This is a genomic window from Duganella sp. (assembly GCF_039595735.1).
Taxonomy (GTDB): domain Bacteria; phylum Pseudomonadota; class Gammaproteobacteria; order Burkholderiales; family Burkholderiaceae_D; genus Rugamonas.
Map to the genome: position 1 here is coordinate 285408 of NZ_JBCNLB010000004.1, position 57096 is coordinate 342503.

50 protein-coding genes and 1 tRNA gene (1 of these 51 cut by a window edge) are annotated in these 57096 nt (G+C 62.9%); 30 read left to right on the forward strand and 21 right to left on the reverse strand.

Annotated elements, in window-relative coordinates:
- The 4 genes from ABDW57_RS11030 to ABDW57_RS11045 all read right to left on the reverse strand — a co-directional run.
- Positions 1–318 carry the start of a cellulase family glycosylhydrolase gene (locus ABDW57_RS11030; RefSeq protein WP_343730246.1) on the reverse strand. The gene continues 1560 nt to the left of window position 1, outside the view, so the window shows 318 of its 1878 coding nt (coding positions 1–318); its start codon is at positions 316–318; its stop codon lies beyond the left edge, outside the window.
- A 441-nt stretch (positions 319–759) separates the two neighbouring features.
- A tRNA-Pro gene (locus tag ABDW57_RS11035) sits at positions 760–836 on the reverse strand.
- A 53-nt stretch (positions 837–889) separates the two neighbouring features.
- Positions 890–1876, reverse strand: coding sequence for a Gfo/Idh/MocA family oxidoreductase (locus ABDW57_RS11040; RefSeq protein WP_343730247.1), 987 nt, complete (start codon positions 1874–1876; stop codon positions 890–892).
- 8 nt (positions 1877–1884) lie between these two features.
- Positions 1885–4104, reverse strand: coding sequence for a heme-degrading domain-containing protein (locus ABDW57_RS11045; RefSeq protein ID WP_343730248.1), 2220 nt, complete (start codon positions 4102–4104; stop codon positions 1885–1887).
- Positions 4105–4204: 100 nt separating this feature from the next.
- On the opposite strand from ABDW57_RS11045, the gene ABDW57_RS11050 reads away from it, so the two are divergent.
- From ABDW57_RS11050 to ABDW57_RS11065, 4 genes are all read left to right on the forward strand, one after another.
- The gene (locus ABDW57_RS11050) at positions 4205–5563 is read left to right on the forward strand and encodes an amidohydrolase family protein (RefSeq protein ID WP_343730249.1); all 1359 of its coding nucleotides are present in this window, start codon (positions 4205–4207) and stop codon (positions 5561–5563) included.
- A gap of 118 nt (positions 5564–5681) precedes the next feature.
- Complete coding sequence (locus ABDW57_RS11055) at positions 5682–8009, forward strand: TonB-dependent receptor (protein WP_343730250.1); 2328 nt, start codon at positions 5682–5684, stop codon at positions 8007–8009.
- Between the two features lie 41 nt (positions 8010–8050).
- Entirely contained in the window at positions 8051–8398 is a 348-nt protein-coding gene (gene arsC / locus ABDW57_RS11060; RefSeq protein ID WP_343730251.1) for an arsenate reductase (glutaredoxin), read from the forward strand.
- Between the two features lie 2 nt (positions 8399–8400).
- A complete protein-coding gene (locus ABDW57_RS11065) occupies positions 8401–9099 on the forward strand; it encodes a DUF6445 family protein (RefSeq protein WP_343730252.1) in 699 nt (232 codons plus the stop codon).
- 5 nt (positions 9100–9104) lie between these two features.
- Here ABDW57_RS11065 and ABDW57_RS11070 read toward each other — a convergent pair whose 3' ends face one another.
- Complete coding sequence (locus ABDW57_RS11070; protein ID WP_343730253.1) at positions 9105–10007, reverse strand: TIGR03571 family LLM class oxidoreductase; 903 nt, start codon at positions 10005–10007, stop codon at positions 9105–9107.
- Positions 10008–10203: 196 nt separating this feature from the next.
- A complete protein-coding gene (gene ispB, locus ABDW57_RS11075; RefSeq protein WP_343730254.1) occupies positions 10204–11181 on the reverse strand; it encodes an octaprenyl diphosphate synthase in 978 nt (325 codons plus the stop codon).
- A 217-nt stretch (positions 11182–11398) separates the two neighbouring features.
- On the opposite strand from ispB, the gene rplU reads away from it, so the two are divergent.
- From rplU to proB, 4 genes are all read left to right on the forward strand, one after another.
- Positions 11399–11710, forward strand: a complete 312-nt coding sequence (gene rplU / locus ABDW57_RS11080) for a 50S ribosomal protein L21 (RefSeq protein ID WP_072784892.1) — start codon at positions 11399–11401, stop codon at positions 11708–11710.
- Positions 11711–11747: 37 nt separating this feature from the next.
- Positions 11748–12005: a 50S ribosomal protein L27 gene (gene rpmA, locus ABDW57_RS11085; RefSeq protein ID WP_343730255.1), complete on the forward strand. Its 258-nt coding sequence runs from the start codon at positions 11748–11750 to the stop codon at positions 12003–12005.
- Positions 12006–12108: 103 nt separating this feature from the next.
- Positions 12109–13218 carry a GTPase ObgE gene (obgE, locus tag ABDW57_RS11090; protein ID WP_343730256.1) on the forward strand — a complete coding sequence of 370 codons (1110 nt, stop codon included), beginning with the start codon at positions 12109–12111 and terminating at the stop codon, positions 13216–13218.
- Between the two features lie 165 nt (positions 13219–13383).
- The gene (proB, locus tag ABDW57_RS11095) at positions 13384–14502 is read left to right on the forward strand and encodes a glutamate 5-kinase (RefSeq protein ID WP_343730257.1); all 1119 of its coding nucleotides are present in this window, start codon (positions 13384–13386) and stop codon (positions 14500–14502) included.
- On the opposite strand, the gene nth is transcribed toward proB, so the two are convergent.
- From nth to ABDW57_RS11115, 4 genes are read right to left on the reverse strand one after another with little or no spacing between them, the layout of a single operon-like run.
- The gene (nth, locus tag ABDW57_RS11100; protein WP_343730258.1) at positions 14499–15146 is read right to left on the reverse strand and encodes an endonuclease III; all 648 of its coding nucleotides are present in this window, start codon (positions 15144–15146) and stop codon (positions 14499–14501) included. The genes proB and nth overlap by 4 nt on opposite strands.
- Positions 15143–15817 carry an electron transport complex subunit RsxB gene (rsxB, locus tag ABDW57_RS11105; RefSeq protein WP_343730259.1) on the reverse strand — a complete coding sequence of 225 codons (675 nt, stop codon included), beginning with the start codon at positions 15815–15817 and terminating at the stop codon, positions 15143–15145. The genes nth and rsxB overlap by 4 nt, the downstream gene beginning before the upstream one ends.
- 28 nt (positions 15818–15845) lie before the next feature.
- Complete coding sequence (locus ABDW57_RS11110) at positions 15846–17588, reverse strand: chloride channel protein (protein ID WP_343730260.1); 1743 nt, start codon at positions 17586–17588, stop codon at positions 15846–15848.
- The gene (locus tag ABDW57_RS11115; protein ID WP_343730261.1) at positions 17581–17991 is read right to left on the reverse strand and encodes a MarR family transcriptional regulator; all 411 of its coding nucleotides are present in this window, start codon (positions 17989–17991) and stop codon (positions 17581–17583) included. Before ABDW57_RS11115 ends, ABDW57_RS11110 begins: the two co-directional genes overlap by 8 nt.
- Positions 17992–18096: 105 nt before the next feature.
- Between ABDW57_RS11115 and ABDW57_RS11120 the strand changes: the two genes are divergently transcribed.
- A complete protein-coding gene (locus ABDW57_RS11120; RefSeq protein WP_343730262.1) occupies positions 18097–18801 on the forward strand; it encodes a PEP-CTERM sorting domain-containing protein in 705 nt (234 codons plus the stop codon).
- Here the strand turns inward: ABDW57_RS11120 and phaZ are convergent.
- The 3 genes from phaZ to fdxA form a co-directional block, all read right to left on the reverse strand.
- Entirely contained in the window at positions 18785–20020 is a 1236-nt protein-coding gene (gene phaZ, locus ABDW57_RS11125) for a polyhydroxyalkanoate depolymerase (RefSeq protein ID WP_343730263.1), read from the reverse strand. The two genes, ABDW57_RS11120 and phaZ, sit on opposite strands and share 17 nt — an antisense overlap.
- Before the next feature lie 220 nt (positions 20021–20240).
- Positions 20241–21308 (reverse strand): NAD(P)/FAD-dependent oxidoreductase, encoded by a 1068-nt coding sequence (locus tag ABDW57_RS11130; RefSeq protein ID WP_343730264.1) that lies wholly within the window; start codon positions 21306–21308, stop codon positions 20241–20243.
- 99 nt (positions 21309–21407) lie between these two features.
- Positions 21408–21731, reverse strand: a complete 324-nt coding sequence (fdxA, locus tag ABDW57_RS11135) for a ferredoxin FdxA (protein WP_343730265.1) — start codon at positions 21729–21731, stop codon at positions 21408–21410.
- 220 nt (positions 21732–21951) lie between these two features.
- Between fdxA and ABDW57_RS11140 the strand changes: the two genes are divergently transcribed.
- Both ABDW57_RS11140 and ABDW57_RS11145 read left to right on the forward strand, forming a co-directional pair.
- Positions 21952–22230 (forward strand): polyhydroxyalkanoic acid system family protein, encoded by a 279-nt coding sequence (locus tag ABDW57_RS11140; RefSeq protein WP_343730266.1) that lies wholly within the window; start codon positions 21952–21954, stop codon positions 22228–22230.
- Between the two features lie 115 nt (positions 22231–22345).
- Positions 22346–23128 carry a PEP-CTERM sorting domain-containing protein gene (locus tag ABDW57_RS11145; protein ID WP_343730267.1) on the forward strand — a complete coding sequence of 261 codons (783 nt, stop codon included), beginning with the start codon at positions 22346–22348 and terminating at the stop codon, positions 23126–23128.
- A 27-nt stretch (positions 23129–23155) separates the two neighbouring features.
- Here ABDW57_RS11145 and ABDW57_RS11150 read toward each other — a convergent pair whose 3' ends face one another.
- The gene (locus tag ABDW57_RS11150) at positions 23156–23407 is read right to left on the reverse strand and encodes an acyl-CoA-binding protein (protein WP_343730268.1); all 252 of its coding nucleotides are present in this window, start codon (positions 23405–23407) and stop codon (positions 23156–23158) included.
- A gap of 159 nt (positions 23408–23566) precedes the next feature.
- On the reverse strand, positions 23567–23872 hold the full coding sequence (locus ABDW57_RS11155) for an HU family DNA-binding protein (RefSeq protein WP_343730338.1): 306 nt from the start codon (positions 23870–23872) through the stop codon (positions 23567–23569).
- Positions 23873–24059: 187 nt separating this feature from the next.
- On the opposite strand from ABDW57_RS11155, the gene ABDW57_RS11160 reads away from it, so the two are divergent.
- Complete coding sequence (locus tag ABDW57_RS11160; protein ID WP_343730269.1) at positions 24060–24824, forward strand: hypothetical protein; 765 nt, start codon at positions 24060–24062, stop codon at positions 24822–24824.
- A 97-nt stretch (positions 24825–24921) separates the two neighbouring features.
- Here ABDW57_RS11160 and ABDW57_RS11165 read toward each other — a convergent pair whose 3' ends face one another.
- Positions 24922–25278, reverse strand: coding sequence for an FKBP-type peptidyl-prolyl cis-trans isomerase (locus ABDW57_RS11165; RefSeq protein ID WP_343730270.1), 357 nt, complete (start codon positions 25276–25278; stop codon positions 24922–24924).
- Positions 25279–25374: 96 nt separating this feature from the next.
- Here ABDW57_RS11165 and ABDW57_RS11170 point away from each other — a divergent pair, with 96 nt between their 5' ends.
- The 7 genes from ABDW57_RS11170 to ABDW57_RS11200 all read left to right on the forward strand — a co-directional run bounded on the left by ABDW57_RS11170 (position 25375) and on the right by ABDW57_RS11200 (position 34808).
- Positions 25375–26337 carry a cytochrome D1 domain-containing protein gene (locus tag ABDW57_RS11170; protein ID WP_343730271.1) on the forward strand — a complete coding sequence of 321 codons (963 nt, stop codon included), beginning with the start codon at positions 25375–25377 and terminating at the stop codon, positions 26335–26337.
- Positions 26337–27290 (forward strand): polysaccharide deacetylase family protein, encoded by a 954-nt coding sequence (locus ABDW57_RS11175; protein ID WP_343730272.1) that lies wholly within the window; start codon positions 26337–26339, stop codon positions 27288–27290. The genes ABDW57_RS11170 and ABDW57_RS11175 overlap by 1 nt, the downstream gene beginning before the upstream one ends.
- A complete protein-coding gene (locus ABDW57_RS11180) occupies positions 27287–28267 on the forward strand; it encodes a sterol desaturase family protein (protein ID WP_343730273.1) in 981 nt (326 codons plus the stop codon). The genes ABDW57_RS11175 and ABDW57_RS11180 overlap by 4 nt, the downstream gene beginning before the upstream one ends.
- Positions 28267–29079 carry an EI24 domain-containing protein gene (locus ABDW57_RS11185; RefSeq protein ID WP_343730274.1) on the forward strand — a complete coding sequence of 271 codons (813 nt, stop codon included), beginning with the start codon at positions 28267–28269 and terminating at the stop codon, positions 29077–29079. The genes ABDW57_RS11180 and ABDW57_RS11185 overlap by 1 nt, the downstream gene beginning before the upstream one ends.
- Before the next feature lie 2 nt (positions 29080–29081).
- The gene (locus ABDW57_RS11190) at positions 29082–29867 is read left to right on the forward strand and encodes a molybdopterin-binding protein (protein ID WP_343730275.1); all 786 of its coding nucleotides are present in this window, start codon (positions 29082–29084) and stop codon (positions 29865–29867) included.
- Between the two features lie 353 nt (positions 29868–30220).
- Positions 30221–33355 (forward strand): transglycosylase domain-containing protein, encoded by a 3135-nt coding sequence (locus tag ABDW57_RS11195; protein WP_343730276.1) that lies wholly within the window; start codon positions 30221–30223, stop codon positions 33353–33355.
- 94 nt (positions 33356–33449) lie between these two features.
- The gene (locus tag ABDW57_RS11200; protein WP_343730277.1) at positions 33450–34808 is read left to right on the forward strand and encodes a TAXI family TRAP transporter solute-binding subunit; all 1359 of its coding nucleotides are present in this window, start codon (positions 33450–33452) and stop codon (positions 34806–34808) included.
- 16 nt (positions 34809–34824) lie between these two features.
- Here the strand turns inward: ABDW57_RS11200 and ABDW57_RS11205 are convergent, their stop codons facing one another.
- A complete protein-coding gene (locus ABDW57_RS11205) occupies positions 34825–35283 on the reverse strand; it encodes a rhodanese-like domain-containing protein (RefSeq protein WP_343730278.1) in 459 nt (152 codons plus the stop codon).
- Positions 35284–35520: 237 nt separating this feature from the next.
- On the opposite strand from ABDW57_RS11205, the gene glnA reads away from it, so the two are divergent.
- The 4 genes from glnA to ntrC all read left to right on the forward strand — a co-directional run bounded on the left by glnA (position 35521) and on the right by ntrC (position 40179).
- Positions 35521–36936, forward strand: coding sequence for a type I glutamate--ammonia ligase (gene glnA / locus ABDW57_RS11210; protein ID WP_343730279.1), 1416 nt, complete (start codon positions 35521–35523; stop codon positions 36934–36936).
- Between the two features lie 108 nt (positions 36937–37044).
- A complete protein-coding gene (locus tag ABDW57_RS11215; RefSeq protein ID WP_343730280.1) occupies positions 37045–37536 on the forward strand; it encodes a DUF4124 domain-containing protein in 492 nt (163 codons plus the stop codon).
- Entirely contained in the window at positions 37533–38645 is a 1113-nt protein-coding gene (gene glnL / locus ABDW57_RS11220) for a nitrogen regulation protein NR(II) (protein ID WP_343730281.1), read from the forward strand. Before ABDW57_RS11215 ends, glnL begins: the two co-directional genes overlap by 4 nt.
- A gap of 16 nt (positions 38646–38661) precedes the next feature.
- On the forward strand, positions 38662–40179 hold the full coding sequence (gene ntrC, locus ABDW57_RS11225) for a nitrogen regulation protein NR(I) (RefSeq protein ID WP_343730282.1): 1518 nt from the start codon (positions 38662–38664) through the stop codon (positions 40177–40179).
- Between the two features lie 82 nt (positions 40180–40261).
- Here ntrC and ABDW57_RS11230 read toward each other — a convergent pair whose 3' ends face one another.
- On the reverse strand, positions 40262–40996 hold the full coding sequence (locus ABDW57_RS11230; protein WP_343730283.1) for an SDR family oxidoreductase: 735 nt from the start codon (positions 40994–40996) through the stop codon (positions 40262–40264).
- Positions 40997–41089: 93 nt separating this feature from the next.
- Here ABDW57_RS11230 and ABDW57_RS11235 point away from each other — a divergent pair, with 93 nt between their 5' ends.
- Positions 41090–41983, forward strand: a complete 894-nt coding sequence (locus ABDW57_RS11235; RefSeq protein WP_343730284.1) for an AraC family transcriptional regulator — start codon at positions 41090–41092, stop codon at positions 41981–41983.
- Positions 41984–42046: 63 nt separating this feature from the next.
- On the forward strand, positions 42047–43015 hold the full coding sequence (corA, locus tag ABDW57_RS11240) for a magnesium/cobalt transporter CorA (protein ID WP_343730285.1): 969 nt from the start codon (positions 42047–42049) through the stop codon (positions 43013–43015).
- A gap of 46 nt (positions 43016–43061) precedes the next feature.
- Here the strand turns inward: corA and ABDW57_RS11245 are convergent, their stop codons facing one another.
- Positions 43062–45740 (reverse strand): TonB-dependent receptor, encoded by a 2679-nt coding sequence (locus ABDW57_RS11245; RefSeq protein ID WP_343730286.1) that lies wholly within the window; start codon positions 45738–45740, stop codon positions 43062–43064.
- Between the two features lie 317 nt (positions 45741–46057).
- On the opposite strand from ABDW57_RS11245, the gene ABDW57_RS11250 reads away from it, so the two are divergent.
- Entirely contained in the window at positions 46058–47425 is a 1368-nt protein-coding gene (locus tag ABDW57_RS11250) for a GAF domain-containing sensor histidine kinase (protein ID WP_343730287.1), read from the forward strand.
- On the opposite strand, the gene ABDW57_RS11255 is transcribed toward ABDW57_RS11250, so the two are convergent.
- Positions 47422–49062, reverse strand: coding sequence for an NAD(P)/FAD-dependent oxidoreductase (locus ABDW57_RS11255; RefSeq protein ID WP_343730288.1), 1641 nt, complete (start codon positions 49060–49062; stop codon positions 47422–47424). The genes ABDW57_RS11250 and ABDW57_RS11255 overlap by 4 nt on opposite strands.
- An 862-nt stretch (positions 49063–49924) precedes the next feature.
- Between ABDW57_RS11255 and ABDW57_RS11260 the strand changes: the two genes are divergently transcribed.
- Entirely contained in the window at positions 49925–52852 is a 2928-nt protein-coding gene (locus ABDW57_RS11260) for a TonB-dependent receptor (protein ID WP_343730289.1), read from the forward strand.
- A gap of 62 nt (positions 52853–52914) precedes the next feature.
- On the opposite strand, the gene ABDW57_RS11265 is transcribed toward ABDW57_RS11260, so the two are convergent.
- Positions 52915–53640, reverse strand: coding sequence for a 16S rRNA (uracil(1498)-N(3))-methyltransferase (locus ABDW57_RS11265; protein WP_343730290.1), 726 nt, complete (start codon positions 53638–53640; stop codon positions 52915–52917).
- Between the two features lie 142 nt (positions 53641–53782).
- Here ABDW57_RS11265 and tkt point away from each other — a divergent pair, with 142 nt between their 5' ends.
- From tkt to ABDW57_RS11280, 3 genes are read left to right on the forward strand one after another with little or no spacing between them, the layout of a single operon-like run.
- Entirely contained in the window at positions 53783–55777 is a 1995-nt protein-coding gene (gene tkt / locus ABDW57_RS11270; protein ID WP_343730291.1) for a transketolase, read from the forward strand.
- Between the two features lie 48 nt (positions 55778–55825).
- Positions 55826–56836 (forward strand): type I glyceraldehyde-3-phosphate dehydrogenase, encoded by a 1011-nt coding sequence (gap, locus tag ABDW57_RS11275; RefSeq protein WP_176646406.1) that lies wholly within the window; start codon positions 55826–55828, stop codon positions 56834–56836.
- 60 nt (positions 56837–56896) lie between these two features.
- Positions 56897–57088 (forward strand): hypothetical protein, encoded by a 192-nt coding sequence (locus ABDW57_RS11280; protein ID WP_343730292.1) that lies wholly within the window; start codon positions 56897–56899, stop codon positions 57086–57088.
- Positions 57089–57096: the final 8 nt, after the last annotated feature.

Sequence of the window (57096 nt, forward strand, 5' to 3'; positions counted from 1 at the left end):
GCTGGTTTTTGCGCCGCAGCTGTTGGTATAGACCGTTGTCGCAGTACAGCTGGCGCCAGGCGTGAAGGTCTGCTCACGCGTAGTGCCGGATGTCCCACAGTCGCCACTCCATAGCCAGGACCCGCCGCTGGTTGGTTGCGGTCCCAATACGATTTGATTTCCGGCGTTAACCGACGCCGTCGCGGTCTGAGTCCAGACGCCAGCCACCTTGATGTAAGGTTTTACCGCAGTTGGCGTGCAAGTTTGAGCCTGCACGCCAACAACGCTACCTGAAAGTGCGAGAAAAAGGGATGTGATAATTAAACGTTTATGCGCCATGTTATTACCTTATCGTTATTGATATTGTGGGGATGCCAGAAAGGGCGGCCAGAGCGGGGCGTGCAGGCGCGCGCCTCCCTTTGGCCAGGCACTTCAGGCCGCCATGGGCTGACCGGAGAAATGGTCGGATTACTTGGAAGGCGTCGGGCTAGAAGACGACAGCGGTCGGGGCGTGTGCACCAGCCATCTGACTGCGCGTTGTGCAGGAAGAACAGGCGCGTTATCGCGTCCTTTATTATGAACCATCGCAATGTCTCCTTTGCTGACGATATCGCCTGGCTTCAAATCTATTGACATGTCACCAGCCGATGCAATGATTCTGTACCCTGCACTTTAGCGAAGCTAGTATGAAATTTGCCAATTGGCGGAATGAAATATCAGAACTGGCTGCTCCGGGGAGGGCACGCCACGGCACGAAGCTGGGGCTGTAAAAGGAGATGGTGGTCGGGGCGAGAGGATTCGAACCTCCGGTCTCTACGTCCCGAACGTAGCGCTTTACCGGACTAAGCTACGCCCCGACTGTGATGTGAATTACATCAGATTTTTTCCAGCTTTTCAAGCTGGCACGAATTTAATCGTCGGCCGGGTAGCGCACGCCGATCTGCGCGCGGATGGTGTCGAGCACTTTCATCAGGTCCAGCGTCTCGGCATGCGTCATGCCCGGGCTCTCCAGCAGACCCTCGCGCAGGCAGCGGCCGGCTTCGATGGCTTCGTGCACGTAGCCGTTGCCGAGGTAGGGCGTGGCCACGGTGCGCGTGACGCCGCTGGTCAGTTTCACCGTCAGCGTCTGCGACAGGTGGAACATGCCTTCCATGCGCACGCTGCCCAGCGAACCGGACACCGTCAACTCTGACGGCGTGCGCGCCCGCAGCGAGCAGCTGTTGACCGACATGGTGCCGCCCTGGTGCCTGATCGTAAAGCCGGTGGTCATGTCGACGCCGGCCTCGCTCAGAATCGCTTGCGCCTGCACCGATGCCGCCGGCCCCAGCAGCGCGCACGCGATCGACAGGGGATAGATGCCCAGGTCCAGCAAGGCACCACCGCCCAGCTCACGCTTGTTGACGCGGTTTTCCGGCTCGGTGCTGGCGACGAAGCTGAGGTCCGCATGCACGGAATTGACCACGCCGATTTCGCCTGACGCGATGATGCGTTTGACTTCCGCCAGCGCCGGCATGTAGCGCGTCCACATGGCCTCCATCAGGAACAGCTTGCGTTCGCGCGCTTCCGCTACCACTTGCTGCGCCTCGCGCAGGTTGATGGTGAACGGCTTTTCGCACAGCACCGCCTTGCCGCCGCGCAGGGCGAGCAGGGTGTTCCCGGCATGCATGGGATGCGGCGTGCCGACGTAGATGATATCCACGTCCGGCGCCTTGGCCAGTTCTTCGTACGAACCATAGACGGCCGGCTGGCCGAAGTCCTGCGCGAAGGCTGCCGCGTTTTCGACGCTGCGCGAGCCGACGGCGGCCAGCACCGCGTCCGGCGTGTCTTTCAGTGCGTTGGCGAAGTCGCGCGCGATGCGGCCGGTGCCGAGGATGCCCCAGCGGATGATGTCGCTCATGTGTATCCTCAGATGTTGGCGTCGATGTTCAGGAAGGCTTTCAGCGCGGCCACCGCCATCGCATGATCTTCCGCGCCCGGCAGGCCGCTGACGGTCAGGGTGCCGATGCGGCCCTTGCCTTTCAGGACCAGCGGGAAGGCGCCGCCATGCGCCGCGAAGTCTTTCATGTCGAGGCCCGGCAGGGCATCGTAGTCGCCGCCGGCGTTTTTCACTTCGGTGTGGGTGTAGAAGGAGCTGTGGCCGGTGCGGTTGACCAGGTTGCTCTTGCGGCGGATCCAGTTGGCGTTGTCTGCGTTGGTGCCCGGCATGCCGTGGTAGAACAGCATGGTGCCATCGCGCGTGATGTTGACCGCCACCGATTTGCCGGCGGCGCGCGCCAGCTCGACCACTTTCAGACCCAGTGCCAGCGCGGTGTCGTTGGTGAAGCTGTCGAACTGCAGCAGTTCTTCCTGTCGGATCAGGGCGGACAGTTCTACTTTTTGTTCCATTGGTGCTCCTGCGGTGAGTTGGTCCAGCGCGGCCGAGACGTACACCAGCGGCGCGTTCCAGTTGATGGCGATTTCGTTGCTGGCGTAGCTGCATACGTGGTCGAGATACGAGGTGGCAGGCAGATTGGCCGGGTACGGCACCGGGCAGTCCTTTTTGTCCTGCTGCCCGGCCTGCGGGCCGCCGACCAGGAAGCCCGGCACTGGCGCCGCCACTTTGTCCGCTTCCGATGGCCGGTGATGCGGATGCATGGCCGGCCGCGCGCCGATGCCGGTGACGAAGGAATAGCCGGTGGCATTGCGGCCCAGGACGTAGTCGAGGCCCGACTGCGCCGCGTTCAGGTATTCGGCCTTGCCGTTCAGGCGATAACCCTGCAGCAGCATCATGGCCTGATTCAGCACCACGGCGTTGCTGCCCCAGACGAAGTCCTGCTCCTGCATCGCCACGCGGTAGGCGGAGCTTTTCCAGGCTGCGGCCAGGCTGGCGGCCAGGCCGTCGATGCGGCTCTCGATCAGTTTGCGGTCGGCCGCCGGCGTCAGGTGCGCGCGGTGCTGCGCCAGTGAGATCCACGCCAGAGCGCCGACGTCACCCCATGATGGTGTGCCGGCCTGCAGTTGGTCGGCTTTGATGGCGCGGTAGTAGCTGTCCTTGCCGGTGCCGATGTACAGTTCCGCGGCGGCCCATGCGAATTCGTCGTTCAGGTGCTGGTCGCCATATTCGCCGGTCTTGATGTCGGCTGGATTGCGGAATACCACGGCCGGATTGGCCTGCGCCCAGGTCCACGCCGCTTCCGCCGCCGCCATCATGCGTGCCGACAGGCCGGGACGCTGCTGTTCGTAGGCTTTGAAGATGCGGCTGGCGGTGGCCATGGTGGCCGCGAAGTCCAGCGCGGCGGCGGTGCTTTTCTGGACCACATAGCGCGGCCCGGCCTTGACCTGGTCCGGCATCTCCATGCCATCGAAGGCTTTGTTGGTCAGCTTGTGATATACGCCGCCGTCATTCGGGTCCTGCATGGTCAGCATCCAGTCGAGATTCCACAACGCTTCGTTGAGGATGTCCGGCAGGCCGTTGCCCGATTCCGGGATGTTGAGGTTTTGTTTGGCGAAGTATTGCGGGAAGTGCTCGTACGCCGCCAGCAGGGTGTAGGTCGAGATGCCGGAGTTGACGATGTATTTGTTGTAGTCGCCGGCGTCGTACCAGCCTTTGGGGCTGGACAGCACGCTGTTCTCCGCGCGCTGTTTGGAAACAGCGGAGGAGTGCACCAATACCTTGTCGTCCGGATGTCCGGCAGGGCGCGCATACACGCCGGCGTATTGCGGCAGCAGGGTGATGCCGGAGCGGTTCAGGTAGTAGGACTTGATGGCAGCTGCATTGAGGGGGCGATACACGTCGGCGCGGATGACAAAGCGGTCGGACTGCGTCTGGCCATCGATCCTGATGCGGTACTCGCCCGGCGTTTTCAGTGCGGAGAAATCGGCCACGCGCACGGTCTCGGCGGATGGTTTCCACAGCGCTGGCGCGCCGAGTTTGCCGCTGAAGACGGTCTTGCCTGTGTCGGCGGCCACGACGTCGAAGTTGCCGGCCGCGCCGTCCGTCACAACGGCCAGCTTCTCGGACTGCGGCTCAAAGCCTACCTGGTTGACGCGGATGGCGGCGCTGGCGTTGCCGCCCAAGGTCAGCAGCAGGGCGGCGCCCAGATGGCTGATAGCGCTAACACGAGTGCAGGATGCGGGAATGCTCAATTAGGTCTCCGTAGGTTTTTTGTTATGAAAGCGTTTTCATGATACATCAATCACCGTTGAGATAATATCTGCGCTTACCTTTTTTCAGGGAGTTGTTCCGATGCGTATTCACATGGGCTTGTCCATCGCCGCCGCCTGCTTCGCCACCTGCGCCAGCGCCGCGCCGTCTCTTGTTGCCGTCCAGTGCGGCCAACTGCTGGATACGCAGGCCGGCAAATTGCTGGGCGCGACCACGGTGGTCATCGATGGCAAACGGATCATGCAAGTGGCTGCCGGCCGCATTGCCCCGGCCGGCGCGACCGTGATCGACCTCGCCAGCCAGACTTGCCTGCCAGGCCTGATCGACAGCCACACCCATCTCACCGGCCAGACCAGCCCCACCGGCTACTCCGACCAGTTCCGCTGGAACATCGCCGATTATGCGATCCGCTCGACCAACTACGCGCGCGTGACGTTGCTGGCCGGCTTCACCACGGTGCGCAATCTGGGCGACAACGCCAACACCTCGATCTCGCTGCGCAACGCCATCAACGCCGGCGTGATCCCCGGCCCGCGCATTTTCACCGCCGGCAAAGCGGTCGGCTCGACCGGTGGCCACGCTGACGACTCGGACGGCTACCGCGCCGACCTGATGGCCGATTACGGTCCCAAGGACGGCATCATCAACGGCACCGCCGATGCATGGAAGGCCGTGCGCCAGCATTACAAGGATGGTGCGGACCTGATCAAGATCATGCCGTCCGGCGGCGTGCTCGATGAGAGCAAGAGCGCGGATAACGCGCAGATGACGATCGAAGAAATCAAGGCGGTGGTAGCCGCAGCCAAGGACTACGAAATGACAGTGGCCGCGCACGCACACGGCGCGGAGGCGATCCGCCGCGCCGTCATCGGCGGCGTCGATTCGATCGAGCATGGCACCTACATGAGCGATGAAGACATGAAGCTGATGAAGGAACATGGCACCTACTACGTACCGACCATCATCGCCGGCAAATACGTGGAGGGCAAGGCCAAGGTGCCGGGCTACTTCCCGCCGCAGGTCGCCGCCAAGGCCGCCGCTGTTGGTCCGCTGATTCAGGGCACTGCCGGCCGCGCCTACAAGGCCGGCGTGAAGATCGCCTTCGGCACCGATGCCGCGGTTTATCCGCACGGCGAGAACGCCAAGGAATTCGGCTACATGGTGGAAGCGGGCATGCCGCCGCTGGCCGCGATCCAGGCCGCCACCACGCATGCCGCCGCGCTGCTCAAGCAGGACAAGGATCTGGGCAGCATCAGCGTCGGCAAGTTTGCCGATCTGGTGGCGGTGCCGGGCAATCCGCTGGCGGACATCAGCCTGATGACCAAGGTGAGCTTTGTGATGAAAGAGGGCGTGGTCTACAAGCAGGAAGACAAGGCCGTTCCTTTCGTTGCCAGCACCGATGAACGCATGGCGCCGAAGGATGTCGACTACGGCCTGTGATCTGTGGTGGGATACCAACGGCTTGGCAAACTTCTTGCTTTGTTAAAACATTAATATGGTTAATATAAGCAACTAGCCCAGAATGCATCATTCTGGGGCGCCAAGGAGAAGATCGCACATGGATATTCGACGCAAACTCATCGCCACCGCCGTGCTCACGGCATTTGGCGCCCCATCCTGGGCGCAGCAGGTGCAGCCCTCGGAAGAAATCGAAGTGGTGAAAGTGACCGCGCAAAAACGCAAGGAGGATCCGGCCAAGGTGGCAATGAGTATCAGCGCCGTCACCGGTTCGCAGCTGCAGGCGGAGCATGTGCGCGATATCACCGACCTGACGCGCGTGGTGCCGAATATCTCCTTCACCGCCGCCAGCGGCAACGGCGGCGCCGGGCCGGGGACGTCCAACGTCGAGATCCGCGGCATCAGCTCCACGGCGGGTGCGGCCACGGTGGGCATCTATCTTGGCGATACCCCGGTCACGGTCGGTAACGTCTACACCATGGGGAATATCGAACCGCGCTTCTTCGACATCGATCGCGTTGAGGTGCTGCGCGGTCCGCAGGCGACCTTGTACGGCGCCAGTTCCATGGGCGGTACCATCAAGTTCGTGCCGAACGAGCCGGATCTGAAAGAGCGCGAATTCACCACCTATACCGAAGGCTCCAACACCAAGGGCGGCAGCGCAAACTATGCGGCCAACGTGGTGGCCAACTTCCCGCTGATACCCGAAGAACTGGCGCTGCGCATCGGCGTGCAGGCGCAGCACACCGGCGGCTACATCAACCAGGTGGACGGCGACGGCAAGGTCATCGCCAACAACATCAACAAAATCAGCGACCAGGAATTCCGCGCCGCGCTGAAATGGCGGCCGACCCGCTCGCTGACGATCACGCCGTCGGTGTACTACCAGCGTGTGGATGCCAAGGATATTTCGGCCTTCAACCTGGAACTGCCGCCGTATCAGGCGCAGAAGCAGGTGCGCGAGCCATCGATCGACAAGCTGCTGTCGCCCAGCGTGACCATCAACTGGGATCTGGGCGACGTCGATCTGACCTCGGCCACCAGCTACTTCCAGCGCAAGTTCGACCGCACGCAGAACGGTTCTGCCTACAACAGCTATTCGCTGTCGACCTTCCTGACGTCGACCGAGGATGGCGGCAAGGCGCCGCCGGAACTGATCGCGGCGATCGCCGGTTTGCCGTCGGCGGTGTATCTGAATAACCAGGTGCGCCAGGTGGCGCAGGAATTCCGTCTGGCCTCGCGTCCTTACGATGAAAAGGTCTCGCCGTGGACCTGGCTGGCCGGCACCTACTTCTCGCGCCAGCACACCAACATCATCGAGAACGACCCGATCTTCGGCGTGACCGATACCTTCAAACAGTTTGGCTTCGACATTGCCGATCCGGACCTGCTGCCGGACGCGCGTCCCGGCCAGTTCCCGAACGATAACTCGTTCGCGGGAGCCTTCCATTATCGCGAAAAGCAGGCGTCGATCTTTGGTGAGCTGAATTACTACTTCGCGCCTACTGTGCACGCCACCGTCGGCGCGCGCTACCTGAAAGCCAATACCACGCTGGAGCAGCGCAACGGCAACTACCTGGCCGGCGCCGGCAACAACAGCAGCGCCGAAACCTCGTCCAGCGCCTTCACGCCGAAGTATGCGCTGACGTGGGAAGTCAATCCGACCAACACCGTGTACACCAGCGTGGCCAAGGGTTTCCGTCTGGGCGGCGCCAACATCTACGTGCCGCCGACCACCTGCGGCCCGGATCTGGAAGCGAACGGCATCGAGAAAGGTCCGCCATCGTATTCGCCGGACAGCTTGTGGAGCTATGAGGTGGGCAGCAAGTCGCGCTTCCTCAACAACCGTCTGACCATCAATGCGGACGTGTTCTACGTCAAGTGGAAGAACATCCAGCAGGGCGTGTACCTGCCGACTTGCGCCTACACGTACAACGCCAATGCCGGCGATGCCACCACCAAGGGCTTCGAATTCGACATCAAGGCCAAGCCGCTGCCAGGCCTGACGCTGAGCGCATCGGGCGGCTATGTGAAAGCGGAGCTGTCCAATGATGTCGGCATCGAGAACGGCGTGGTCGGCGCGGTGGCCGGCGCGCAGATCCAGGGGGTGCCGAAATATAACGCCGCCGTCAACGCGACCTACAACTTCTCGGCGTGGGAGCGTCCGGCGTTTGTGATGGCGGGCATGCAGTGGGTAGGCTCCAGCAAAGGCTCGCTCGACCCGGAGCAGACCGACCATGATCGTCCGGCTTATCACACCACCGACTTCAGCGCCGGCATGACCTTTGGCAGCTACGCCTTCACGGTGTTTGTGAAAAATGCGTTTGACACGGACACCATCATCCAACATCCGCAAGTGGCGTCCATCGTGCAGGGCTACCGGCTGGCGCCGCGCAGCATTGGAGTGAGCCTGGCGACCAGGTTTTAAGCCATAATGCTGCCTTTGGCATTGAGTACAAGGGCAGCATCATGAGCGTCATCATCTACCACAACCCCGTCTGCGGCACCTCGCGCAAGACGCTGGAGGCGATTCGCGCCACCGGTGTCGAACCGGTGGTGATCGAATACCTGAAAACCCCGCCGACGCGCGCGAAGCTCAAGGAACTGATCGCCAAGGCTGGCCTGACCGTGCGCCAGGCCATGCGCAACAAGGGCGACCTGTATGTGGAGCTCAACCTGGCCGACGAATCGCTGTCGGACGAAGCGCTGCTGGACGCCATGATGGCGCATCCGGCGCTGATCGAGCGTCCGCTGGTGGTCACGTCGAAGGGCGTGCGCCTGTGCCGTCCTTCGGAACTGGTGCAGGAAATCCTCTGACCATGCTGAATCCGCGTCCGGCAATACAGGCGGCAGTCATCGAAGACGGCCGCTATTGCCTGGTGGTGGATGACTTCCTGACCGAGCCGCGCAGGATGGTGGAGCGGGCGGTGGCGCGGCGTGCGTGTTTCATGGCGGCGCCGGTCAACTGCTATCCCGGCATCGAGCAGCCGATGGACGCGCAATTCGATCAGGCGATGGCGGCGTTCTTCGACATGCACATCGGGCCGGGGTTTGGCGCCATGCGGGCGCTGGGACTGAACACCCGCATGTCCATCGTCACCCTGAAGCCGGAAGCGCTGATGCCGCAGCAACGCATCTGCCACCGCGATGCGCGGGAATGCGCGCCAGGCGAGGGCGCGGTGGCCTCGGTGCTGTATCTGTTCGAGGATGAGCGCATGGGCGGCACCAGCTTTTATCGTCCGCGCCGGCATCCGCTGGAGATCGATCACCTGCTGCACCAGGCGCGCCACATGGACAACGACGCCTTCAGCAGTGTGATCGGCGCACCGCCGCAGTACTACAACGGCGATGCGCGCTACTTTGAAAGGCTGGGCACCGTGCCGGCACGCTGGAACCGCGCCATCTTCTACGACGCCACCATCTTCCACAGCGGCCAGATCGACGCGCCGGCGTTGCTGAGCGCGGATCCGGCGCTGGGCCGCCTCACCATCAACGCCTTCATCCGCTACCGCCGCTGACGGCCCTACAGCACGTAGGCGGCGATTTCTTCCATGGTCTCCGCCAGCGGACGCTGATTGCGGCGCAGGTGCAGGCCTATGTGGTGGACGCCGGCTTGCTTCATCGCCTGCAGTTCGCTGATCAAACCATTGCGGCCAACAGAGGCGCCGAAGCGGTGGCGGCGCAAGGGAGCGTCTGGATCTTCCAGCAAATCCAGGTGGATGAAACTGATGTAGGGCTTATCCTCGCCGGCCACCTCGCGCCACAAGGCCGCGCGGCGCGCGTGGTCTTCCGGCGTGCCGGGATAGGCCAGCCAGCCGTCCATGTGGGCGCCGACCCACTCCGGCGTCTGCTGCGCCAGGCCTGCAACCAGCAGCGGGATCGGCTGCGATGCGCGCGGCAGCAGGCGCACGCCGGGCGGCCAGGTGCTGTCGTGGCCTTCGCGCAGCATGGCAATCTGTCTGCGGAATTCGGCGCCGCGCGTTTCAAAGTCGCGCTGGAAAATCGGATACTCGATGGGGCGGTCGCCGCTGGCGGTGCCCAGCAGCAGGCGGCCCTTGCTCAGCTGCTGCACAGTGGCGGCGGACTTCATGGTCAGTACCGGCTCGCGCAGCGGCAGCACCACGGCGGCGGTGCCGAGCAGGATATTTTGGGTGATGCCGGCCAGGTAGCCGAGATAACTGAAGGTTTCGAACACCTGCGCGGCATCGCCAAAGGAAGGATCGTAGAGCGGCACGTCGCGCACCCACAGCGCGCGGAAGCCGAGGCGGTCGGCCAGCATGGCCAGTTTGGCGTGCTGCTGCATGTCCGGCTCACCGGGCAGGCGCCCGGCTGCACTGCGGGTGCGCTCGCCGGCTGGCGACCAGTCGTTATCGAGGGGGAGTTCGAGGCCGATCGAAAAGCCGCCTCGCGTCAGTTGCTCCAGCATGATGTCTTCCTTGCGAAATCGAAGGCCTCAGTCTAGGCGCGACGACAGCAAAGAAAAATCCGTGCGGCAGCAAATCATTATTGCCAGCGCCGCAAAAACTCCGGGGTCAGGTCCGTCATTTCTACACGAGCTCAACCGTAGCGCTCGCTACGGTTGAGCTCGTGTAGAAATGACGGACCTGACCCCGGAGTTGGGGTTAGTGGTTGCGGTGGACCGAGAAGTGGGCCAGTTGCAGCAGCGATTCCTTGTAGACGCTGTCCGGCAGGCCGGCTATCGCGTCTGCGGCGCGCTGGGCGGCAATCACCGCCTGCTCACGCGTGTAGTCCAGCGCACCACTGCTGGTGATGGCGGAAAGGATGGTGTCGAAGTGCTGCTCGTCCCCTTGCTCGATGCACGAACGTACCAGCTGGCGCTGCTCGGCAGTGCCGTTTTCCATCAGGTAGATCAGCGGCAGGGTCGGCTTGCCTTCGCGCAGGTCGTCGCCGACGTTCTTGCCGATTTCGCTGGCGTCGCCGGCGTAATCGAGCACATCATCAATTAGCTGGAACGCGGTGCCCAGCGAGCGGCCATATTCGCCTGCGGCAGCAATCTGCGCATCGGTGGCGCCAGCCACCAGCGCGCCCAGCTCGGCCGCCGCTTCAAACAGTTTGGCGGTCTTGGAGCGGATCACCTGCAGGTAGCGCTCCTGCGTCACGTCCGGGTCGTGCATGTTCAGCAACTGCAGCACTTCGCCTTCGGCAATCACGTTGGTGGCGTCCGACAGGATCTGCATCACGCGCATATTGTTCAGGCTGACCATCATCTGGAACGAGCGCGAATACAGGAAGTCACCCACCAGCACCGACGCCGCGTTACCAAACAGCGCATTGGCGGTGGCGCGGCCGCGGCGCAGCGACGATTCGTCCACCACGTCGTCATGCAGCAGGGTCGCGGTGTGGATGAATTCCACCACCGCCGCCAGCTCGTGATGGGCCGTGCCGCGGTAGGAGTAAGCGTTCGCTACCAGCAGGACCAGCACCGGGCGGATGCGTTTGCCGCCGGCGCTGATGATGTACTCGGCGATCTGGTTGACGAGCGGAACCTCGGAATGCAGACGCTGGCGGATCACCGAATTGACCGCGTCCATGTCGGCGGCTATGGTTTGAAGGATGGTGTTTTGGGTGGCGGCAGACAAGACAAACCTGTGCAGTTAGACTATTGGTGGCAGGATTATACGCCATGGCCCCGCTCACCGGGGCGCTGCCCCCGGTGCCGGACCAGGCAAAATTGTTTGACATACCACGCCATCCGCCATTTGTGAATAGTTTTTGACGCAAATTCTGTTCCTGTGTATAATCTGCGGTTCCCCAGTTTTCGGGGAATTTTCCTAACATTTGAAGAGGTTTCAAATCATGTACGCGGTCATAAAAACCGGCGGCAAACAATACAAAGTTGCTGCAGGCGAAAAACTCAAAGTAGAACAGATACCGGCAGACATTGGTTCCGAAATCACCATTGACCAAGTCCTCGCCGTTGGCGCGGGCGAAAGCATCAAGTTCGGTGCTCCGCTGGTTGAAGGTGCCAAGGTTCTGGTTACTGTTGTTTCCCACGGTCGTCACGACAAGGTGAAGATCTTCAAGATGCGTCGTCGTAAGCACTACCAGAAGCATCAGGGTCACCGTCAGAACTACACCGAAATCCAAGTGGTATCGATCAACGCTTAATCGCGTATCGACACTTTTTTAGTCAAGGAGCTTTAGCATGGCACACAAAAAAGGCGGCGGCACTACGCGAAATGGTCGTGACTCAGAATCAAAACGCCTGGGCGTGAAAGTCTACGGCGGCCAAACGATCAATGCAGGCGGCATCATCATTCGTCAACGCGGCACCCCGGTGCGCGCTGGTGAAGGCGTGGGCACCGGCAAAGACCACACCCTGTTCGCTCTGGTGAACGGCGTGGTCAAGTTCGTGACCAAAGGCGAAGGTAAGAAGTACGTTACCGTCGTCGCAGCAGCGTAAATGACGCTCCGGCCTGCCGATGGCAGGCCGTTTGTAAGGCGCAAGCCTTCAATCGAAAGGCTCTGCCCATAGGTAGAGCCTTTTAGTTTTCTGGCGGTACATCATGAAGTTTATCGACGAAGCAAAAATTGAAGTGATCGGTGGTGACGGCGGCAATGGCTGCTCGTCGTTTTGCCGTGAAAAATTCCGCCCGTTTGGCGGCCCTGACGGCGGCGACGGCGGCAAGGGTGGCTCGATCTGGGCCGTAGCGGACCGTAACATCAATACCTTGGTCGATTTCCGCTTCTCCAAAGTCCACCGCGCCGGCAACGGCGAGGCCGGTCGCGGCGCCGACTGCTATGGCCGCGGCGCCGATGACGTGCATCTGCGCATGCCGCTGGGCACCCTGATCATCGACGACGTCACCGGCGAAATCCTGGCCGACCTGAGCGAACACGGTCAGCTGGAACTGCTGGCCAAGGGCGGCGAGGGCGGCTGGGGCAACATCCACTTCAAGACCTCGACCAACCGCGCGCCGCGCCAGAAGACCAACGGCAAGGAAGGCGAACACCGCACCCTGCGCCTGGAACTGAAGGTGCTGGCCGATGTGGGCCTGCTGGGCATGCCGAACGCCGGCAAGTCGACCTTCATCACCGCCGTGTCGAATGCGCGTCCGAAGATTGCCGATTATCCGTTCACCACCTTGCACCCGAATCTGGGCGTGGTGCGCGTGTCGCATGAAAAGAGCTTTGTGATCGCCGATATTCCGGGCCTGATCGAAGGCGCCGCCGAAGGTGCGGGCCTGGGCCACCAGTTCCTGCGCCACCTGTCGCGCACCGGTCTGCTGCTGCACATTGTCGACCTGGCGCCGTTCGAGGCGACGGTCGATCCGGTCAAGGAAGCCAAGGCGCTGGTCAATGAGCTGAAGAAGTACGATGAAGCGCTGGTCGACAAGCCGCGCTGGCTGGTGCTGAACAAGCTGGATATGATACCGGAAGAAGAACGCGCCAAGAAGGTCAAGGACTTCGTCAAGAAGTTCGGCTTCAAGGGCCCGGTGTTCGAGATCTCCGCGCTGAGCCACGACGGCACGCAGGAGCTGGTGAACGCCATCCAGAAGCACCTGGAAGAGACGCGCCGCGTCGAGCAGCGTGCGGAAGAAACCCAGATGGCGGAAGACGCGCGCGGTATTTCGTCGATCGATCCGGACGATCCACGCTTCAAAATCCTCGACTAATCCACTGCATCACCGGCATAATCTGTTATCAGCTGATTATGCCTTTCCCATTCGGCGCCGCTCCCGCATCACGGGCGCGGCGACTGTCCGCGGCAAAGCAGGGCAATCCGCCCGCCAAAATACAGCACCTTTTTCCTCGCTTGTTTTGAGAATGTTGTCGCACCCATGAATTCCGTCATACAAAAAGCTACCCGCATCATCATCAAGGTTGGATCGTCTTTGGTCACCAATGATGGACGCGGTCTCGATCACGCGGCGATCGCGCGCTGGGCCGCGCAGATCGCCGGTCTGCGCGCGCTCGGCAAGCAGGTGGTGCTGGTGTCTTCCGGCGCGATTGCCGAAGGCATGCTGCGCCTCGGCTTTGAACAACGTCCCACCGATATCCACGAACTGCAGGCCTGCGCCGCCGTCGGCCAGATGGGCCTCGCGCAGATTTACGAAACCAGCTTCCGCGCGCACCAACTGGGTACGGCGCAGGTGCTGCTGACGCACGCCGACCTGGCGGACCGCGAGCGCTATCTGAATGCGCGCTCCACGCTGACCACCCTGCTGCGCCTGGGCGTGGTCCCGATCATCAACGAGAACGACACGGTGGTGACCGATGAAATCAAGTTCGGCGACAACGACACGCTGGGCGCCCTGGTGGCCAATCTGATCGAGGCCGATGCGCTGATTATCCTGACCGACCAGCAAGGCCTGTACAGCGCCGATCCACGCAAGGATCCGTCGGCAGTGCTGATCCAGCATGGCCGCGCCGGCGATCCGGCGCTGGAGGCGATGGCCGGCGGCGCTGGTTCCAGCCTCGGTCGCGGCGGCATGCTGACCAAGATCCTGGCCGCCAAGCGTGCCGCCAAGTCGGGCGCGCATACCGTGATTGCCTATGGCCGTGAACATGAAGTGCTGGCGCGCCTGGCCAGCGGAGAATCCATCGGCACCGAACTGGCCGCGCAGACCGGCCACCTGACCGCGCGCAAGCAGTGGATGGCCGATCACCTGCACACGGCGGGCCAGGTGGTGCTGGACGCCGGTGCGGTGCAGAAGCTGACCGGCGAGGGCAAATCACTGCTGCCGATCGGCGTGGTGGAAGTGAAGGGCGAGTTTGGACGCGGCGCGGTCATCACCTGCGTCAACGCGGACGGCGTGCCGGTGGCGCGCGGCCTGTCCAATTACACCAGCGCCGAAACCCGCCGCATCATGCGCAAGCCTTCCAGCGAAATCGAATCCATCCTCGGCTTTGTCGAAGGCAAGGAACTGATCCATCGCGATAACCTGGTGCTGGTTTAAACGCCGGCCGGCGCCGGGGTCTTGCTGCGGTAATCGCACAGGTCGAGCTGCATGCAGTTCCAGCACTCCGGCTTGCGCGCCTTGCAGGTGTAGCGGCCGTGCAGGATCAGCCAGTGGTGGGCGTCGTGCAGGAATTCCTTCGGCACGAATTTCAGCAGCTTCTGTTCGACGATGTCGACGTTCTTCCCCGGCGCCAGGCCGGTGCGGTTGGAAACCCGGAAGATATGGGTATCCACCGCCATGGTCGGCTGGCCGAAGGCGGTGTTGAGCACCACGTTGGCGGTCTTGCGGCCCACGCCTGGCAGTGCTTCCAGCGATTCGCGGTCTTGCGGCACCACGCCGCCATGCTGCTCCACCAGGATTTTGCAGGTGGCGATGACGTTCCTGGCCTTGGTTTTGTACAGGCCGATGGTCTGGATATAGGTCTTCAGTTCCTCTTCCCCCATGTCCAGCATGGCTTGCGGCGTGTTGGCCACCGGGTACAGCTTGCGCGTGGCTTTGTTGACGCCGACGTCGGTCGCCTGTGCCGACAGCAGCACGGCAATCAGCAGTTCAAACGGCGTCGTATATTCAAGTTCGGTGACAGGCTTGGGATTGGCGGCGCGGAAGCGCACAAACATTTCGTAGCGTTTGGCTGCGTTCATTGATTTTCTTGTTCTTTCTTGAGGCGCGCGCGCTCCATGGCGGCGGCGATAATGGCGCGCTTGCGTTCCAGCGCGGCGGCCGATTCGGCATCGGCCGGGTCGATGGCCTGCACCGCGGCCATCTTGGCTTCGGCCTTGGCGGCCAGGCGCGCATCGTTTTCCTGCTTGTCGCGCTGGAGGCGCATGGCGCGGAAGTCGTGGCGTTCGCGCGCGGCGTCGGCGTCGGCCTGCGACCACGCGGCCCAGCCGGTGCTCTCCGTCACGGGATACATGACGATGCAGTCGACCGGGCATGGCGACACGCACAGGTCGCAGCCGGTGCACAGCGACGGCACCACGGTGTGCATCAGTTTGCCGGCGCCGACGATGGCGTCGACCGGGCAGGCCTGAATGCACAGGGTGCAGCCGATGCACAGCGCCTCGTCGATGTAGGCCACGGCGCGCGGGCGTTCCAGTCCGTTGACCGGATTCAGGGGAATCACCTTGCGGCCGGTGACCGCCGACAGCCGCGCGATGCCCTCGGCGCCGCCGGGCGGGCACTGGTTGATCTCGGCCGTGCCGGCCGCTATCGCTTCCGCGTAGGGCCGGCAGCCGGCATAGCCGCACTTGGTGCATTGCGTCTGCGGCAGGGCATCTTCGATGCGGTCGGCAAGGGTAGGGTGGTCGGGCACGGCAAACGGATGTCAGGCAAAAACGCCATTATCCAATATTCGCGCGCGCCTTACGTAAAAACCTCACCCGGCGCACGGTTTGCCGTTCCAGCTCTTCGGCGTGCAGGCCGAGCGCGGGCTTCATCAGGTCGCGGTGGCTGACGATGCCGACCAGCCGGCGCGACTGCATGTCGGCCACCACCGGCAGGCGGCCGACCTTGTGCACCGCCAGCCGGGTGGCCAGTGTGCGGCAGGTTTCGTCGGCCAGCGCGACGATGGGCAGGTTGACGCCAAACAGTTCGCTGACGCGCACGGCGCCTGGTTTGCTGGCCAGGCCGGCGCGGTCCAGCATGCCGATCAGGGCGCCGTCGCGCACCACCGGATGGGCGTGGTGCTTGAGCACGACGTCAGCGATCAGGGCGTCCGCATCGATGGTTTCGACCGCGCTGGTCATTACTTCGGCCACGCTGTGGCGCTCCATCGGGTCGATGCCGTATTCGCGGTAGATGTGGTGGCCGCGCCGCGCAATCTTCTCGGTCAGGATGGAGCGGTGCATGGTGATCACGGTGAAGGCATAGGCCACGGTGGCGGTGGCCAGCACCGGCAGCAGGGCGTTGACGTCATGCGTCAGTTCAAACGCAAACACCACCGCCATCACCGGCGCGCGCATCATGCCGCCCAGGGTGGCGGCCATGAATACCAGCGGCCAGACGGCCGGCTCGCCGCCTGGCAGATAGGGGCCGAGCAGGGCCCCCAGGCCGGCGCCCAGCATCAGCAGCGGCGCCAGCACGCCGCCGGAGGTGCCCGAACCCAGGGCCAGCAGCCAGATCACGGCCTTGGCGATCAGCAGGCTGAGAATTGCCGCCGCCGCCATGTGATTGTTGAGCAGGTCGGCAATCACGTCGTAACCCACGCCCAGCGCGCGCGGCTGGAAGTAGCCGCCAATGCCGACCGCCAGCCCGCCCAGCGCCGGCCACCACATCCAGTGGATCGGCAACCGGTGGAAGGCGTCTTCCACGCGGTAGAGCGAGGTCGACAGCAGCCACGCCAGCGCCCCGCACAGCACGCCGGCGATCAGGCAGGAGAACAGCGCCGACGGCGGCAGCACTGCCGTATGCAGCGGGAACAGCGGCCCGCTTTCGATCAGCAGCGGCCGCAGGAAGCCAGCCACCGCGCACGCCACCGCCACCGGCGCCAGGCTGCGCGGACGCAGTTCAAACAACAGCAATTCGACCGCCAGCAGCAGCGCCGCGATCGGCGTGCCAAACACCGCGGTCATGCCGGCCACGGCGCCGGCCACCAGCAGCGCCTTGCGTTCGGCCGCGCTCAGATGGAAGTGCTGGGCGATCAGTGAGCCGACCGCGCCGCCGGTCATGATGATCGGTCCTTCGGCGCCAAACGGGCCGCCGCTGCCGATGGCGATGCCGGACGCCAGCGGCTTCAGCACCGCCACCTTGGGCGACATGGTGGACTTCTTGAACAGGATGGCTTCGATGGCTTCCGGGATGCCGTGGCCGCGGATCGCTTCCGCGCCGTAGCGGGCGATCAGGCCGATGATCAGGCCGCCGATCACCGGCACCACAATCACCCATGCGCCCAGCGTATGGGCGGCCGGCGCGGTCAACGCAGTGGAGAAGGTCTGGAAGAAGAACAGGTTGGTGAAGAAGCGGATGGCGTGCAGCAGCAGGTCGGCGGTCACGGTGCTGAGCGCGCCCACCACGGCGGCGATGCTGGTGATCAGCAGGAGCCGGGCCTGGCCGTCGAAATCGCGGCGGCTGTCGTATTTATTCATGACGGATTTGGGGAATGGTAAAGATGCCTGCCAGCGACAGCAGTTCGACGCGGTGCTGTTCTGCCAGTTGGGCCAGGATGGTTTCGCCTTTGCGCAGCAGGTGCACCTCCACGCGGCGGCGGTCAATGGCGCTGTTGCGGCGCTCGACCAGCCCCATTGCCTCGCAACGCGTGATCAGCGCCACCGTGCCGTGGTGCTTGGCCTGCAGGCGCTCGGCCAGCTCGCTGACGGTGGCCCAGTCGCGGCCCGGATACCCCTTGATGTGCAGCAGCAGCAGGTATTGCAGCGGGGTGATGCCTTGCGCTTGCACCACATCTTCGGAAAAGCGTTCGAAGCGGCGCATCTGGTAGCGGAACTCGGACAGCGCGGCAAAGTCCGATTTGCTGAGGGTGGAAGAGGTCATGCCGAAATATATCACAGCATGATGTATCTGCGCACGATTGAAACAGCAGTTGATTAATGCTGAGCTTTATCTATGCTGAGCTTTCAACGTTAAAAAGGAGGCATCATGAAGGTTTTGCTATCTTTGGTTCTGGCGTGCGGCATGGGGGCGGCGCAGGCGGCCAATTACGTCACACTGAGCGGCGCCGATGTCGATTTCTTTATCGATGCGGACTACTTTGATGTATCCGCTGCAACCGTGACCGGTAATGCCATCAGCTTTGCGTTCACGCCGCCGGAATACACGCTGAGCGTCGCCGGCAACCAGCCGGGCTCGCGCAGCGAGGGCACGTTGTTCAGCGACCGCAGCAAGCTGTTTTATGTGGTGGCGCACGAGGGCTACGGCGTGTCGCCGCGCTTCCAGGCCAACGCCTCGGCAGTGTATGCCGCCAGCGCCGACACCAGCCGCGCCACCGGCAGCATCAACAGCTATGCATTCAGCAGCACCTACAGCAATGGCGTGTTCAGCAGCTCGCCCGATTCCAACGGTTTCCAGTTCCTGCAGTTGAACCGGACCGGCGGCGCCAGTAGCGAGGTGGTGGATTTCAGCGGCTACGGCAATGGCCAGCGGGTGCCGGTGGGCGCGCTGGGGATGGACTTGAACCTGTCGGCGCAGGTGACGCAGGAGGGGGTGTCCAGCACCGCGCTGTCGATCCGGCAGCTGGGCTACAGCTTCACGGTGACGGCGGTGCCGGAACCCGAGGCCTGGCTGATGGTGCTGGCCGGCCTCGGGGTGATGGGCTGGGCCTTGCGGCTCAACCGTGCTTCTTGATGAACTCGGTGATCTTCGGACACACCATCTCGCGCCAGCGGCGGCCGGAGAAGATGCCGTAGTGGCCGGCGCCCGGCGCAACGAAGTCCTGTTGCATGTCGGCCGGGATGCCGGTGCACAGGTCGTGCGCGGCCTGGGTCTGGCCGGCGCCGGAAATGTCGTCCAGTTCGCCTTCGACGGTGAACAGGGCCACCGTCTTGATGTCCTGCGGGCGCACCAGCTTGCCGCCCACCAGCCATTCGCCCTTCGGCAGCGCGAAGTCCTGGAACACGGTCTTGATGGTGTCCAGGTAGTACTCGGCCGGCATGTCCAGCACGGCATTGTACTCATCGTAGAACTTGCGGTGCGATTCCGCGGTTTCCTCGTCGCCTTCCACCAGGTGGTTGTAGAAGTCGCGGTGGCTTTGCGCGTGGCGGCCCGGGTTCATGGCGATGAAGCCGGCATGCTGCAGGAAGCCCGGATACACCTTGCGGCCAAAGCCCGGGTAGTTGGGCGGCACCGAGTAGATCACGGTGTTTTCAAACCACGAGTATTTCTTTTCGGTGGCCAGGTTGTTGACCGCGGTCGGCGAGCGGCGCGGGTCGATCGGGCCGCCCATCATGGTCATGGTCCTGGGCAGTTTGGGATCGTTTTCAGACGCCATCAGCGAAATTGCCGCCAGCACCGGCACGGTGGGCTGGCACACCGAGATCACGTGCACGTTCGGCCCCAGCAGGCGGATGAATTCCTGCACGTAGAAGATGTAGTCGTCCAGGTGGAACGGGCCTTCGCTGACCGGCACCATGCGCGCATCGGTCCAGTCGGTGATGTAGACGTCGTGCTCGACGATCAGGCCGCGCACGGTATCGCGCAGCAGGGTCGAGTGGTGGCCGGACAGCGGGGCCACCAGCAGCACGGTCGGTTGTTTCAGTGCCTTGAACTTTTTATCGTCCAGGTCTTTCTTGAAGTGGATCAGGCGGCAGAACGGTTTGTTGACGGCCACGTGCTCGATGATGCCGACCGCTTCACCCTTGATTTCGGTGCTGTCGATTTCAAACGCCGGTTTTTCATAGTCCTTGCCCAACCGATACATCAGCTCGTAACCGGCAGCGATGCGCTGCGAGAACGGTGTATGCGCAAACGGCGACACCGGATTGGTGAACAGCTTGGACGACGCATCCGCCCACTGCATCAGTGGCGTAAGGAGCGAACGCTGCATTTCATGGAGTTGGTAGAGCATAGGGCAGTCCCGAGTGGTGAGCGTGGTGCGATGCACCAATAGCTGACATCATAAGCCAATTTAAAAGCGCTGTGTTCGTAACGTAAAGCATATGCTCGTTCTTTTCAGCAAGGCTACGTGGAATCCACAGGCAATCTTGTAAGAAAGAATAATACTGCTTCGGGAATAAAAAAAGCAGCCAAACGGCTGCTTTTGTGTAGGACACCTGCCCGTGATGTACTTAATCGAACACAGGGGTTTCCACGCCCAGCACCTTGTGCAATTTCGGCGAGGTGGTGGTGTACTGCATGTGGATCTTCTTGTCCGGGAAGATGTACGGCGCGGCGCCGAAGGCGGCCAGCGCGGCTTCGTGGAAGCCCGACAGGATCAGCTTTTTCTTGCCCGGGTAGGTGTTGATGTCGCCCACCGCAAAGATGCCCGGCACATTGGTTTCGAACTTCTCGGTGTTTTGCACCTTCAGCTGGCGGCGCTCGATGTCCAGGCCCCATTCCGCGATCGGGCCCAGCTTTGGCGACAGGCCGTAGAACACCAGCAGCATGTCCAGCGGCACGCGGCGGGTGACGCCGTCGGCAGCGGTCACTTTCAGGTGTTCCAGCTTGCCGTCGGCCGAGGTTTCAAAGCCGGTGGCGGTGCCGATCAGCAGCTGCATTTCGTAGTCGTCGCACAGCGCCTTCATCTTGGCCACCGAGGCGGGCGCGGCGCGGAAGTCTTCGCGGCGGTGCAGCAGCACGACCGACTCGGCCTTGCCGACGAAGTTCAGCGCCCAGTCCAGCGCGGAGTCGCCGCCGCCGCAGATGACCAGGTTCTTGCCTTCGAACTGCGCCGGGTCCTTGACCTTGTAGTGCAGCTGGGTGCCTTCAAACACTTCGATGCCATCCACTTTCAGGGTGCGGGCCTGGAACGAGCCGACGCCGGCGGCAATGAAGATGGTCTTGGTCAGGAACTTGGTGCCGAGGGTGGTTTCGACGTCGAAGCGGCCGTCGTCGCGGCGCTCGACCTTGGTCACTTCCTGGCCCAGGTGGAAGGTCGGCTCGAACGGTTCGATCTGCTTGAGCAGATTGTCGGTCAGTTCCTGGCCGGTGCACGATGGCACGGCCGGGATGTCGTAGATCGGCTTGTCAGGATACAGTTCCACGCACTGTCCACCCACCGCGTTCAGCGAATCGATCACGTGGGCTTTGATTTCCAGCAGGCCGAGTTCGAAGACCTGGAACAGGCCGACCGGGCCGGCGCCAATGATGACGGCATCCGCTTCGATGACGCCGGTAGGGGTGACAGTGGTATTCATGCTTAGTTTCCTGTGTATTCAATAGTGGTGAGGCCGCACGGCGGCGACGCGCGCCTGGGGGCGCGGTGCTGCGGCTGCGGCCTGGCCAGACGCGGGGTCTTAGCGGACCAGCAGGTGCAGTTTTTCTTTGACGTCCTTGAACTGTTCCGCTTCCGCCAGCGCAGGGATAGTCTTGGTGATCGATGGCCATTTGCGGGCCAGATCAACGTTGAGCTTGATGAATTGTTGCTGATCGCCAGGGACGTCCTCTTCGGCGTAGATCGCGTTGACCGGGCATTCGGCCACGCACACGGCGCAGTCGATGCATTCGTCAGGATCGATGGCGAGGAAGTTCGGGCCTTGGCGGAAACAATCTACCGGGCAAACATCGACGCAGTCCGTGTAACGGCAGGCGATGCAAGATTCGGTGACAACGTGGGTCATAACAGTCCTATCAATGTTGGTGTGCAGCGGCGTCGGCGGCGGGGAAGTGCCTGGCTAACCTCGGCAAAGCACTGTATTTTAAGGTAATTCGCTCTTTCTCACAAATTGCGCTTATATACAATACATATAAGCAAATTCATGCAAGCCTTGCACAGACTGGCGCGGCGGGGGCGCAACTGGCATCATTGCGCCTTTGTTTATTCAGAGCAGGGGGATCCGCATGGCGGACATCAACATCGTCCAGGCACACCAGCTGGCGCCGGAACAGGCCCGCGCGGCCGCCCAACAAGTGGCCGACAAACTGGCTGAACAATTCGAACTGGCCTGCCGCTGGGACGGCGACGTCCTGCGCTTCGAGCGCGGCGGCGTGAATGGCGCGCTGACCCTGCTGCCCAACCAGGCGCAGCTGCAGATCGCGCTGGGCTTCCCGATCAGTATGATGGCCGCCATGGTCGAGGCCAAGGTGAGCGAGAAAATGCGCAAGGTATTTGTTGCCTAAAACAAACTATAGTTGTTATTAGAAAAATTCAATTGCAATAAGGAATGGCGTCGGTATAATGCCTGGCTATTGATGCATTTTTTCTAATCACGCTCTGACTATTTAAGGACACCCCATGCGCGCCATGCTTGCCATCTCCGCCGTTGTTGCCGCCGCTTTCGCCCTGCCGGCCTCGGCTGCCGTGATCGATCTGACCACGCTGAACGTGGCGGGCAGCGCGCAAATCGTCAACGGTCAGCTGCAGCTGACGCAGGCGACCGATGTGTCGCACCCGTCGGGTGTGGCTGGCGCCGGCTGGCTGACCCAGGCTATCTCGACCACCCAGTCGTTCAGCACCACCTTCTCGTTCTCGCTGAAAGGCAATGACAGCGGCAAGATGGCGGACGGTATCGCGCTGGCGTTCCAGAACATCGGCAGCTCGGCGCTGGGCGTGGGCGGCGGCGATGTCGGCTACTGGAATCTGGGCGGCCAGGGCGCGAGCGCCGTGGGTTCGGTGATCCTGTCGTGGAATAAGAATGACTATGGCCTGAGCACCAACGGCGTGGTGCAGGGCCTGAAGGACGCGCCGTTCAACCTGGGCGCGTCGAACAATGTGAGCGGCACCCAGACTGTCAGCTACAACGCCGTCACCCATGAACTGAGCATGACCGGCACCTTCCTCGACAACAGCACCAACACCGCGTACGCGGTCAGCGATGCCAAGATCGTCAACCTGAGCGACAAGTTTGGCAGCACCATGTATGTCGGCTTCACCGGCGGCACCGGCGGCACCGACGCCGACCAGCGCATCACGTCGTTCAGCCTGATCAGCGCGGTGCCGGAACCGGCAACCTATGCCATGCTGCTGGCCGGCCTGGGCATCGTCGGTTTTGCCGGTCGCCGCCGCCAGGCAAAATGAACAAAGGCCCGCAAGGGCCTTTTTTTATCACTTCAGTTCTTCGATCAGGTCGATGTACAGCTGCTTGGCTTCGTCCTGGCTTTTGCCTTTCAGCTCAGCCCACGCATCGTACTTGGCGCGGCCGACGAAGTCGGTCATGCCCGGACGCTCGCCCGTGACGTCGCCGCTGGACGCCTGCTTGAACAGGGCGTAAATCTTCAGCAGGGTCATGTTGTCCGGACGTTCCGGCAGATTCTTCGAGTCCGCCTGGGCCTGATCAAACTGTTCTTGCAAACTCATACCGCGCTCCTTGGTTGTTGGATGATGACCGCGCCATCATAAACCGTAGCCGCTAGAGGGCGGGCTCCAAAACAAAACGGCGGCCATGCCGGGTGTGAACCCGCATGTGCCGCCGTCTTCCGATGCCCTCGCGGACACGCGGTTAAAACACCGGAAGAATTACTTCTTCTTCGTCGGGTTGACAGCCGATTTCAGGGTGGCGCCAGCCGAGAATTTCGGGGTTTTCGACGCCGCGATCTTGATCGCTTCGCCGGTTGCAGGATTGCGGCCTTTACGTGCAGCGCGTTTGGCTACGGAGAAGGTGCCGAAGCCGGTGATGCCGACCGAGTCGCCTTTTTTCAGACGCTCAGTGATGATGGCGATCAGAGTGTTCACTGCGCCGTTGGCGGCAGCAGCGGACAGCTCGGTGCGTTTCGCAAATTCTGCAATCAGTTCGCCTTTTTTCATTACTACCTCCTTGGTTATTGGAGCGCGCAGATTAGCATAAATATTGTCAAATGTAATGGTTTCTCTACGAAGCGCGCCTTATATTTGCTGTCTCGCTGCGCTGCAGCGCAAATAAGGCCTTGTATTTAAAGGGCTTACGCGTTTTCCGCAAATCCGCATCCGGTGAAAAAAAGGTTTATGATGGAATGCGTAGAGGACGGGAACCATGAGCTTTTCAGACGAAACACTGATGGCATACGCCGATGGCGAACTCGACGAGGCGACGCGTCTGGAGGTCGAGGCCGCCATGCGTCTGGACCGGACTCTGGCGCACCGGGTGGCGCGGCTGCGCGCCGCGCGCGATGAAGACGTGTATCTGGACCGGCGCAACCGCGCCGGCTATGGCGCCAATGTGGTGCAGCTGGCCACGGTGCGGGCGCAGCGCCTGGCCACGCAGCAGGCGGCGCGCAAGGCTGCGCGCCGGCACTGGGGCTGGCTGGAATGGAGCGCGCTGGCCTTGGTGATGGTGCTGGGGCTGGCGGCCGGCAAGTTCGGCCTGGCGCGCTGGCAGCCGGACTGGTTCGGCGCGCCTGCGTCGCCGCCGACCGAGGTGGCCAACCGCAACGGCCTGCTGCTGGCGCAGGGCCGGCTGGCCGCGGCGCTCAGCCAGCAGCTGGGCGGCGCCGCGCCGTCCGACGGCGAGGTGCGGGTCGGCCTGAGCTTTTTATCCAACGAGGGCACGTACTGCCGCAGCTTCACGCTGGTGGGCGGGGCGCAGGATCTGGTCGGCATTGCCTGCCGCGCCAACGAGGAGTGGCGGATCCCGGTGCTGGTGCAGCATGCGCGGCCTTTGCCTGCAATGGGCAATTACCGGATGGCGGGAACGGAGATGCCGACGGCGCTGCTGGAAGCGATCGACCAGCGCATCGTCGGCGGCATGCTCGACACGCGGGCGGAGCTGGAAGCGCTGCGCCGCAACTGGCAGCGCTAGCGGGCGGCCGCCGCGTCGTTGTGGCGCCTCGCCGTGCAATCGCACTGTCTTCGGCGCCACGCCTGGCTGCGAGCGCTCGTGGCGCTCGCCCGCTTTATCAGACGCCCAGCAGTTCGACGTCGAAGATCAGGGTGGCGTTGGGCGGAATCACGCCGCCGGCGCCGCGCGAGCCGTAGCCCAGGTCCGCCGGGATGATCAGCTGGCGGGTGCCGCCGATCTTCATGCCTTGCACGCCTTCGTCCCAGCCGCGGATCACCATGCCGGCGCCCAGCGCGAATTCAAACGGATCGTTGCGGTCTTTGCTCGAATCGAATTTCGGGCCTTTGCTGCCGTCGTCGTTTTGCAGCCAGCCGGTGTAGTGCACGGTGACGTTCTGGCCCGCCTTGGCTTCGGCGCCGTCGCCCACGGTCAGTTCGATGTATTGCAGGCCCGAAGGGGTGGTAATGGTGGACATGATGATTCCTTCTATTCGTTAAACACAGGCCCGAATTGTAGCAGGGGCACAGGTTTGCACGTAGAATGGGGTTTTGCCTCTTAAGCGATGTTCTTCATGCTCCGTAGTTTCCGCCGTATCGTCCTTTCCTGTGCCGTGCTGGCCATGTCGGCCGCGCAAGCCAATGTGGTGGTGGTCCTGAATTCGCGCGACGCCACCGTGCAACTGCTGGACCAGGCGACCTACAAGGACTTGTCCACGCTGCCGGTGGGCAAGGAGCCGCATCACCTGATGGCCACGCCGGACAACAAGTCGCTGATCGTGGCCAGCTCGGTCGGCAATGAGCTGATCTTCCTGGATCCGAAAACCGGCCAGCCGCAGCGCACCGTCAAGAACATCCTCGATCCCTATCAGATCGGCTTTTCGCCGGACCAGAAGTGGTTTGTGTCGAATTCGCTGCGCCTCGATCGCGTCGATTTGTACAAATACGACGGCGCCAACATGACGCTGGCCAAGCGTATCCCGTTGCCCAAGCTGCCCAGCCACATGGCCTTCAACGCCGCCAGCAATATGGTGTTCATCACCCAGCAGGGCAGCGACGAAGTCAGCGCCATCGACCTGAACACGCAAACCCTGAAGTGGACCCTGCCGGTCGGCAAGCTGCCGGCGGGCATCGCCATGACGCCGGACGACAAGTACCTGCTGGTCGGCATCATGGGCAGCGATTATGTCGAGGTGATCGACTGGAAGGCGCAGAAAACGGTCAAGCGCATCAAGACCGGCATGGGCGCGCACAACTTCCGCTCGGCCGGCGACGGCCGCTATACCTATGTCTCCAACCGTGTTTCCAATTCGATTAACATCATTGATCAGAAAACATTGGAAAACGTCGGCCAGATCAACGTGCCAGGCGGCCCCGACTGCATGGAAGTGACGGACGATGGCAAGACCATGTGGGTGACGCTGCGCTGGATCAAGAAGGTGGCCGTGATCGACCTCAAGGCGCGCAAGGTCATCAAGACCATTCCGGTGGGCCGCTCGCCGCACGGCGTGTTCTTCTTTAACTCCGCGCAACGCTGATGCGCGCCGCCGCCGCCCTGACCCTGTTGGCGCTGGCGGTGACGCCGGCTGCGCAGGCAGCCGAGCCCGCCAAGTCTGTCAACGATGGCGCGCGTGATGTGAACGCCGCCGCACGCGCCGCCAACGCGCAGGCGCGTGAACGCAACGGCCCGGCACGCCGCGCCGCCGAGGCGCGCGCAGCCGGCATGGCGGCCGCGCCTGGCGCCGCGACAGCCCCGGCCGCCGTGCCCGCGTCCGTCCCGAAGCGCTGCAAAGGCACCATCTACCTGACCTTCGACACCGGCAGCCAGTCGCAGGCCGAACTGATTGCCGATACGCTGAACCGCCACCAGATCAAAGCCACCTTCTTCCTGGCCAACGAGAAAACCGTGCGTGGCGACTATGCGCTCGATCCGTCGTGGTCGGCCTACTGGAAGGCGCGCGTGGCGGAAGGGCACGCCATCGGCTCGCACACCTTCGACCACGCGGTCTACGCCAAAGATGGCGCCGACGGTACGGTGGTGGTCAAGCCCGGCTTTGGCGACAACGCCGGCAAGCAGATCAGTCTGAGCGCCAGGCAATACTGCGAACAAATCCAGCGCGTCGACCAGCGCTTTGTCGAACTGACCGGCAAGCACCTCGATCCGATCTGGCGCGCGCCGGCCGGCCGCACCTCGCCGCGCCTGCTGGAGATGGGCAAGGCCTGCGGCTATGCGCATGCCGGCTGGTCGCCGGCCGGCTTCTCCGGTGATGAGCTATCCAGCTCGGCTTACCCGAACCCGGTGCTGCTGAACAAGCTGCTGCGCGAGCTGCGCGGCGGCGACGTCGTGCTGATCCACATGGGCATCTGGTCGCGCAAGGACGCGTGGGCGCCGGCCAACCTCGAACCGCTGATCAGCGGGCTGGAGCAAAAAAACATGTGCTTCGCCACCTTGCGCGAGCACCCTGATTATCTGTCCAGGTTTAAACAATGAGCGCATTACTCTCCGACTGGCTGGGCCTGGCCCAAGGCTGGTTGTTTGAAACCGTCGTCCAGCCGCTGGTGTTCCAGCTGGGCCTGGGCGAGTTTGTCGAAGACGCCTTTGAAGGCACCGAGTGGCTGCTGATCGGCGTGCTGGAACTGGCGCTGCTGTTCCTGGTGCTGCGGCCGCTGGAATCGATGATCCCGGCGCAAACAATCACCGACCCGCGCGCCCGCTGGAACGACTTCCTGTACACCGTGCTGCACCGCGTGGGGATTTTCTCAGTGCTGATCTTCTTCACCCTCGATCCCCTGCTGGACGGCGTGGCCGGCGCGCTGCGCTTTGACGGCTTCCATCCATTCAACCTGGAAGCGCTGTGGCCGGGCATCAGCCCGCTGGCGGCGTTCTTCGTGTACTTCGTGGTGCTGGATTTCTTTGATTACTGGTATCACCGCGCCTCGCACCAGTTCAACTGGTGGTGGGCGCTGCACGGCCTGCACCACAGCCAGCAAAACATGAACCTGTGGAGCGACAACCGCAACCACCTGCTGGACGATCTGCTGCGCGATGTTTACATGGGCGTGATCGCGCTGGGCATCGGCGTCGAGCCGTCGCAGTATGTGCTGCCGGTGTCGGTGTCGCGCATCCTGCAAAGCCTGCAGCACGCCAACGTGCGGATTCACTTTGGCTGGCTCGGCGAGCGCCTGCTGGTGTCGCCGCGCTACCACCGCATGCACCACGCGATCGGCAGCGGGCATGAGAGCCAGGATGGCAAGCTGGGCGGTTGCAACTTCGCCGTGCTGCTGCCGGTGTGGGATATCCTGTTCCGCACCGCCAACTTCACGCCGGCATTTGCCGCCACCGGCATCCGCGACCAGCTGCCCGGCGCGGACGGGACGCCGGGCCGCCAGTACGGGCGCGGCTTCTGGGCACAGCAATGGCTGGGACTGAAACGCATGGTGGAATATGCACGCAAGGAGGTGGTCTGATGGTGAAGGTACTGCGCGCGTGGAGCCGCGCTTTCCTGTCGCAGTGGCATGGCAAGCTGCTGCTGATGAGCGTGGCGCCGTTCTTGCTGGCGCTGGGCGTCTGGGCGCTGCTGCTGTATTTTTACCTGCAGCCGCTGGTCGACGCCTTGCATGCGCTGTTCACCGAACACAATCTGTTCGCCACCAGCACCAGCTGGCTGCGCAGCGTTGGCCTGGGCACGCTGACGGCGGTGGTGGTGCCGCTGATCGCCATGCTGGGCCTGCTGCCGCTGATGATATTGACCGCGCTGATTTTCATCGGCGTGGTGGCGATGCCGGTGATCGGCCGCCACGTCGGCCTGCGCCACTATCCGCAGCTGGAGCAGCGCAAAGGCGGCTCCATCCTGGGCAGCGTGGGCGTGGCGCTGGGCGGCATGCTGATCTTCATGGGCTTGTGGATACTGACGCTGCCGCTGTACATGTTCCCGCCGCTGGCGGTGGCGGTGCAGGCGCTGCTGTGGGGCTGGTTGACCTGCCGCGTGATGGTGTACGACACCCTGGCCGACTACGCCAGCGGCGAGGAGCGCCGCCAGATCCTGCGCGAGCACCGCTGGCGCCTGCTGATCATCGGCGTGGTGTCGGGGGCGGCCGGCGCGTTGCCGGGCGCCATCTGGCTGGGCGGCGTGACGGCGGTGGTGTTGTTCCCGTTCCTGGCGGCGGTGTCGATCTGGCTGTATGTGCTGGTGTTTATCTTCACCGGCCTGTGGTTCGCGTACTATTGCATGGAAGCGCTGGCGCAGTTGCGCGCGCAGGAAGTCATTTCTAAGGAGTAGGCATGGCAATCGGACTGATCATTATTGGCGACGAAATCCTGTCCGGCCGGCGCGTCGACCAGCACTTTCCCAAGGTGGTGCAAATGCTGGCGGCGCGCGGCCTGCAGCTGGGCTGGGCCGAGGTGCTGCCGGACGACCCGCAGCGCATTACCGCCACCCTGAAGCGCACCTTTGCCAGCGACGACATCGTGTTCTGCTGCGGCGGCATCGGCGCCACCCCGGACGACCACACGCGCCAGGCCGCGGCTGACGCGCTGGGGCTGCCGCTGGTGCTGCACGAGCAGGGCAAGCGCAACATCCAGCAGCGCATCGTGCAAATGGCGCAGGAGGCCGGCCAGACCGCCGACCTCAACTCGGCTGAAAACCTGCACCGCCTGAAGATGGCCGAGTTTGCGCAAGGCGCGGTCCTGATCCCCAACCCGTACAACAACATCGCTGGCTTCGCGCTGCACAAGCATTACTTTGTGCCCGGCTTCCCGGTGATGGCGTGGCCGATGCTGGAATGGGTGCTGGACCATCACTACGCCGACCTGTTCAACCGCGAGCCGCGCATGGAGCAGTCGGTGCTGGTGTACGAGGCCGCCGAGTCGGCGCTGACGCCGCTGATGGTGGCGATCGAGCAGCAGTACCCGCGCGTCAAGGTGTTCAGCCTGCCCAGCGTGGGCGATGCCAACACGCGCCGTCACATCGAGCTGGGCGTCAAGGGCGAGCCGGTGCAGACAGCCACCGCTTTCCGGCAATTGTGCGACGAGCTGCGCAAGCTCAATGTAGAGTTCAGCAACATATAGTGCGCGTTGTAATCACCAGGACCGGCGGCGTTCCACCTTACGGTAGAACGCCGTTGTTTTTTTGCGAAAAAAGAACGGCGCGATAAAATTATTCTGCGTCCGCTCCGGTTGGCGGCGCTGTGATGTGGTGCAATGGAAGCTAGCAAGTGCAGTGAGTAAGTTCTACTGAAACATCGACCGGTCTGAATCATATGTTAAGCAATCGTCGTTTCCGCCGGCCCCGTCTCGTTGTCCGCGCAGTGCGCAAATTGCGCGCAGGCGCGGCGGCATTTGGTTACCGCCGTAAGCGCCACCTCAGCGTGGTGCCGTCTCCTACTCCCGAACAAACCGAAGCCCATCTGGCGCAGGCGCAAATGGACCCGCCCTTGCCGCCGGAAGATGGCGGCACGCCGGGAAAGAGCAAGCGCTCGCGCAATGCCTTGCTGCTGGTGCTGCTGATCGGCGTGTCGTTCACCGTGTACTGGGGCTACCGCGAAACGCTGACCTCGTCCATGCAGGCGCGCGTGTTCAGCGACCTGGCCAGCAAGATGACCTACAAGGTGGAGAAGGGACCCAGCAAGTCGATCCGCTTCCCGCACGACAGCCCGTATGACGAGCGCCTCGGCTACGCCAGCATGCCGGATTATTTGAGCAAGCTGAGCGCGCGTGATTACCAGATCGCGGCGCAGGCGCGCATCTCGCCCAAGATGGCCGAGCTGGCCGACATGGGCGTGTTTGCCACCTACCGCGAAAAGACCAAGACCGGCCTGACCATCCTTGATTGCCGCGCGCAGGAACTGTTTGCCGCCAGCTATCCGGAGCGCATCTACACCAGGTTCGAGCAGGCGCCGATGGCGCTGATTAACAGCCTGCTGTTCATCGAGAACCGCGAGCTGCTGGATAACACCTATCCGAAGCGCAATCCGGCGGTGGAGTGGGACCGGCTCGGCAAGGCGGTGCTGGAGAAAAGCGTGAGCGCCGTGGCGGGCGGCCACCGCGCGGCCGGCGGCAGCACGCTGGCCACGCAGATCGAGAAATATCGGCACTCGCCGGAAGGCCGCACCGGCTCGATGACCGACAAGCTGCAGCAGATGGTGTCGGCCAGCCTGCGTTCCTACCAGGACGGCCCGGACACCACCAAGGCGCGCCGCCGCATCGTGCTGGAATACCTGAACACAGTGCCGCTCTCGGCCAAGCCTGGTTACGGCGAGGTGAACGGCATCGGCGATGGCATGTGGGTGTGGTATGGCCGCCAGTTCGACGACGTCAATCGCCGCCTCACCGGCAAACTGGACAACCCGGACCCGGAAACTGCGCTGGTCTTCAAGGAAGCGCTGAGCCTGATGATTGCGCAGCGCCGCCCCAGCTACTACCTGGGCGACGGCGCCGCCGACCTGGAAGTGCTGGCCAACAGCCACCTGCGCATCCTGGCCAATGACGGCGCCATCACGCCGGCCATGCGCGACATGGGCCTGAAGCAGGTGCTGCATCCGGCCACCGGCAATGGCCTGCAGTCGGCGCCGCCGCAGACCTTTGTCAGCCGCAAGGCCACCAATGCGATCCGCAACCACCTGGCCAATCTGCTGGGCGACAACCGCATGTACAACCTGGACCGCCTGGACCTGAGCGTGGTCAGCACGCTGGATGCGCAGGCGCAGTTCGCCGTCACGCAAGTGCTGCAAGACCTGCACGATCCGGAAAAGGCCGCGGCCGCCGGCCTGACCGGCAAGGGCATGCTGGGCAATGGCGATCCGGCCAAGGTGGTGTACAGCTTCACCTTGCTGGAGAAGGGCGAGCAGAACAACCTGCTGCGCCTGCAGACCGATAATTACGACCAGCCGCTGGACATCAACGAAGGCGCCAAGCTGGACCTGGGCTCGACCGCCAAGCTGCGCACCTTGATCACCTACCTGGACATCATGGACCAGCTGCACAAGAAGTACAGCGGCATGGATGCGGCGGCGCTGGGCCAGGTCAGGGTCGATCCGCAGGACCGTTTGTCGCAATGGGCGATCGAGTACTTCAAGGCGCTGCCAGTCGATCCCGACAAGCGCGCGCTGACGCCGATGCTGAACGCGGCCATGGAGCGCAAGTATTCCGGCAACCCGGGCGAGGGCTTCTTCACCGGCGGCGGCCTGCATTACTTCGGCAACTTCTCCAAGGAAGACAACGGCAAGATTCTGACCGTGACCGAAGCGCTGCGCCGTTCCACCAACCTGGTGTTCGTGCGCCTGATGCGCGACGTGGCCAAGTTCTACATGTTCCAGTCGCCCGGCTCGTCCGCCTCGCTGCTGGCCGACGCCGACGATCCGCGCCGCGCCGGCTACCTGGCGCGCTTTGCCGACAAGGAAGGCAAGGAATTCATGGTGCGCTTCTATGCCAAGTACAAGGGCAAGCCGAAGGAGGAGTTCGACAAGATCCTGCTGGCGAATATCCGCAGCACGCCGGTGCGGCTGGCGGTCATCCACCGCACGCTGTATCCGAGGGCAACGCTGGAGCAATTCTCGGCCTTCCTGAAGGACAACCTGCCATCGCAGAACGAGGTGTCGGACGAGCGCGCCGCCAAGCTGTACGAGCAGTACGCGATGGAAAACTGGTCGCTGGCCGACCGCGGCTACCTGGCCAGCGTGCATCCGCTGGAGTTGTGGATGGCCGCATACCAGCGCGTGCATCCGGGCGCCACCCTGTCGGAAATGATCAGCGCCAGCGAGAAGGAGCGCCAGGAGGTCTACCAGTGGCTGTTCAAGACCCACCGCAAGCATGCGCAGGACAAGCGCATCGCCGGCCTGCTGGAGATGGAAGGCTTCATGGAAATCCACAAGCAGTGGAAGAAGATGGGCTATCCGTTCGACTCGCTGGTGCCGTCGTATGCAACCACGCTGGGCGCCTCGGCCGACCGGCCGGCCGCGCTGGCGGAGATGATGGGGATTATCGTCAACGGCGGCGTGCGCAAGAGTTCGCAACGCGTGACCTCGCTGCACTTCGCCAAGGGCACGCCGTATGAAACGCTGGTGACCAAGGCGCCGCCAACCACCAATGAGCAGGTGCTGGCGCCGGAGGTGGCGCGCGTGGTGGCCGATGCGATCCGCGGCGTGGTGTCGGACGGCACGGCCAAGCGGGTCAAGGCGGCGTTTGTGTCGGCGGACGGCAGCATCATTCCGGTGGGCGGCAAGACCGGCACCGGCGACCAGCGCTTTGATGTGTATGGCGGCGGCGGGCGGCTGATCGAGTCGCGCTATGTGAACCGCTCGGCCACGTTCGTGTTCAATATTGGCGAGCGCTTCTTTGGCTCGATGACGGCTTATGTGCATGGGCCGGAGTCCAAGCACTATGACTTCACCAGCGCGCTGCCGGTGCAGCTGCTGGTGGTGCTGGCGCCGAGCCTGATGCCGCTGATCGAGCCGAACGCCGCGCCTAAAGCGGCTGCGCCGCCACCGCCGGTGGTGCTGCGCACCGGCGGCGCGGCCCCGGCAGCCGCCACGCCAGCGCTGCGGGCCTGCGGCGGATAATCGTCGCCCCCGCCCGCGCGGGCGCGACGGATACTCTTGCATAGTTGCTGATTTCTTGGCAAGGTGTGAGCCCATGAAACCTATGCGCCATCACATGTCCAAGATACTCAAGTTCACGCAATTTTCGATTCGTGACCTGATCGTTGCCTCCGCCCCCACCGTATTGCTGATCGTCGGCGTCTGCCTGCTGGCTTACTGGCTGGTGGACCCGGCGCCGCCGCGCACCGTGCGGCTGGGCACCGGCCAGGAAAACTCGGCCTACGAAGATTTCGGCAAGAAATACGCGGCCGCGCTGGCCAGGCATGGCGTCAAGGTCACCATGGTGCCGTCGGCCGGTTCCAGCGAAAACCTGCGCAATCTGAAGGAAGGCAAGGTCGATATCGCTTTCGTGCAGAGCGGTTCCACCAACGAGGAAGCCGCCGAGCGCGAAGGCCTGTCCTCGCTGGGCAGCCTGTTTGTCGAGCCGCTGTGGCTGTTCCTGCGCGAAGAAAAGGGCAAGCCGCCTATCACCCAGCTGACGCAGTTGCGCGGCAAGAAGATCAATTACGGTCCCAAAGGCGCCGGCTCGCCGCGCCTGTTCCGCCAGATCCTGGAATTGAATGGCGTGGAGAAGGGCGAAGTTGAGCGCTTTTCGCTGGCCAATACGCCCGCCACCGTGGAGTTGCTGGAAGGCCGCATCGACGGCCTGGTGTTCACCTCGGCGCCGGAAGCGCCGCTGATCCAGATGCTGCTGCAGACGCCTGGCATCAGGCTGTTCGACTTCAACCAGGCCGAAGCGTATTCACGCAAGCTGCCGTTCCTGACCCATGTGGTGCTGCCGCAGGGGATTGTCGACCTGGGCCGCAACCTGCCGGCCGGGGATTACAACCTGATCGCGCCGACCGCCACCCTGGTGGGGCGCGAGGACTTGCACCCGGCGCTGGTGGATTTGTTCGTGCAGGCGGCGTCCGGCATCCATGGCGGCGCCGGCTGGTTCCAGCAGCAGGGCCAGTTCCCGTCCGCCAAGTACACCGAGATTCCGGTCGATCCGGAAGCGGCCAAGTTCTACAAGAGCGGTCCGCCCTTCCTGCAGCGCTACATGACCTTCTGGCTGGCCAATTTCTTCGACCGCATGTGGGTGCTGGTGGTGGCGCTGGGCGCGCTGATTCTGCCGTTGTCGAAGGTGATCCCGCCGCTGTACGTGTGGCGCATCCGCTCGCGCGTGTACCGCTGGTATGGCCAGCTGCGGGCGGTGGAGCAGAAGGTGGAGGAGGCGCCGGAAGCGACGCGCATGCAGGTGTACGAGGAACAGCTCAAGCGCCTCAACGAGATCGAGGAGCTGGTGAATCAGGTATCGATTCCGCTGTCGTTTGCCGATGGCTTGTATGGCTTGCGCAGCCACATCCAGTTCGTGCGCAAGCGCATCCAGTTCCTGATGGGCGAGGCAACCACCACCGAAGCCGCGCCCGTTTAACCCGTCATGCCGGCGCTCAGGCGCCGATCCAGGGCAGGCCGGCGTGGCACCAGCCGTTGACGTTCTTGCGGTGGCCGCGCTCGTCCTTGTCGCCCTCAAAGCCTTCCAGGATGTCGTAGCAGTGCTGGTAGCCATGCTCGCTGGCCAGGGTGGCTGCACCACGCGAGCGCACGCCGGAGCGGCACAGGAATAAAATCACCTGGTCCTTGCGCGCCACCGAGTTCAATTGCTCGATAAACGCATGGTTGGCGATGCCGCCCGGATACACATTCCATTGCACCGCACCATGTTGGGCCTCCGGGATGGCCACCCGGCCCACCCAGTCCCGCTCGGCATTGGTGCGCACATCGACCAGCTTGACCGCGTTCTCCAGGCTCAGCAATTCATAGGCTTCCGCAGGCGTCACCGCGCCCTCATAGGCCCAGTCCTTGCGGCGGCTGCGGGCGAGGGCAAGAATCTCATCTATTTTGCTCATAAGGTGTTCCGGAAATAAGTTTGAGTTTATTATATGGCGTCCGCGCGAGTACGCTACGCCGATGCACCAAAACCATGCGCTTTTCAGAAAAAATCCTAAAATGCACTCATAAGGTGCAAAATGCAGGAAACGCACCAATTAAGTGCGCGATTGATCTGTTGTAATGCGTTTCAGGCTGGCACGGATACTGCTTACCATAGCATCACGAGTTCCACATATTCCCTTTAGGAGATACGCATGGCAATTACGGCCGCAGAAGTTTTGAAAATGGTCCAGGAAAACGAAGTCAAATTCGTTGATTTCCGTTTCGCAGATACCCGTGGTAAAGAGCAGCACGTGACCGTGCCTGTGTCGGCGTTCGACATCGACAAGTTCGAATCGGGTCACGCTTTCGACGGTTCCTCGATCGCCGGCTGGAAAGGTATTGAAGCATCGGACATGATTCTGCTGCCGGATCCAAACACCGCGCGCATCGACCCATTCATGGAAGAGACCACCCTGTTCATGCAGTGCGACGTGATCGAGCCTGCGGACGGCAAAGGCTACGACCGCGACCCGCGCTCCATCGCCAAGCGCGCGGAAGCCTACCTGAAATCGTCGGGCATCGGCGACACCGCCTACTTCGGCCCGGAACCAGAATTCTTCATCTTCGACAGCGTGCGCTGGAAGATCGACATGTCCGGCTGCTTCGTCAAAGTGGACTCCGACGAAGCTTCGTGGTCGACCGACAAGGAAATCGAAGGCGGCAACAGCGGCCACCGTCCAACCGTCAAGGGCGGCTACTTCCCAGTGCCACCAGTGGACAGCTTCCAGGACATGCGTTCGGAAATGTGCCTGATCCTGGAATCGCTGGGCATCCCGGTGGAAGTGCACCACCACGAAGTGGCTGGCGCCGGCCAGAACGAAATCGGCACCAAGTTCTCGACCCTGGTTGAGCGCGCCGACTGGACCCAGAACCTGAAATACGTGGTGTGGAACGTGGCCCACAGCTACGGCAAAACCGCCACCTTCATGCCGAAGCCTATCGTTGGCGACAACGGTTCGGGCATGCACGTGCACCAGTCGATCTGGAAAGACGGCGTCAACCTGTTCGCCGGCGACGGCTATGCCGGCCTGTCGGAAACCGCGCTGTACTACATCGGCGGTGTGATCAAGCACGCCAAGGCCTTGAACGCCATCACCAACCCAGGCACCAACTCGTACAAGCGTCTGGTGCCAGGCTTTGAAGCGCCAGTGAAACTGGCTTACTCGGCCAAGAACCGTTCGGCTTCGATCCGTATTCCACACGTGGCCAATCCAAAAGGCCGTCGTATCGAAACCCGCTTCCCAGACCCGCTGGCGAACGTGTACCTGTGCTTCGCTGCACTGCTGATGGCTGGTCTGGACGGTATCCAGAACAAGATCCACCCGGGCGAAGCGGCGTCGAAAGACCTGTACCACCTGCCGCCGGAAGAAGATGCACTGATCCCGACCGTGTGCGCTTCGCTGGAAGAAGCACTGGACAACCTGAACAAAGACCGCGAGTTCCTGACCCGTGGCGGCGTGTTCACCGACTCCATGATCGACGCTTACATCGAACTGAAGATGCAAGACGTGCAACGTATGCGCATGACCACTCACCCTGCTGAGTTCGACATGTACTACTCGCTGTAATCACCTGCCGGTGAGGTAGCAAGAAACGCGGGGCGAGCGGCGCTTTCCCCGCGTTTTTATTTGGATGCTGTATATTCGGGATGGATGCTTTCCACCCACGGATTACGAATGACAACGAGTTGCAAACTGAGTATGTTGCTGGCGCTGCTGGCCTTGGCCGGCGCCGCGCACGGGCAGATTTACAAGTGCCAGCCGCCCGGCGGCAGCGTGGAATTCACCGACATCAACCGCGGCAGCTATTGCAAGCTGATGGACCTGCCCGGCATGACGGTGCCGGCGCCGCCGCGCCGGGTGGCGCCATCGCCGCGCAATGCGCAGCCGGCGCCGCTGGCCACGCCCGGCAGCTTCCCGCGCGTCGACAGCGCCGAGCAGCGCGCGCGCGACGATGACCGCCGCGGCATCCTCGAAGAGGAGCTGAAGAACGAGTTGCAGAAACTGAGTGAGCTGCGCCGCGAGTTCAACAACGGCGAGCCGGAACGGCGCGGCGACGAACGCAACTACGCGAAGTACCAGGAACGGGTGGCCGCCATGCGCGACAGCATCAGCCGCTCGGAGAAAAATGTCGATGCCTTGAAACGTGAGATCGCGAATATCCGATGAGCCTAGTCAGTCATATTGCCGCCCGCGCGGCCGCCGCCATCCACCGCCCGCCCGCGCTGGCCGGGCTGGAACTGCTGGCCTCGGCTGTGGTGCTGCTGGACAGCGAAGGCCGCATTGCCTACGCCAACGCCGCCGCCGAAAACCTGCTGGAAAGCTCGCTCAAGGCGCTGTCGCGCCAGACCCTGAGCGCACAATTCCTCAACCCGGACGAGCTGGACAACATCTGCGCGCAGGCGCGCGAACACAAGTTTTCCGACCTGCGCCAGGACCTGACGCTGGAGCGCGCCGGCCGCGAGCCGCTGCATGTGCACAGCATTGTGTCGGTGGTGGAAGAGCCGCTGGGCGGGGTGTTGATCGAACTGCGCGAAAACCAGCAGCACCTCAAGCTGGACCGCGAGGAACGCATCCTTGACCAGAGCCAGGTCAACAAGGAGCTGATCCGCAACCTGGCGCACGAGATCAAGAATCCGCTGGGCGGCATCCGCGGCGCCGCCCAGCTGCTGGAAATGGAACTGCCGGGCGCGCACGCGGTGCAGCTGCGCGAATACACCCAGGTCATCATCAAGGAGGCGGACCGCCTGCAGACGCTGGTGGACCGCCTGCTGGCGCCGCACCGCCGGCCGCACATCGTTGGCGACGTCAACATCCACGAAGTGCTGGAGCGCGTGCGCAGCCTGATGCTGGCGGAATTCCCGTCCGGCCTGACCATCCTGCGCGATTACGACGCCTCGATTCCGGAGTTCCGCGGCGACAAGGAGCAGCTGATCCAGACCGTGCTCAACATCGCGCACAACGCCGCGCAGGCGCTGTCGGCGCAGATCGACGCGGGCGCCGCGCAGATTGTTTTCAAGACCCGGGTGGCGCGTCAGGTCACTCTGGCCAAGGTCCGCTACGGGCTGGCATTAGACTTGCATATCATTGACAATGGACCGGGTATCGCACCGCAGATCCGTGACCGCATCTTCTACCCCTTGGTATCGGGCAGGGAGGGAGGCAGTGGCCTGGGCTTGACCCTGGCACAGACCTTCGTGCAGCAGCACATGGGCGTGATCGAGTGCGAGAGCCGGCCTGGATTTACGGATTTCCGTATCCTGTTGCCGTTGCCTTAGGAATGCACACAAACACATGAAGCCAATCTGGATAGTAGACGACGACGAATCGATCCGCTGGGTACTGGAAAAAGCATTGGCCAGGGAAAACCTGGCGACCAAAAGTTTTGCCAACGCGCGTGACGCGATCGCCGCGCTGGAGTACGAGACGCCGCAGGTGCTGGTGTCCGACATCCGCATGCCGGGCGACTCCGGCCTCGACCTGCTGCAGCTGGTGAAGTCGCGCTTCCCGGGCCTGCCGGTCATCATCATCACGGCGTTCTCCGACCTCGATTCCGCCGTGGCGGCATTCCAGGGCGGCGCCTTTGAATACCTGGCCAAGCCGTTCGACATCGACAAGGCCGTTGAGCTGATCCGCCGCGCGCTTGAAGAGAGCCTGCGCGAGACCAGCGTCGAATCGGGACCGGCCGAAACGCCGGAAATCCTCGGCCAGGCGCCGGCCATGCAGGAAGTGTTCCGCGCCATCGGCCGCCTGTCGCAATCGAACGTGACGGTGCTGATCACCGGCGAATCCGGTTCCGGCAAGGAGCTGGTGGCGCGCGCGCTGCACAAGCACTCGCCGCGCGCGGCCCAGCCTTTCATTGCGCTCAACACGGCGGCGATTCCCAAGGATCTGCTGGAGTCGGAACTGTTCGGCCATGAACGCGGCGCCTTTACCGGCGCCCAGACCACGCGCCGCGGCCGTTTCGAACAGGCCGAGAACGGCACGCTGTTCCTCGACGAGATCGGCGACATGCCGTTTGATTTGCAGACGCGCCTGCTGCGCGTGCTGTCGGACGGCCACTTCTACCGCGTCGGCGGCCACCAGCCGCTGAAGGCCAATGTACGCGTGATTACGGCCACGCACCAAAATCTGGAGCAGCGCGTGCGCGACGGCTTGTTCCGGGAAGACTTGTTCCACCGTTTGAACGTGATACGCCTGCGTTTGCCCAGTTTGAGGGAGCGGCGCGAGGATATCCCTATTTTGGTGCGCCACTTCCTGGTGCAAAGTGCCAAGCAACTGGGCGTGGAAGCCAAGCGCATGAGCGACGCCGCGCTGCAATTTCTGTGCAGCCTGGAGTTGCCGGGCAATGTGCGCCAGCTGGAAAACCTGTGCAACTGGATCACTGTGATGGCGCCGGGACAGACAGTGGAGATCAAGGATTTGCCGCTGGAACTGTCGCAGGAGCAGGGCAGCGCCGCTGCCGGCGGCATGGCGCCGGCGGCCGCGCCGGCGCCGGTGGAAAGCTACAGCGTGCAGCAGCATCACGGCACGGTGACGCCGGTGGCCGTGCCGGAAGCGGGCGGCGGCGCGGCGGGCGGGCCGGATGCCTGGCTGGCGTTGCTGGAAACCCAGGCCGCCAGCATGCTCAGCGGCGGCCAGCAGGAAGTGATGGCGGTGCTGGGCCGGCAGTTCGAGTCGGCCCTGATCCGCACCGCGCTCAAGCACACGCATGGCCGCAAGAATGACGCGGCGGTGCGCCTTGGCATCGGCCGCAACACCATCACCCGCAAGATCGCCGAGCTGGGCATCGACGGCGCCAAGGACGATTGAGCGTCAGCCCCGGACGATAGGGGCCGGACCCACCGGGGCCGACCCTGCGTGCCGCAGTGCGGGGTGAACTGTGCCGCAGGCGTTACGCGGCCAGCGCCACCGCGTCCGCGCCGGCCGGGATGCGCATCGGGCTGGCCGGGTCGGTCGCCGCACGCCAGATCGCCTCCGCCACATCGCCCGCTTCGGTGACAGCGTCGCTCGATTGCGCCCATCCTTCAAACACGCTTTGCGTCAGTTCCGCATAGGCTGCATGCGTTTGCAGGCGCTCGCGCGCGTTGGCGCCGAAGCTGGTGGAAGGCGCCCGGCCCGGCAGCACCAGCCGGGCGCGCACCTTGAACGGCGCCAGTTCCAATGCCAGTGATTCGGTGAACGCATTCAGCGCCGCCTTGCTGCCGGTGTACACCGACAGCAGCGGCAGCGGCTTCAGGGTCACGCTGGAGGTGACGTTGATGACCACGCCGTCGCGGCGCTGGCGGAACTGCGGCAGCACCGCCTGCGTCATGGCGATGGCGCCAAACACATTGGTCTCGAACACCTCGCGCACCGTCGCCATGCCGATGCCTTCCAGCGCCCCCAGCGCGCCGATGCCGGCGTTGTTGACCAGCACGTCAATCGGTCCGGCTGCCTCGATCAGGCGTGCGATGCTGCCCGCGTCGTTCACATCCAGCGGCAGCACGCGCAGGCGTGGCGAGGCCGGCAGCAGATCGGCGCGGGGCGTGCGCATCGTCGCGATGACGTTCCAGTCGCGTTCGAGGAAATAACGGGCGGTCTCCAGGCCGAAGCCGGACGAGCAGCCGGTGATCAAAATCGTTTTCATGTAAAGCTCCTTGGGTTGTGTGACTCCACTGTAGTGCGCCGGCGGCGGACTTGCTACAATCAATCGTCCAAGTTTCATTTGCAGGAGTCCGGAATGATCGACCCGCTGGCGGAAGTCGTCACATTGCTGCAGCCGCGTGCCCAATTCTCCAAGGTGGTCAGCGGCGCCGGCGCCTGGCGCGTGCGCCGCGCGCATTCCGGCCAGCCGTTTTATTGCGTGGTGCTGGAGGGCGCCAGCCGGCTGGCGGTCGGCGGCCAGCCACCCTTGTTGCTGGAGCAGGGCGACTTCGTGCTGATACCCGAGTCGCATGAATTCACCATGAGCAGTCCGAATCCGCCGCCGCAGCACGCCGACGACCCGGCGCCGCTGGCGCTGGCCGACGGCGCGTTCCGCCTGGGCGAGCCAGACGGGCCGGCGGCGACCGTGCTGCTGGTGGGCCACTGCGCCTTCGATTCTCCGGATGCCGCCCTGCTGGTGTCGCTGCTGCCGCAACTGATCCACATTCGCGGCGAGCAGCGGCTGGGCACGCTGGTGCAGCTGGTGCGCGAGGAGTCGCGCGCGCAGCGGCCGGGACGCGCATTGGTGTTGTCGCATCTGCTGGAAGTGCTGCTGATTGAAGCGCTGCGCTGCTCCGCCGTCACGGCCGCCTCGCCCGGCCTGCTGCGCGGCCTGGCCGACGAACGGCTGGCCTTGGCGCTGCGGCGCATGCACGAGGACACGGCGCGGCCGTGGACGGTGGCGCAGCTGGCCAGGGAAGCTGCGTTGTCGCGCTCGGCCTTTTTCGAGCGCTTCAGCAGCGCGGTCGGTGTGGCGCCGATGGCCTACCTGCTGCGCTGGCGCATGGCCCGCGCCAAGCAGTTGTTACGCCAGCGCGCCAGCGTGGCCGCCGTGGCGGAGCAGGTCGGCTACGGCTCCGCCAGCGCCTTCAGCGTGGCGTTCACGCGTTACGCCGGCATGCCGCCCACCCGCTACATGACAGAGGCGTAAGCTAGCTTGGCTGCGCATGAGGTAAGCTCTCGGCTGATAAAGCAATTTTATGGATGAAGAAGTATGCTGATTAACTGCGTGGCCTACCAGGATGGTAAAAAACTGGCCGACATTCCGGTCGAAGACATCAGCGATTATGTCGAGAAGCCGGAAACCTTTGTGTGGGTGGCCTTGCGCGACGCCCAGCCGGAGGAACTGGCCGAGATGCAGCACGAATTCGGCCTGCACGAACTGGCGGTGGAAGACGCCAGCCGCGGCCATCAGCGTCCCAAGATCGAGGAATACGGTGATTCGCTGTTTGTGGTGGTGAAGACCATCGAGTGCCGCGACGGCGAGGTGGCGGTGGGCGAGGTCGACATTTTCGTCGGCCAGAATTATGTGCTGTCCTCGCGCGACGGCGGCAGCCAGCAGGGTTTCCTGGGCGTGCGGGCGCGCGCCGAGAAGGAGCCGCACATGCTGCGGCTGGGGCCGGCTTTTGTGCTGTACGCGCTGATGGACGCGGTGGTGGACCGCTATTTCCCGGTGCTCGACATGCTGGAATCGGAACTGGAGCGGATTGAGGAGCTGATCTTCACCCAGGGCCGCCAGCGCGACAACATCCAGCGCCTGTATGAATTGAAGGGCAAGGTGACGGTGGTGCGCCACGTGGTGGGGCCGCTGATGGAAGCGGTGGGCCGGCTGCATGGCGGGCGCGTGCCGTCCATGTGCCAGGAGACCCAGGAATACTTCCGCGACGTGCACGACCACCTGCACCGCATCAGCAGTTCGCTCGACGGCATCCGCGATACCATCGCCACCGCGATCCAGGTCAACCTGTCGATGGTGGCGATCGAGGAAAGCGAAGTGAATAAACGGCTGGCGGCGTGGGCGGCGATCTTTGCCATCGTGACCGCGTTTGCCGGCCTGTGGGGCATGAATTTCAAATACATGCCGGAGCTGGACTGGAAGTATGGCTACCCGATGGCGATTGCCGTGATGGTGGGCGTGTGCCTGTATCTGCACCGGCGCTTCAAGAAGGCCGGCTGGCTGTAGCGAAAAAAATCCCGGCCGCAGCCGGGATTTTTTGTATCAACTGCGGTTAGAAGTTGTAGGTGCCACGCACGTACAGGGTACGGCCGACCGGGTCGGTGTAGCGTGGATCGTAGCCAGCCTGGAAGTTACCGGTCTGGTACGACAGTGGTGGCTGGCGGTCGAACAGGTTACGTACGCCGGCGGTCAGGGTCAGGCCTTCTGCCGCTTTCCACGAACCGTAGCCATCCCAGGTGGTGTACGACGGCACGCGGTTGGTCGGGTCCTGGTCCACATAGCCCGACTTGTAGTGGCCAACCAGGCCGGCGCCGACTTTGCCTTCGGTCCAGTTCACGTTGACGGTGTTCTGCCAGCGGAAGATCGGACCGTCGCCCGAGTACACGCCGACTTTCTGGTGCATCTCGTCGCCAGCGAAGTTCTGGTACTCATACTTGTGTACCCAGGTGCCGCTGTAGTTGAAGGTGAACGCGCCGTAGTTCCTGGTGCGCAGCTTGTAGGCTGCCGACAGGTCGACACCGTTGGTGTTGACGTCGCCCAGATTCTGGGTACGCAGGTCAACGTAGCCGCAGGTGATCGGGTTAGGGCACTGCGAACCATCGATCGCCAGGTCGCCCGAGGCGTTGCGGTGGTAGTAGGACGCGAAGGTCACCGGATCGGCCAGCACGTCGTAGTCCTGCAGGCTACCGATCTGTTGCGTCAGGCGGATCGACCAGTAGTCGGCGCTCAGCGACAGGTTGTTGATCGGTTCCCACATCACGCCCACGGTGCCGTTCTTCGAACGCTCAGGCGCCAGCGCGGCGTTACCGCCGTTCAGCACCTGGAACTGCTGCGAGCAGTTGGCCGAGGCCGACTTGCCAGGGATCGGGTTGCCGCCCGGGCAGTTGATCGGATCGTCCAGGGTGTTGGCCGAGTTGGTGTACGAGTTGGCCGAGTGCAGCTCATACAGCGATGGCGCGCGGAAGCCTTTCGAGTACGAACCGCGGAACAGCAGGTCTTTCACCGGACGGAAGGTGAAGGCGAATTTCGGGTTGGTGGTGTGGCCGAAGTCGCTGTACTTGTCGTAGCGGAAGGCCGCGGTGACGTCCAGGTTCTTCAGCACCGGCACGTTCAGTTCCGAATAGAAGGCCGACACGTTGCGGCTGCCTTCCTGCAGCAGGCCAGGATCGATACCGGTCGAGGCCACCACTTTCTGGGCGAACTCGGCGTTGGCGGCGTCGTGGAATTCCTGGTGCTCGTACTGGGCGCCAACCGCCAGCGCGGCCTGGTGGCCGGTGTTCAGCCAGTCGCCCACTTCGCGGCTCAGTTTCAGATCGGCGGCCTTGTTGGTGCCTTTCGAGTTACGCTCGTTGCCGCTCAGCGCAGCGCTGTTCAGCAGGGCGGTGCCGGCGGCGCTCTGGTCGCCAAACACATTGATCACGCCATCCATCACGCCTTTGCTGATGATGTTGCCATCGCTGTAGCCGTACAGGTTCTGGGTGATCTTGTTTTCGTTGTACGACACGGCGGTCTCGTAATCCCAGCCGGCCACCACGCCCTTCAGCGACACCACGGCGCGCTGCTGCTTGTTGATGTTCTCGTCGGCACGGGCGCCGTTCGGCATGTCGCGCCAGCGGGCGGTCACGAAGCCTGGCTGCACGCCTGGCGTTACCGAACCGGCCAGGTCCATGTAGGTCGGGTTCAGACCGGCGGCGGTCGGGAAGTACGGGTTGGGCGTGCCGTCCGGACGCAGGCGGTTGATGTACAGGCCGCCGTATGGCACAGGCGCCACCTGGGTTTCCACTTTGCTGCGGGTGGACAGCAATTCAATGCCCAGCTCGTGGTTTTCATTGATCTTGAAGGTGCCCTTGACCAGGCCGGTGGTGCGTTCGCTCTTCGGCACATAGTCCACGAAGGACGAGGTGGTCATCTGGCACAGGCCGTTCTTGCCCTTGACCAGGAACACGCCCTTGGTGCAGTCCGGACCGGCCGGATTGCCGGACAGGTCGCCTTGCGCCCAGTTGGCCGGGTAGGTCGACGACGACAGGCCGCCGGCGTAGCGGGTGTTGTAGTCGCGCTGGGTGCCGCCGACGCGGCCTTGTTCCTGGTGGTCCACCATCGCGAAGATGTTGAAGCCGTTCTTGTCCAGGTCGCCCCAGCCATAGCCGGCGTTGATGTTGCTGGCTGCGCCGCCTTCTTTTTCCGGATTGTCCGAACCGAGGGTGACGGTGCCGCCCTGGAAGTCTTTCTTGGTGATGAAGTTGATCACACCGCCGACCGCGTCGGAACCGTACAGCGAGGAGGCGCCGTCACGCAGCACTTCCACGCGTTCCAGCGCGGCGAAGGGAATCATGTTCAGGTCAGGCGCCGAGCTGTCGATGGCGTTGTTGGCCAGGCGGCGGCCGTTCAGCAGCACCAGGGTCTTGTTCTGGCCGATGCCGCGCAGGTCGGCGAACGAGGCGCCGCCGGTGCCGGAACCGACGGCCTGGCTGGTGCCCTGCTGCGATTGCGATACGCTCAGGCTGGCCATCACTTGCTCGATGGTGGTGATGCCTTCTTTTTTCAGGTCTTCCACCTTGACCACGGTGACCGGCACGGCGGTTTCAGCGTCGATGCGCTTGATTGCCGAACCGGTAATTTCCACGCGCTGGATCGGCGCGTCTTGGGCGAATGCCGGTTGTGCCAGCATCATTGCGGCGCTGCCCGCGAACATCACGCGCAGCGAACGCGACAAAACAGTTTCCATCATCATTGATCAACTCCTTGGGGGTGTTACTTGGTACTTTATTATCGAAACTTACACTATGAATAATCTATAAGTAAAATTATTCAGGGTAGGGTCATCAGACCACTGGCGGTCGCGCACGGTCAATTCCTGGTCTGTAACAACATTGAAATAAACAACACTTCCTGCGGTTTTTGCCAAAAAAACGGCGTTTTTTACACAAAAATACAAATATTCAGACTTTTTATAGCTAAAACGTGCTAGTCGTTGCATAAACATGCAACCATGTTTACGCAGCAAAATAACGATACAATGGGCAAGTCAAAGCCACCGTGGAGCAGGTGATGAGCGAGCACAAGCAGGCGGCGCCGCTGTTCGATGCGGCCGATGGACGGACGCTGGCGGAGGCCGCGCTGCGGGCGATTACGGACTCCACTTCACGCGCGCGCGGCGACGATTTCCTGCGCATCCTGGTGCGCGACCTGGCACAGGCACTGGACGTGCGGTACGTGATCGTCGGCCGCGTGATCACCATGGACGACGGCGACGAGGGCATCCGCACGCTGGCGGTGTGGGGCGGCCAGGACTATCTGCCGAATATGGATTACAGCCTGCGCCACACGCCCTGCCAGGATGTGACCGAGCAGTGCATGTGTTTCCACGCCAGCGGCATCCAGGCCGACTACCCGCAAGACACGCTGCTGGTGGACATGCAGGCCGAAAGCTATATCGGCATGCCGATGATCGATACCGAGGGCCAGACGCTGGGCATTCTGTCGGCCATCGACACCCGGCCGATGTCCGAGGACAAGCGCCTGCTGGCGCTGTCGCTGCTGTCGATGTTTGCGGCGCGCTGCGCGGCCGAGCTGCAGCACCAGGACCGCGAGCAGCAGCTGGAAGCCAAGATCCAGCGCCGCACCGAGGCCCTGCTGGCGGCGCAGGCCACGCTGGTGGAGCAGGAAAAAATGGTGGCGCTGGGCGCGCTGGTGGCGGGCGTGGCGCACGAGGTCAACACGCCGATCGGCGTGGCGGTGACGGCCGCCTCCACCATGGTCAGCTATGCCGCCGACTTGCTGAAATGCGTCAACGGCGAGCGCGTCAGCCGCTCCGAGCTGCAGGCCATGGCGCAGCGCCTGAGCGAGGGCGCCCACCTGATCGAGCGCAATCTGGCGCGCGCCGCCGACCTGATCGGCAACTTCAAGCAGCTGGCGGTCGACCAGGGCAGCGAACATGTGACCGAGATCAGCTTGCGCGACCACGCGCTGGGGGTGGTAACGGCGCACGGTCCCGAGCTGCGCAAGGTGGGCCTGAGCGTGGAGGTTGATATCGCGCCCGACCTGCGCACCCGGCTGGACGCCGGGCGCTGGTCGCAGGTGCTGTCCAACCTGCTGATGAACGCGGCCAAGCACGGCTATCCGAACGGCGGCCCCGGCCGCATCACGCTGGCGGCGCGCATGGCGCTGGAGAACGGCGTGCGCTGGGTGCTGCTGGAATTTGCCGATGACGGCGTGGGCCTGTCGGCGGAAGCGCGCGAGCGCGTGTTTGAACCCTTCTTCACCACCAAGCGCGGGCAGGGCGGTTCGGGATTGGGCATGCACATCGTCTACACCATCGTGCACCAGATGGGCGGGCAGGTCGCGGTGGCGGCCACCGCGCCCGGGACCGGCTGCCGCATCAAGCTGCGGCTGCCGGTGAGGGATGGCAAGGCTTAAGCCTGCTGCCGGGCGGCCAGCGACAGCGCCACCGCTTCCGCCACCTTGATGCCGTCCACGCCGGCCGACAGAATGCCGCCGGCGTAACCGGCGCCTTCGCCGGCCGGGAACAGTCCCTTGGTGTTGAGGCTTTGCAGCGTGTCGTCACGGCGCTTGATGCGGATCGGCGACGAGGTGCGCGTCTCCAGTCCGGTCAATACGGCGTCATGCTTGAAGTAGCCCTTGATCTGCTTGTCGAAGGCGGGGAAGGCTTCGCGCAGCGCGGTCACGGCAAACTCCGGCAGGATCTGCGCCAGGTCGGTCAGGGTGATGCCCGGCTTGTACGATGGCACCACCGCGCCAAACTCGGTCGAGGCTTTGCCGGCCACGAAATCGCCCATCAGCTGGCCCGGCGCATTGTAGGTGCCGCCGCCCAGCTTGAACGCTTTCTCTTCCAGGTCGCGCTGGAAGGCCACGCCGGCCAGCGGGTGGCCCGGATAATCGACTTCCGGCGAAATGCTGACCACGATGGCGCTGTTGGCGTTGCGCTCGTTGCGCGAGTACTGGCTCATGCCGTTGGTGACCACCCGGCCCGGCTCGGAAGCGGCCGCCACCACCGTGCCGCCCGGGCACATGCAGAAGCTGTACACCGCGCGGCCATTGGAGGCGTGATGCACCAGTTTGTAGTCGGCCGCGCCCAGGATGGGGTGGCCGGCGTTGGGGCCGAAGCGGCAGGCGTCGATCAGCGATTGCGGATGCTCGACGCGGAAACCGATCGAGAACGGTTTGGCCTCGATATAGACGCCGCGGTCATACAGCATCTGGAAAGTGTCGCGCGCGCTGTGGCCGATGGCCAGGATCACGTGGCTGGTGGCGATTTTCTCGCCGCTTTCCAGCATGATGCCGCGCACCTGGCGGCCGTCAGCGGTCTCTTCGATATCGATGTCGGTGACCTTGCTCTCGAAGCGGTATTCGCCGCCCAGCGCCTCGATGGTTTCGCGCATCGATTCCACCATCTTCACCAGACGGAAAGTGCCGATGTGCGGCTTGCTGACGTAAATGATTTCCTCCGGCGCGCCGGCCTTGACGAACTCGGTCAGCACCTTGCGGCCGTAGTGTTTGGGGTCCTTGATCTGGCTGTACAGCTTGCCGTCGGAGAAGGTGCCGGCGCCGCCTTCGCCAAACTGCACATTGGATTCCGGATTGAGCTTGCGCTGGCGCCAGAAGCCAAAGGTGTCGACCGTGCGCTCACGCACGATCTTGCCGCGCTCGACGATGATGGGGCGCAAGCCCATCTGCGCCAGGATCAGCGCCGCCAGCAGGCCGCAGGGGCCGATGCCAATCACCACCGGGCGCTGGAAGTCCGGGTGGGCGGCAATGGCCTGGCCATCCGCCACAAACTGATAGGCGGTATCGGGCGACGGCATGATGTGCACATCGTGCTGATGGCGCTGCAGCACCGCCGCTTCCTGGCGCAGCTCGATATCCAGCGAATAGATCAGGACGATGGCGCTTTTCTTGCGGGCGTCGTAGCTGCGTTTGTAGATGGTAAAGCCGAGCAGGTCGTCGGCCTGGATGCCCAGCCGCGCGATGATGGCGGCTGGCAATTCTGCTTCCGCGTGATTCAGCGGCAGCTTGAGTTCGTTCAATCTCAACATGGTGGGTTCCAGCAAGTGACAGGGCTCCGTAGCTAGCGGAGAGCGATGCGGCAAGCAGCCGCAGCCGCTATTTTACCCTTTAGCCGGCACCCCGGGCCACCCGGCGCCCGGATTATCCGTCGCAACGGCACCATGAATTAACTGTTTAAATAAAGACGCAAATTATTTTTAAATAAAAATATCAAATAATTTATAAAATGAAAACCGCATAAGCATATGCACCAGATTAGCCGGCGACGCACTAAAATGGCGCGTTGTGCCGAAACAACAGTAATGCTGTTTTGCAATTTTCTGGGGCAAGCAGTTTTGTCCGGCCGGCGGGCGAGCAACTGTGCTTTTGTGCCCACAATGACACACTTGCAATGCTGCTATGCACAAATAACAAGCTCTAATCAATTTCGCCCCAGCAATACAAGGAGAAAGATTTGCTGATTTTAACGATATTTAATTTGCTTTAAGAGATTTTTTCATAAATAAAAGCATTGTTACATCTTGAATTGGTGGATGATTAAGGAAAATTTCCGCAATGCAGCAAAAGTCGCTGCGGAAATTCCTTGCATTGCGGCGCGCATGTCTCTCGTTGTTTTCCTGAAACATTGCGTTACTTGCGGTTGACAGTTTTGCCAAGCCAATGGTTTCATGCAATGCGCCTGCAAATCACGATTTTGCCAGGTGTTAATAAGCGAGATTCAGCACCCTGATAATCCCCAGAGGTCGAACGGCCTCCAGGCAAATATCAATCACAGGTTTAAAGAATCCTTCAGGCTGGCCATTTGAATAGGTCCGGGTTTTTAAATAAAACCCGGGCTTATGGTGGTTAGGTTTCTCTCTATCAAGAGAGTTCAATAATGGGAGTTTTACAATGATTCAAGAGAAGATGATGTCGCGTACCTTGCGCACCGTGTTTGCCAGCTCCATGCTGGTAGGCATGACCGCAATGATGCACAACGCCATTGCACAGGAAGCGGCACCGCAGAAGATCGAGTCGGTGCAAGTGACCGGTACCCGCATTACCACCCCTGGTACGACCTCGACCAGCCCGATTTCCTCCGTGAGCGCCGAGGAAATCAAATCGTCCCAGCCTGTAGCGGTTGAAGAATTCTTCAAAGGCCTGCCAGCAGCCGTGCCGGCCATTGGCCCTGGCACCAACAACGGTTCCGCCGGCGGCGCAACCATCGACCTGCGCGGCCTTGGCCCGAACCGTACCCTGGTGATGATCAATGGCCGCCGCCTGGTACCGTTCAACCTGAACGGCACTGTCGACACCAACTCGATTCCTATCGCCCTGCTGAGCCGCGTTGACCTGCTGACCGGCGGCGCGTCGGTAGCCTACGGCGCCGACGCTGTGGCTGGCGTGGTCAACTTCAACCTGAAGAAAAACTTCACCGGTATCGACGTGACCACCTCCTACGGCGGCACCACCGAACACCATGACGGCAAGCGCAAGCGCACCGACCTGACCATGGGCGCCAACCTCGATGACGGCCGCGGCAACGTGGTGCTGAGCATCGGCAAGACCACCTCGGACCCAGTGACCCAGGGCTCGCGTTCGTACGGCGTGACCAGCCTGAGCTCGGTGACCGGCAAGCCAACCGGCTCCAACACCACCATCCCATCCGGCTTCGCGATCAGCAAAGGCACCGGCGGCACCGATACCCTGTCGGGCAACTGGCAGATCGACCCAGCCAGCGGCAAGCTGGTCAGCCCACTGGTGCAGTACAACACCAACCCGCTGAACTACTACGCGACCGGTCTGGACCGCACCCAGGCGACCTCGCTGGCGCACTACAAGGTCAACGACCATGCCGACGTGTATGCTGAAGTGTTCTACACCACCAGCAAAGTGAGCTCGACCCTGGCGGAATCGGGCACCTTCGGCAACGTCTTCAACGTGCCTATCGGTAACGCCTTCATTCCAGACGCAGCCCGTCAACAGATTTGCGAACGCCGCGGCATCCCGGCAGCAAGCTGCATCGTCGGCAATACCACCCTGGTGCCGATGACGGTCAACCGCCGCTTCGTGGAACTGGGCCCGCGTTTCAACAACTTCGACAACAAAACCCTGCAGTACAACCTGGGCGTCAAGGGCGACCTGGCCTGGGACTGGACCTATGATGCGTCGTGGAGCCGCGGCACCGCCGACCAGATCCAGACCCGTCTGAACTGGGGTTCGCTGTCGAAAGTGCAGCAGGCGCTGAATGCTGTCAGCACCACCACCTGTATCAACACCGCCAACAACTGCGTCCCGCTGAACGTGTTCGGCGCCGCCGGCAGCATCACCCCGGCCCAGCTGGCGTTCGTGAACTCCAGCGCGATCCTGCTGCAAAACGTGCAGCAAGATGTCGCCTCCCTGAACTTCTCGGGCGACTTCGGCAACAAGTTTGTCAGCCCATGGGCTGGCCAGCCAATCACCATGGCAATCAGCGCCGAACAGCGTAAAGTCAAGGCTGGCACGCAGTCGGACGCCGCTTCTCAGATCCAGAGCGAAGTGCTGGGCACCGGCGCGCCGACCCCGGACCGCGTGGGTACCTTCACCCTGAAAGAGTACGCTGCTGAAGCGCAAATCCCGCTGATCAAGGACAAGCCATTCATCCGTGCCCTGAATGCTGAAGCCGGTTACCGCGACACCTCGTTCGAAACCGCTGGCTCGAAGCAAAGCTACAGCAGCTGGAAAGTGGGCGGCGACTGGGAGCCAGTGCGTTCGCTGCGTTTCCGCGCCAACCTGCAGAAAGCCACCCGCGCACCAAACGTGAACGAGCTGTTCCAGCCGTTGACCACCGGTCTGTCCAACGTGGCGGAAGATCCTTGCCAGCTGGCCAAGATCAACGCCGGCGATGCCAACAAGGCTGGCACCCTGTCCAACCTGTGCCGTCTGACTGGCGTGCCAGTGAGCGAAATCGGTTCGGTACCAGTGCCATCGTCGGGCCAGATCAACAACCTGACCGGCGGCAATCCTAAGCTGGGCCCTGAAGAAGCAAAAACCAAGACTGTCGGTTTCGTCTGGGAGCCTGTGGCCAAGCTGGCGATCTCGCTGGACTACTACCAGATCAAGATCGACAAAGCTGTGTCGAGCCTGAGCACCACCGACATCCTGCAGTCGTGCTACGATCCGCGCTTCAACCCATCGTACGCGTTCAACGACGCGTGCGCGGCGATCGGTCGTAACCCGGCCAACGGCACCTTCAACGGCGCCGGTTCGAGCGGTGTGTTCACTCCGCTGTCGAACTCGGGTTACCAGCAGACCAGCGGTTTCGACCTGAACGTCAACTACCGCCTGCAGGCCAAGCAGCTGAATCTGGATCCTAAGTACGGCAACTTCGACCTGGCGTTTGCACTGAACCAGGTGCAGTCGTTCGACTTCAAGGGCACGCCAACCGGCACCACCCGTGATTGCGTGGGTTACTACTCGGTGGCTTGCGCCTCGATCAGCAACTCGACCGCGCCAGTGTACAAGCGCAAGTTCAACCAGCGCACCACCTGGAACGTGGGTGACTTCGCGGTCGGCTACAACTGGCGTTATGTCAGCGCTGTGGACGTCGAGCCAGGTTCGGGCACCTTCCTGCCAGAGTACTCGCACATCAAGGCCTACAACTACCTGGACCTGTCGGGCGTGTGGAACTTCAACAAGAACCTGCGTCTGAACGTCAGCATCAACAACGCGGCCAACAAGAAACCGCCTATCGTCGGTGCTAACGTGTCGACCACGTCCATGGACAGTGGTAACACCTTCCCGAATGCGTATGACGCACTGGGTCGTTACATCACCTTCGGTGCCAGCCTGAAGTTCTAAGCTTCAGCTGCACATATGAAAAACCCCTCGCAAGAGGGGTTTTTTTTTCTGCTGCGTATATATCAGATGCCGCCCCAGGCCGCGCTCAAGATGGACACCGCTGCCAGCGCCGCCGTCTCGGTGCGCAGGATGCGCGGGCCCATGGCCAGCGGCAGGGCGCCGTGGCGCAGCGCCTGGTCTTCCTCCTGCTCGCTCAGGCCGCCTTCGGGGCCGACCACCAGCGTCACCGCCTGCGGCGGCTGATGGCGCGCCCACTCGGCCAGTGACTGCTCGGCGCGCGGGGTCAGGATGATGCGCCGGTGCAGATCCTGCTGGGTGATCCAGTTTTTATAGTCCTGTGGCGGCGCCAGCAGGGCCAGCCGGTTGCGGCCGCTCTGCTCGGAGGCCGAGATGATGATGCCACGCCAGTGCTCCAGCTTTTTTTCCGCCCGCTCGGCCGAAAGCCTGACCACGCAGCGCTGCGCCGCCAGCGGCTGAAAGCCGGACACGCCCAGTTCGATCGCCTTTTCAATAATCCAGTCCATCTTGCTGCCCTCGGGCAAGGCTTGCGCCAGGGTGACCGCAAACGGCAGCTCGATTTCGCGCGGGCTGTGCGCCTTGACCTCGGCGCTGGCGCTGCGGCGGCCGATCTCGGCCAGGCTGGCGGTGTACTCGCCGCCCTCGCCGTTGAACAGGGTGATCAGCTCGCCCTGGGCCAGGCGCAACACCTGGACATGGTGGGCCACCGCCTCGGGCAGGGCGACGTGGGCGCCGATCGTCAGCGGCTGGGGGCAAAAGAAGCGGGGCATAACGTGGTATCCGGGTAAGTAGAGCTGCAATTTTAAATGGTGGCTGTCATGGTCTGGTAAAATAATGGGCTCAGCCGGCGTGGTGCGCGTGAGGTGACCGCGCCCCGGGCTCCCAGTTTCCATACTTTTCGTGATATCAACGATGACTTCTACGCTCCCCACCACCCAAATGGCTAACGCGATCCGCGCGCTGGCAATGGACGCCGTCCAGAAGGCCAACTCCGGCCACCCAGGCATGCCAATGGGCATGGCCGAAATCGCTGTGGCGCTGTGGTCCGGCCATTACAGCCACAACCCGGCCAACCCGAAATGGGTGAACCGCGACCGCTTCCTGCTGTCGAACGGCCACGGCTCGATGCTGCACTACGCGCTGCTGCACCTGGCCGGCTATGCGGTGAGCATGGATGACATCAAGGCGTTCCGCCAGATGCACTCGAAGACCCCGGGCCACCCGGAAGTCGGCTACACCCCGGGCGTGGAAACCACCACCGGCCCGCTGGGCCAGGGCATCGCCAACGCGGTCGGCATGGCGCTGGCCGAATGGCTGCTGGCGAGCGAATTCAACAAGCCGGGCCTGGACGTGGTTGACCACTACACCTACGCCTTCGTTGGCGACGGCTGCCTGATGGAAGGCATTTCGCACGAGGCGTGCGCGCTGGCCGGCACCCTGGGCCTGAAAAAACTGATCGCCCTGTACGACGACAACGGCATCTCGATTGACGGCAAGGTGGAAGGCTGGTTCACCGACGACACTCCGGCCCGTTTCGAAGCCTACGGCTGGAACGTGATCCGCGCGGTGGACGGCCACGACGTGGCTGCCGTCTCGGCCGCCATCGCCGCTGCCAAAAAAGCGGATAAGCCGACCCTGATCTGCTGCAAGACCGTGATCGGCAAGGGCTCGCCCAACCTGCAGGGCGGCGACAAGGTGCACGGCGCCGCGCTGGGCGAGAAGGAAGTGGCTGCGGTGCGCGAGTACATCGGCTGGAGCGCAGCCCCGTTTGAAATCCCGGCCGACGTGTATGCCGCCTGGGACGCCAAGGCCGCCGGCGCGAAACAGGAAGCCGAATGGGCTGCCAAGTTTGCCGAATACAGCGCCAAATACCCGGCCGAAGCTGCGGAACTGACCCGCCGCATGGCCGGCGAACTGCCGGGCACGTTTGAAGCGGCGCTGGCCGCCGGCATCGCTTCGACCGTCGAGAAGAAAGAAAACATCGCCACCCGCAAGGCCAGCCAGAACGCCATCCAGGCGCTGGCGCCGGTGCTGCCGGAATTCCTGGGCGGCTCGGCCGACCTGACCGGCTCCAACCTGACCAACTGGAAGGAAATCGTGCCGGTGCGTTCCGGCCAGCCAGGCAACCACATCAACTACGGCGTGCGCGAGTTCGGCATGTCGGCAATCATGAACGGCGTCGCCCTGCACGGCGGCTACATCCCGTTCGGCGCCACCTTCCTGACCTTCGCCGACTACAGCCGCAACGCCCTGCGCATGGCTGCGCTGATGAAGCAGCGTTCGCTGTTCGTGTTCACCCACGACTCGATCGGCCTCGGCGAAGACGGCCCGACCCACCAGTCGGTCGAGCACATCTCGTCGCTGCGCCTGATCCCCAACCTGGACAACTGGCGTCCATGCGACACCACCGAATCGATGGTGGCCTGGGGCGAGGCGGTCAAGCGCAAGGATGGCCCGTCGACCCTGATCTTCTCGCGCCAGAACCTGCCGTTCCAGGAGCGCAGCGACGCGCAGATCGCCGACATCAAGCGCGGCGGCTATGTGCTGCGCGAAGCGGCCGACGCCAAAGCCACCCTGATCGCCACCGGTTCGGAAATCGAACTGGCGCAGGCCGCTGCGGCCGCGCTGGCGGCCGAGGGCATTGCCGCCCGCGTGGTGTCGATGCCGTCGACCGATGTATTTGACCGTCAGGACGCCGCTTACAAGGCCAGCGTGTTGACCAAAGGCGTGCCACGTGTGGCAATCGAAGCCGGCGTGACCGATTTCTGGTACAAATACGTCGGTCTGGAAGGCGCTGTTGTCGGCATCGATACCTTCGGTGAGTCGGCTCCGGCAGGCGTGCTGTTCAAGCACTTCGGCTTCACGGTAGAAAACGTGGTGGCGAAAGTCAAAGCTGTCATTGCATAATCTATAATTGCTGGTTGCATTAACAATATTTTTAATCAGGAGCAAAGTATGACGATCAAAGTTGCAATCAATGGCTATGGCCGTATCGGCCGTAATGTACTGCGTGCTTTCTACGAAGGCGGCAAGAAACAAGACATCCAGATCGTGGCGATTAACGATCTGGGCGACGCCAAGGCCAATGCCCACCTGACCCGCTACGACACCGCCCACGGCAAGTTCCCTGGCACCGTGGAAGTGGACGGCGACAACATGATCGTGAACGGCGACGTGATCCGTGTGTTCGCGCAGCGCAACCCGGCAGAAATTCCATGGGGCGACCTGGGCGTGGACGTGGTGCTGGAGTGCACCGGCTTCTTCACCACCAAGGAAAAAGCCTCGGCCCACCTGAAAGGCGGCGCCAAGAAGGTGATCATCTCGGCCCCGGGCGGTAAGGACGTGGACGCGACCATCGTGTACGGCGTCAACCACGGCGTGCTGAAAGCGTCGGACACCGTGATCTCGAACGCATCGTGCACCACCAACTGCCTGGCCCCGCTGGTCAAGCCGCTGAACGACGCCATTGGCCTGGAAAACGGCCTGATGACCACCGTCCACGCCTACACCAACGACCAGGTGCTGACCGACGTCATGCACGAAGACCTGCGCCGCGCCCGTTCGGCCACCCAGTCGATGATCCCGACCAAGACCGGCGCTGCCGCCGCGGTCGGCCTGGTGCTGCCGGAACTGAACGGCAAGCTGGACGGTTACGCCATCCGCGTACCGACCATCAACGTGTCGATCGTTGACCTGTCGTTCATCGCCAAGCGCGACACCACCGTGGATGAAATCAACGCCCTGATGAAGGCCGCTGCCGAAGGCCCGCTGAAAGGCGTGCTGACCTACAACACCGAACCACTGGTGTCGGTTGACTTCAACCACAACCCGGCCTCGTCGAACTTTGACGCCACCCTGACCAAAGTGTCGGGCCGCCTGGTGAAAGTCTCGTCGTGGTACGACAACGAGTGGGGCTTCTCCAACCGCATGCTGGACACCACCGTGGCACTGATGAGCGCCAAGTAATCCGACAGCATCTGCTGCAAAACCCTCCCGGCGCAAGCCGCGGAGGGTTTTTTTATGCTGGTGGCTACCTCCGTGTGGGTGGACCACTTCCGCCATCGCAATCGGGCGTTGGCGCAGCTCCTGCATCAGGACGCCGTACTGACGCATTGGATGATTATCGGCGAGATAGCCTGCGGCACACCGCCAACCCCAAGGGCGCAGACCCTGGGGGACCTCGGCTCGCTGGCCATGGCGCACCACGCGCAGCCATGAAAAAAGCC

Coding starts and splice junctions, on each gene's coding strand:
- ABDW57_RS11040 (WP_343730247.1), bottom strand. CDS start 1,876: ATGAGCGACATCATCCGCTGGGGCATCCTCGGCACCGGCCGCATCGCG.
- ABDW57_RS11050 (WP_343730249.1), top strand. CDS start 4,205: ATGCGTATTCACATGGGCTTGTCCATCGCCGCCGCCTGCTTCGCCACC.
- ABDW57_RS11055 (WP_343730250.1), top strand. CDS start 5,682: ATGGATATTCGACGCAAACTCATCGCCACCGCCGTGCTCACGGCATTT.
- arsC (WP_343730251.1), top strand. CDS start 8,051: ATGAGCGTCATCATCTACCACAACCCCGTCTGCGGCACCTCGCGCAAG.
- ABDW57_RS11065 (WP_343730252.1), top strand. CDS start 8,401: ATGCTGAATCCGCGTCCGGCAATACAGGCGGCAGTCATCGAAGACGGC.
- ABDW57_RS11070 (WP_343730253.1), bottom strand. CDS start 10,007: ATGCTGGAGCAACTGACGCGAGGCGGCTTTTCGATCGGCCTCGAACTC.
- rplU (WP_072784892.1), top strand. CDS start 11,399: ATGTACGCGGTCATAAAAACCGGCGGCAAACAATACAAAGTTGCTGCA.
- rpmA (WP_343730255.1), top strand. CDS start 11,748: ATGGCACACAAAAAAGGCGGCGGCACTACGCGAAATGGTCGTGACTCA.
- obgE (WP_343730256.1), top strand. CDS start 12,109: ATGAAGTTTATCGACGAAGCAAAAATTGAAGTGATCGGTGGTGACGGC.
- proB (WP_343730257.1), top strand. CDS start 13,384: ATGAATTCCGTCATACAAAAAGCTACCCGCATCATCATCAAGGTTGGA.
- nth (WP_343730258.1), bottom strand. CDS start 15,146: ATGAACGCAGCCAAACGCTACGAAATGTTTGTGCGCTTCCGCGCCGCC.
- ABDW57_RS11110 (WP_343730260.1), bottom strand. CDS start 17,588: ATGAATAAATACGACAGCCGCCGCGATTTCGACGGCCAGGCCCGGCTC.
- ABDW57_RS11115 (WP_343730261.1), bottom strand. CDS start 17,991: ATGACCTCTTCCACCCTCAGCAAATCGGACTTTGCCGCGCTGTCCGAG.
- ABDW57_RS11120 (WP_343730262.1), top strand. CDS start 18,097: ATGAAGGTTTTGCTATCTTTGGTTCTGGCGTGCGGCATGGGGGCGGCG.
- phaZ (WP_343730263.1), bottom strand. CDS start 20,020: ATGCTCTACCAACTCCATGAAATGCAGCGTTCGCTCCTTACGCCACTG.
- ABDW57_RS11130 (WP_343730264.1), bottom strand. CDS start 21,308: ATGAATACCACTGTCACCCCTACCGGCGTCATCGAAGCGGATGCCGTC.
- fdxA (WP_343730265.1), bottom strand. CDS start 21,731: ATGACCCACGTTGTCACCGAATCTTGCATCGCCTGCCGTTACACGGAC.
- ABDW57_RS11140 (WP_343730266.1), top strand. CDS start 21,952: ATGGCGGACATCAACATCGTCCAGGCACACCAGCTGGCGCCGGAACAG.
- ABDW57_RS11145 (WP_343730267.1), top strand. CDS start 22,346: ATGCGCGCCATGCTTGCCATCTCCGCCGTTGTTGCCGCCGCTTTCGCC.
- ABDW57_RS11150 (WP_343730268.1), bottom strand. CDS start 23,407: ATGAGTTTGCAAGAACAGTTTGATCAGGCCCAGGCGGACTCGAAGAAT.
- ABDW57_RS11160 (WP_343730269.1), top strand. CDS start 24,060: ATGAGCTTTTCAGACGAAACACTGATGGCATACGCCGATGGCGAACTC.
- ABDW57_RS11165 (WP_343730270.1), bottom strand. CDS start 25,278: ATGTCCACCATTACCACCCCTTCGGGCCTGCAATACATCGAACTGACC.
- ABDW57_RS11170 (WP_343730271.1), top strand. CDS start 25,375: ATGCTCCGTAGTTTCCGCCGTATCGTCCTTTCCTGTGCCGTGCTGGCC.
- ABDW57_RS11175 (WP_343730272.1), top strand. CDS start 26,337: ATGCGCGCCGCCGCCGCCCTGACCCTGTTGGCGCTGGCGGTGACGCCG.
- ABDW57_RS11180 (WP_343730273.1), top strand. CDS start 27,287: ATGAGCGCATTACTCTCCGACTGGCTGGGCCTGGCCCAAGGCTGGTTG.
- ABDW57_RS11185 (WP_343730274.1), top strand. CDS start 28,267: ATGGTGAAGGTACTGCGCGCGTGGAGCCGCGCTTTCCTGTCGCAGTGG.
- ABDW57_RS11190 (WP_343730275.1), top strand. CDS start 29,082: ATGGCAATCGGACTGATCATTATTGGCGACGAAATCCTGTCCGGCCGG.
- ABDW57_RS11195 (WP_343730276.1), top strand. CDS start 30,221: ATGGACCCGCCCTTGCCGCCGGAAGATGGCGGCACGCCGGGAAAGAGC.
- ABDW57_RS11200 (WP_343730277.1), top strand. CDS start 33,450: ATGTCCAAGATACTCAAGTTCACGCAATTTTCGATTCGTGACCTGATC.
- ABDW57_RS11205 (WP_343730278.1), bottom strand. CDS start 35,283: ATGAGCAAAATAGATGAGATTCTTGCCCTCGCCCGCAGCCGCCGCAAG.
- glnA (WP_343730279.1), top strand. CDS start 35,521: ATGGCAATTACGGCCGCAGAAGTTTTGAAAATGGTCCAGGAAAACGAA.
- ABDW57_RS11215 (WP_343730280.1), top strand. CDS start 37,045: ATGACAACGAGTTGCAAACTGAGTATGTTGCTGGCGCTGCTGGCCTTG.
- glnL (WP_343730281.1), top strand. CDS start 37,533: ATGAGCCTAGTCAGTCATATTGCCGCCCGCGCGGCCGCCGCCATCCAC.
- ntrC (WP_343730282.1), top strand. CDS start 38,662: ATGAAGCCAATCTGGATAGTAGACGACGACGAATCGATCCGCTGGGTA.
- ABDW57_RS11230 (WP_343730283.1), bottom strand. CDS start 40,996: ATGAAAACGATTTTGATCACCGGCTGCTCGTCCGGCTTCGGCCTGGAG.
- ABDW57_RS11235 (WP_343730284.1), top strand. CDS start 41,090: ATGATCGACCCGCTGGCGGAAGTCGTCACATTGCTGCAGCCGCGTGCC.
- corA (WP_343730285.1), top strand. CDS start 42,047: ATGCTGATTAACTGCGTGGCCTACCAGGATGGTAAAAAACTGGCCGAC.
- ABDW57_RS11245 (WP_343730286.1), bottom strand. CDS start 45,740: ATGATGATGGAAACTGTTTTGTCGCGTTCGCTGCGCGTGATGTTCGCG.
- ABDW57_RS11250 (WP_343730287.1), top strand. CDS start 46,058: ATGAGCGAGCACAAGCAGGCGGCGCCGCTGTTCGATGCGGCCGATGGA.
- ABDW57_RS11255 (WP_343730288.1), bottom strand. CDS start 49,062: ATGTTGAGATTGAACGAACTCAAGCTGCCGCTGAATCACGCGGAAGCA.
- ABDW57_RS11260 (WP_343730289.1), top strand. CDS start 49,925: ATGATTCAAGAGAAGATGATGTCGCGTACCTTGCGCACCGTGTTTGCC.
- ABDW57_RS11265 (WP_343730290.1), bottom strand. CDS start 53,640: ATGCCCCGCTTCTTTTGCCCCCAGCCGCTGACGATCGGCGCCCACGTC.
- tkt (WP_343730291.1), top strand. CDS start 53,783: ATGACTTCTACGCTCCCCACCACCCAAATGGCTAACGCGATCCGCGCG.
- gap (WP_176646406.1), top strand. CDS start 55,826: ATGACGATCAAAGTTGCAATCAATGGCTATGGCCGTATCGGCCGTAAT.